The organism is Haloplanus salinarum, assembly GCF_009762275.1.
In the GTDB taxonomy this organism is placed as follows: Archaea; Halobacteriota; Halobacteria; order Halobacteriales; family Haloferacaceae; genus Haloplanus; species Haloplanus salinarum.
Genome location: NZ_CP034345.1, coordinates 2229035 through 2284710 on the forward strand (window position 1 = coordinate 2229035; position 55676 = coordinate 2284710).

Consider the following 55676-nt stretch of genomic DNA (forward strand, 5'->3'; position numbering starts at 1 on the left):
TCGTGTTCACGATGGGCGTCCCGTTCGTGCCCACCCGGTCGACCGTGATCCGCCCCGCCGACTCGTTCAGCGTCGCCCGCCCGTTCCCGCCGATCGACACCCGGCGCGCGTCGGCGTACCCCAAGGCCACCTCGCTCACTTCGGCGTCGACGTTCGACATGGCCAGTTCCGCCTGACCGGCCTCCGTCCGGTCCTGCACGTCGCGCAGCGCGCTGCCGCCGATCAACAGGACGCTGGTCGTCACGACGACGACGAGCGCCACGACCAGCACGACGCCCACGACGGAACTCTGTCCGCGCGCTCGACCGGGGCTCACGGCCGCCTCCGAACCCCACGTGCCGGCCGCGGAGCAAGGATTCCCGTTTTCATCGCTGATATGCGCAATTCGGGGCGAACACGTTTCTACCTTTGTCCTTTGGTCTGACACTTCGGGGCGCGCAGTCGGCGGATTTCGGCACGGGAATGCGGAGTCGCCGACGTGCACCGCTCGCCCGCGACCGACGACCGCTATCAGCCGTGAGACGCTGCGGTCACGCCTCGAACAGGTCCGTCGAGAGGTACCGCTCGCCCGTGTCGGGGAGGAGCACGACCGTCGTCTCCCCGGGGTGTTCGGCCGCGTAGTCGGTCGCGGCGGCGAGTGCCGCCCCCGAGGAGATGCCGACGAGCAGTCCCGCCTCGCGGCCGAGGCGACGCGCGGCCGTCCGTGCCTCGTCACCCGTCACCCCACGGACCTCGTCGACCAGTTCCGGCCGTAGGACGTCCGGTTCGAATCCCGGCCCGATCCCCTGGATGTCGTGTCCGTCGGTGCAGGTCTCCGAGAGCGTCGGCGACGACGCGGGCTCGACGGCGACGGTCGTCACGTCGCGGTCCCGCTCGCCGAAGTACTCGCCGAGGCCGGTGATGGTGCCGCCGGTCCCGACGCCCGCGACGACGGCACCGACGTCGCCGTCGGTGGCGCGGTCGATCTCCGGCCCCGTCGTCCGCCGGTGGGCGCGCGGGTTCGCCTCGTTCTCGAACTGCCGGGCGAGGACGGCGTCGTCCGCCGTCGCCAGTTCCGCGGCCCGCCGGTTCGCGCCGCCCATCCCCTCCTCGGCGGGCGTCGACTCCAGGTCCGCACCGAGCGCCGACAGCATCGCCCGGCGCTCCTCGGACATCGAGGCCGGCATCGTCAGGACGCAGTCGTAGCCGCGGGCGGCCGCAACCGTCGCCAGGCCGATGCCGGTGTTCCCGCTCGTGGCCTCCACGATCGTCCCGCCCGGCGGGAGCTCGCCCGACTCCTCCGCCGCGTCGACCATCTCCCGGGCGATCCGATCCTTGACCGAGTAGGCGTTGGCCGCCTCCACCTTCCCGAGGAGGTTCTCGGCGAAGCCGTCGAGGTGGACCAGCGGCGTGTCGCCGATCAACGCCTCGACCGAGTCGACCACGCCGTCCCCGTGCGACCGGCCGGCCGTCACCCGTTCGCTCATACCCGTTCTACCCCGACGCCACGGGAAAGGGTTGACCCGAACCGGTTCGCTACCCGAGCTGTTCGCCCACGAGGCGGTCGACGGCCTCGACGAACGCCGCCCGCTCGTCCGCGGGGATGGTCGCCCCCGCGGCGACGTCGTGGCCGCCGCCGTCACCCCCGACGGACCGCGCGGCCTCGCGCATGACCGCCGAGAGGTCGAGCCCCTCCCGGACCAGCGCGTGTGAGCCGCGGGCCGAGACCTTCCGTTCCTCGGGCCCCTCACCCTCCGCCGACGGCTCGACGCTCGCGAAGGCGACGATCGGCAGGTCGCGACGGATCCCGTCGGCCCCGAGGGCCATCCCGGCGACGATGCCGACGATGGTCTCCCTGATCCGCCCGCCCGCGTCGAACCACTGGACGTTTCCCTCGACCGTGACCCCCTCCGATTTCACCAGCTCCAGCCCGTTCGAGAGGTTCCGGCGGTGGTTCCGGAGGAGCGTCCGGGCGCGCTCCAGGGCCGCCCCGCGGTCGCCGAGACAGACCGCGAGCCCGACGTCCGCGCGCTCGTACCGCGCCGTCGCGTTCAGGAGCGTCGAGAACTCGCTCACGTCGCGCAGTTCGGTGCCCTCGCTCTCGGCGGTGAGCGTGTAGGTCGTCCCGATCAGGTCGTCGACGCGGTCGGCGGGCACGCCGCTCGCGACCGCCCGCTTGAGCAGGGCGCTCGCGACCGTCCGCCGGTCGTCGTCGGTGAGGTCGACCCACCGCTTCCACTCGCCGTCCCCCCGGAGGTCGGCGTCCAGCCCCGCGAGGAACTCGACCGCGCCGGCCTCGTCGCCCGTGATCCCCGGGATCCGCACGTCGCTCGCGTACTGGAGCAGTTTCGGGAGCGGGCGGGTCTGTCGGCCGTACATCGCCAGGTCCGTGCCCTCGCCGAGGACGCCCGCCGCGACCCCTTCGGCGACGATTCCCCCGTTGGCGCCGGTCAGGCCGTCGACTCCGCCCTGCATGTCGCCGACGGCGCCGACGACCGCCAGTGCCGCGAGGTCGCGGTTGTCGACCCCGTCGGCTTCGAGCGCGCGTGCGAGGACGTACGCCGCCCCCGCCCCCGACAGTTCGCTCGCGCCGTCGATCCCCACGAGCAGGGGGTTCAGATGGTAGGTCGTCGTCGCGTCGGCCGGCTGGTGGTGGTCGGCGATCACCGGGACGAACGCGCCCCGCCCCTCGAAGCCGGCGATCACGTCGAGTTGGCCGCTCCCGAAGTCGGTGAAGAGGACGGTGTCGTGGTCGGTCGCCGCCATCCGCCGGACCGCCGCCTCGTCGAGTTGCTTCTCGAAGACCGTCTCGAAGGGAACGCCCGCGCGCTCCAGCGCCGTCGCGGCGACGGCGGCGCTCGTCAGGCCGTCCGCGTCGATGTGGGAGGCGAGCAACACCGAGTCCGCGGTCCGGAGCCGGTCGGCACACGTCGCCGCGCGCTCGGCGAGTTCCGGTACGGGACCCGTCATCGTCGACGACTCGTGCGCCACCGGTGATAAACCCTCGTCAGCGTGAGTCGAGGCGGGCGACCGTCTCGCGGGCCAGCGCCTCGAAGGTCGCCTCGGCGGGCACCACGTCGACCGCGATCCCCTCGCCCTCGGCGGTCTCCCGCGTGGGCTCCCCGATGACGCCGACGACGGCGGCGTTCAGGCCACCGACCGCGTCCGCACGGATCCCGCGCTCGGCGGCGGCGTCGAGGAAGTGTTCGACCGTCAGCGACGAGGTGAAGCAGGCGGCGTCGAGGGCGCCGTCCGCGGCGAGGGTCGCCGACTCGCCCGCCCCCTCGGGGCGGACCAGCCGGTAGAGCACCGTCTCGTGGACCGCGGCGCCCGCGTCGCGCAGGCCGTCGAGCAGGACGGGACTGCCGTGGTCGCTCCGGGCCACCTCCACCGTCGCCGCCCCGACCCGGGGAGCGAGTAGGTCGACCAGCCCGGTCGAGGAGAACGCGTCTGGCACCAGGTCGACCGCGTAGCCCGCCGCCTCCAGCGCGTCCGCGGTCTTCGGCCCGATGGCGACGACCGTCGCCGCCCCCGGTTCCCAGTCCGCGTCCGCGGCGAGTTCGGCGCCGGTCTTGCTCGTGAACACGACGTAGTCGGCCTCCCGCGGCCGCTCGCCGGTCGGTTCGACCGCGAGCATCGGGTCGGGGACCGCCTCGGCGCCGAGGTCCGCGAGGAGCGACCGGGCCGCGGCCAGTCGGTCGTCGTCCGGGCGGAAGACCGCCACGCGCGGCCGCCCGCTCGGTTCCTCCCCGGTCACTCCTCTGCCTCCTCGCGGGCGCGGTCGATCAGATCGGCCGCCCCCGCCTCGCGCAACTCGGCGGCCAGCGACGCCGCCGCCGCCGCGTGGTCCGTGATCGGCAGGTCGGCGGTCCGCTCGATCGCCTCCTCGCCATCGAGGGAAAGCACCTGCACCGCCACGTGAACGTACTCCCCCTGGACGACCGCGTGGACGCCGATCGGGGCGATACAGCCGCCGCCGAGTTCCGCGAGGACCGTCCGCTCGACGGTCGTCTCGACGCGGGTTACCGGGTCGTCGACCCGGTCGTGGATCGTCGCCGTCGCCTCGCCCTCAGCCAGCGCCGTCACCGCGATGGCACCCTGGCCCGGCGCGGGGACGAACTGCGGTTTCGGCAGCCGGACCGTCCCGACGGTTCCCAGCAGCCCGCTTCGCTCCAGCCCCGCCTCCGCGAGGACGATCGCGTCGTACTCCCGATCGACCGCCCGTTCCAGCGCCCGCCGCTCCAGTTCCGCGAGGTCGTCGAACCACGCCTCGGCGGAGCGATCGAACGCGTCCGGATGCTCCCCCTCGTCCTCGTCCTCGGCGTCCAGCCGCCGCTGGTGTTCGCGCTGGAGGGTCGGCGCGAGCAGTTTCTCCACCCGGGTGTCGACGTTGCCCCGGAGCGGTTCCACGTCGAGGTCCGGCCGCTCGCGGCGCAGTTGCGCGCCCCGCCGGAGCGACGAAGTGCCGACGACAGCGCCCGCCGGGAGGTCGTCGAGGTCGCTCCCGTCGGGCGTCACCAGCACGTCGCCCGCGGGGGCACGCTCCGGCACGCCGGCGACCACGAGTTCCGGCGGCGACTCCGTGGGCATGTCCTTCATCGAGTGGACCGCGGCGTCGACGTCCCCGTCGAGCACCCGCTCGTCGAGTGCGCGGACGAACGCCCCCGTCTTCCCGAGGCGATGGATGAGTTCGTCCCTGATCTCGTCGCCGCGGGTCGACACCTCCACCGTCTCGACGCTGCGGCGTCGCCCGTCGAGGCGGTCGCGAACGTTCGCCGTCTGTCGGCGGGCGAGGTCGGATCCGCGTGTCGCCAGCCGGATTGTCCCGCCTGTATTCATGTCCGATCGGTCGCTCCCGAGGGTGAAAAGCCCACCAGTTCCGATCGACGGCACAAACGATATCCGTCGGACCCGAGACCCCCCGACGCATGTCGAAGATCCCGAAATACAACGCCGTCGGCCTCTCCCCGACCGTGTGGGGGGTCGAGGAACGCAGTGACATCGAGCGGAACCTGGAGCACGTGCACGAGGCCCTCTCGGCGGCCACGTGGCTCAGCGGCCTCGAGCTCCCCGTCCGGCTCGCCGTCCTCCCCGAGGGCGCGCTCCAGGGGTTCACCGACGAAGTGTTCGACATGGACCACGCGACCTACCGGGAGGAGATCGCGATCGACATCCCGGGCCCCGAAACCGAGACCCTCGGCGAGTACGCCAAGGAGTTCGAGACCTTCATCGTCGCCTCGGCCAAGGAGAAGGCCCCCGAGTACGACGGGAAATTCTACAACACGGCCTTCGTGATCGACCCCGACGGCGACGTGATCCACACCCACCGGAAGGTGACGCCCCTGCTCCCCGTCGAGCGATCGGTCTCCCCCCACGACGTGTGGGACGACTGGACCGACCACCACGGCGACGACCTGGACGACCTCTTTCCCGTCGTCGACACCGAGATCGGTCGCATCGGCATCTCGCTGGCCATCGAGGGCGCCTACCCCGAGTACGTCCGCGGCCTCGCGATGAACGGCGCCGAGGTGATCTGCCGGATCGCCTGCCCCGAACCCCTCGTGGCGAACGACAGCTGGGAGATCCAGAACCGCGCCCGCGCTCTCGACAACACCTGCTACGTCGTCGCCCCCAACCTGGGGACGTACTACGTCACCCCGGACGCCGACACGCCGGTCGACACCTTCGGCGGCGGATCGATGATCGTCGACCACCGCGGGCAGATCCTCGCCGAACACGCCTACGGCGCCGGGTCCTCGTACTGCGCCGCCCCGATCGACGTGGAAGGGCTCCGCGAACACCGCACGTCCTCGCCGCTGACCAACTGGATCAAGGACCTGCGGACCGAGCTGATCCAGCCCATCTACGACCGCGAGATCTACCCGAAGAACCTGTGGCTGGACCGCCAACCCGTCGATCACGACACCTACGCCGAGGAGGTGACCGAGCGACAGATCGAGAAGATGGTCGAGGCGGACGTGTTCGTGCCGCCGTATCACGAGCGCGAGGACGAGGGGTGACCGCGAACGTCACTCCGGCTGATAGGGATCGGTCGCCGTGTCGAGGCGGTAGACGTCCGCGGCGGCGTCGAAGTCGTCGTCGAACGCGTAGAGGTAGCCGAGCCCCTCCGCTTGCATATACGCCACGATAGCGGCGTCGACGAACGAGAACCCCTCGTGCCGCCGGAAGAGCGCTTTCGCCGTCGCGAACTCGTCCGCGGTCAGGGTGTCGATGTGGCAGCGCGCGTTCTCCTCTATTCGGTCGAGAAAGTCGACGGCGGCCGCGTGTCCGGCGTGGTTCGTCAGTCCGTTCAGCGTCTCTGCGAGCACGTAGTCGAGGATCACTGCCTCCGGAAGGTCGGCGGTATCGATGCCCGTGAGGATGGCGAGGGCCCCGTCGTGTGCCTCGTCACGACGGTACGCAGCGGCGAAGAGGACCGTCGTATCGACGAGTGCTCGCGGCATCTATTCGGTGTCGACGCCCCACGCATCGTGGTCGGTCGTGACTGCGGTCTCCTGCTCACCGTCGTAGCCGTCGAAGTCGCTGAACGTACCGCTTCGCTGCTGAACGACCCGGACGCGGAGCGTGCCGTCGTCCTCGACGTGCCAGCGGAGCGTGTCGCCGTCGTCGATGTCGAGTTCCCGGCGGATGCGAGCGGGGATGTTCGCCTGGTTCCCCGACACTTTGCTCTCGGAGTCGACGTTCTCACTGCCCACGTCCACGGGTAGGTGATCTCCCTGTATAAATCGTAGTGTGCGATCACACTATCGTCCCGATCGATAACGGCCGTCTCTCGTGTCGCACACTGTCGCGCGGTGTTCGGTCTACAGCGCGTCCTGGTAGGCGTCGAGCGTTCGCTGGACGTCCGCCTCCGTGTGGGCGTAGCTCACGAACTGCGCCTCGAACTGGTTGGCGGTGAGGAAGATCCCCCGATCCTTCATCTCCTGCCAGAAGACCCGCTCCCAGCGGTTGGTCTCGGCTGCGGCCACGTCCGCGCCCGTCTTGGGACAGGCGTCGTAGTTCGGGCAGTCTTCGCGCTGGCGACAGCCGGCCTCGCAACGGCCCTCGCCGCCGCGCCCCTCGCGGGTGAAGATCGTCTTGAAGATGCTCCCGGTGCCGACGACGGTGTACTCCGGCGCCCGCTCCTCGAGGATGTCGGTGATGCCGGCACGCAACTGCTCGCCGAGCGCGTTCACGTGGTCGTAGACGTCGTTCTCGGCGGCGTACCGCAGGGTCTCCAGCCCGGCGGCCATCGTCACCGGATGCCCGGAGAAGGTGCCGGACTGGAACACGTCGCCGCCGGGAGTGAGATGTTCGACGATTTCGGCCCGGCCGCCGACGGCGCCGACGGGGAAGCCGCCGCCGACGATCTTGCCGAGCGTCGTCAGGTCGGGCGTGATCCCGAACTCGCTTTGGGCACAGCCGAGGCCGCCGACCCGGAAGCCCGTGATGACCTCGTCGAAGATCAACAGCGAGCCGTACTCGTCACAGAGGTCGCGAAGCGACTCGTGGAAGCCGTCGACGGGCATCACCACGCCCATGTTGCCCAGCATCGGCTCCGTGAGCACGGCGGCGATGTCGTCGCCGTGTTCCGCGAACACGTCGGCGATGGTGTCGGTGTCGTTGAACGGGACGGGGATCGTATGCTCGGCGAAGCTCTCGGGGATGCCCGGCGAGGACGGTCGAGCGCCGTCGGGACCGCCCTCGACGAGCGTGGACTCCTGGGCGCCGTGGTAGCCGCCCTGCATGACGACGATCTTGTCCCGCCCGGTGTACGCCCGCGCCAGACGGACCGCGGAGACCGTCGCCTCGGTCCCCGAGTTGACGAACCGGAGCATCTCCACGGAGGGGACGTGGCGGGTCACGAACTCCGCGAGGTCGACCTCCACCTCCGTCGGCGCGCCGTACATCGGCCCGGCGCTGGCGTGGGACTGGATCGCCGCCTCGACGGGGTCGGGGAGGTCGTGGCCGTACAGCAGGGGCCCGTAGCCCATCACGTAGTCGAGATAGCGGTTGCCGTCGGCGTCGACGACGTGTGCGCCGTCGCCGTCCTCGACGAAGAAGGGGTAAGGCATCGACGCTCGGACCGACGAGTTGACGCCACCGGGCAGGACCGACAGCGCCCGGTCGTACAGCTCGCGGGAGTTCTCGTGGTTCATACCTACCGGTGTGTGCGGCGGCGGAAAGAATGTACTGGGTCGGAGAAAAGGTGCTCACCGCGAGCCGGCGCCGGCGACGGAACCGTAACCAGGGGAGACCGTCGGGCCGGAGCGGGTCGCGGTCGGGATCGCGATCGGGGTCGGCGTCGAGGACGGTCTCAGACCGCGTCGGGCCCCTCCTTGCCCGTCCGGACCTGAATCGCCTCGTCGACGGGCATGATGAAGATCTTGCCGTCGCCGGGTTCGCCCGTGTTCGCGCTCTCGCGAATGGCCTCGGCGACGTCTTCGGCGGGTACGTCCGCGACCACGCATTCGATTTTCACCTTCTGGTGGAGGTCGACCGTGTACTCCTCGCCGCGCCACTGGCCCTTCTTCGCGGGCTGGGAGCCGCGGCCGGAGACGTTCGTCACGGTGATCGAGGGGGCACCGACCTCGGCGATGGCCTGTTTCACGTCGCCCAGCTTCTCCGGGCGAAGCATCGCGACGACCATCTTGATGTCGCGCTCGTCCTCGCCGCCGTCGGTGCGGATCTCCTCGCCGCCGTCCGGCACCGCGTCGGGCTGGTCGCCGAACTCGGGGTAGGTGTCGACGCCGTGCTCGGCGACGTCGAGCCCCTCACGCTCGTGGTCGGGATCGACGCGAGCCTGGCCGATGGCCTTCAGCGCACCGAACACGACCGCGGTGGCGGCGATGGTCCAGGCGCCGATGACGGTGACGCTGACGATCTGTGCCAGCAGGACCTGCGTCGAGAAGCCGTTGATCGAGACGAAGGGGAGCAGGATACACCCCATCGCGCCGGCGCTCCCGTGGACGGGGTAGACGGCGCAGACGTCGTCGATCTTGAGCCGCTTCTCGACGAACTTGAAGACGATGGGGAGCTGTCCGCCGGCCAGCAGGCCGACCAGCAGCGCGCCCCACCACGTCGACAGGTTGGGGATGCTCGTGATGCCGACGAGGCCGGCGAGCATCCCGTTGGCGACGTAGAGCGTATCGACCTTCTCGGTCTGGAGCAGCGAGACGCCGGCGGCGCCGATGGCGCCCGCGCCCATCGCGAGCGTCGTCGTCAGCGCCACGCGGCCGACGGTGTCGGCGAAGGCGCCGAGGGCCATGGTGCCTTCCTCGACGACGAACACCGTCGCCGCCGTGCCGACGTTGAAGCCGTACCAGCCGAAACAGAGGATGAGCGTCCCCAGCACGGCGAAGGTCATCGAGTGGCCGGGGATGACGTTCGCGCTCCCGTCGTCGTTGTAGCGGTCCATCCGCGGGCCGAGGACCCACGCCGCCGTGAGGCCGGCGATACCGCCCATGCCGTGGACGATCATGCCGCCCGCGAAGTCGCTGAACCCGACGCCGAGCACCGACGAGAGGTAGCCGCCACCCCACGTCAGCCCCGTCACGACGGGGTAGATGACCGCCGAGAGCACGACGGTGTACGTGACGTACGCGCGGAGTTTCGCGCGGCCGGCGACGGCCCCGCTGACGATGGTCGCCGCCGTCATGGCGAACACCGCGCCGAAGAGCCAGCCGATCCACGTGTCGGAGCCGCCGGTGATGTAGGCGAACGGATCGGCCGCCCCGCCGACAATCCCGGAGACGCCGGCCCCGATCAGGAAGTAGACGATGACGCCGATACTCCAGGTGAGCATGTTCTTCGTCAGCTGGTTGGCGACGTTCTTCGAGCGTACCTGCCCCGCCTCCAGCATGGCGAAGCCGGCGTGCATGAAGAAGATCAGGAAGGTGACGGTCAACACCCAGACGTTGTTGACACCTGAGGCCAGCGCCGAGGGATCGACCTGCAGCGGCGTCAGCATCCGGCCACCTCCGCCGACGGTACTTCGCGAGCCGTGCTTGGACAGACGTTCGTGTTTCCGTATTTGCGTGCCATGTTCGTTCTCCGAATCGCGATAGAAGGTACTGTTACGACATAATATAAGGGTTAGCGTTTACAATTGTTGATATGAAGGGAATTCGGTGGATGTTCGTCCGGTTTAATAGTGGATAAGGGTTGTATAAGGTCGTAAGATGGCTACTCTGTGGCCAGTGAGCGGCGAATAATTAGACGAACGTAGTGTAAGATTCCCTATGACTGTCGGTCGGCCGCGTGCTCACGCGTCCCGGCAGTCGGGCGCGACGTCCTCGGCGAAGTAGGTCACGATCAGGTCGGCACCCGCACGCTTGAGCGAGAGCAACGACTCCCGGGCGACGGCCTCCAAGTCGAGCCACCCCTTCTCGGCGGCGGCGTGGAGCATCGCGTACTCGCCGCTGACGTTGTAGGCGGCGACGGGTCGGTCGAACTCCCGGCGGACGGCGCTCACGACGTCGAGGTAGGGGAGGCCGGGTTTCACCATCAGCACGTCCGCACCCTGCTGGACGTCGAGTCGCACCTCGCGGAGCGCCTCCCGCGTGTTCGCGGGGTCCATCTGGTAATGTCGCCGGTCGCCGAAGGCGGGGGCCCCGTCGGCCGCGTCGCGGAAGGGACCGTAGAAGGCGCTCTCGTATTTCGCCGCGTAGGACATGATCGCCACGTCGGCGAAGCCGGCGTCGTCGAGCGCCGTCCGGATGGCGCCAACCATCCCGTCGGTCATGCTCGACGGGGCTACCATCTCCGCCCCCGCCTCGGCGTGGGAGACGGCCGTCCGTGCCAGTCGGTCCAGGGTCGCGTCGTTGTCGACGGTCAGGGTCGGATCGTCGCGGGCGTCCGCCTCCAACACCCCGCAGTGGCCGTGGTCGGTGTACTCACAGAGACACACGTCGGTGATGACCGTCGCGTCCGTCGCCTCGGTGACGTCGCGGGTCGCTCGCTGGACGACGCCGTCCGGCGCCCAGGCGCGCGAGCCCTCGTTATCCTTCGATTCCGGCACCCCGAAGAGGATGACGGCCTCGACGCCCGTCGCCAACACTTCCTCGACGCGGTCGACCGCCTCGTCGACGGGGACCCGTTCGTGTCCGGGCATCGACTCGATGGGCACCCGCTCGTCGGTCGTCGCGTCGACGAACACGGGCGCCACGAGGTCGGTCGCGCGGAGTTCGGTCTCGCTGACCAGCGAGCGGACGCCGTCCCGGCGTAGTCGCCGCGGGCGGTCTGTCTGGTCCATACGGCCGCCTCGCTCGGGACGCCCAAAACCCCGTCGTTCCCGCACATTCACGACAACGCAACCGATTAGTCCCTCGACGGCACAGGGCGAGGTGTGTCCACGCCGCCGCTCCAGGTCGCGCAACTGCCCACCGCCCTCCGCGAGCTGGTCGCCGCCGACTACGGTCTGCTGGTCCTCTTCGGCGTGTTCGTCCTCGAGGGCGCGATGTTGCTCTACGTCGTCCCGAGCGAACTCGTCGTTCCGGGTGCCCTCGCGCTCCTCGGGGGCTCCGTCCGGACCGCCGTCGTCGTCGTCGCCGTCGCCGTCGCCGGCGCGACGGTCGGGCAGTTTGCCCTCTTCCTCTTGGCCAAGCGGGTCGGCCGGGAACGGCTCCTCCAGTCCCGGTGGTTCCGCGTCAGCGACGACTCCCTCGCCCGCTTCGAGGGGTGGTTCGACCGCTGGGGGCCGGTGGTGGTCCCCCTGAGCAACACGCTCCTGTTCACGCGGGGGATGGTGACGGTGCCCGCCGGCCTCGCCGGCATGGACGACCGGCGGTTCGTGCTCCTCTCGGCGCTCGGCACCCTCTCTTTCGAGTCGATACTGGCCGGGCTCTACCTCTGGTTCGGGACGGTACTGTGAGTCGGGGCGGGTCGTCCGCGACGGCAACGAGGCCGGTCCGGATGTGGGGCGGGAGAAGGGCTACTCGGTGCGGTCGATGTCGATCCGTTCGCGGAGGGCGGCCAGGTCGTCGGACTCCGCGAGCTCCTCCAACCGCTCGCGAAAGTGGTTCTCGCAGAGGCCGACGCGAATACCCTCCTTCTCCGCCGCGTAGGCGGCCCCGCGATCACAGTAGTGGCACTTCATACCCGGAGTAGGGGCTCACGCCGGTTTAAGGCTGCGCATCCGGCAGACGCGACGTGATCCGGGCGGCCGCGGCGGTGTCGAGACCCGCGATGCCCAGCCGCTCGTCGTGGGCGTCGCTCCCCCCGGTCGCCAGCAGGTCGTGGCGCTCCATCACCGCGTCGAGGCGCTCCGTCCCGACCGGGGCGTCGTACGGGTAGTACCGTTCGACCGCGTCGAGTTGTGGGGCGAGTTCGAGGGCGGCTTCCGGGTCGGCGTACCGGAACGGGTGGGCCAGCGAGACGACGGGACAGGCCGCGGTCAGCAGGGAGAGGGCGCGGTCCACCGGCGGCACCTCGCGCGGGACGTAACAGGGACCGTCGTCGCCGATGAACCGCTCGAACGCGCCCGCGTAGTCGCAGTCGGCGTCGCTCTCGTCGACCGCCCGGGCGACGTGTGGCCGCCCGACGCCGGGTTCGAACGCGACGTCCAGGTCGACGCCGAGGCGGTCCTCGACCCGCGCCGTCATGCGCCGGGCGCGCTCGATCCGGTCGCGCTGGAGGCGGTCGAGTTCCGCCCGCAGCCCCGCCGTCCCCTCGACGCCGTAGCCGAGCAGGTCGAGCCGCCCCGTCGCCGTCTCGACCTGGAGTTCGACCCCGCGGATCACCGTGATCCCGTCGCGGACGGTCACGGGGGCGTCGAGGTCCGGGTGGAGGCGGTCGTGATCGGTGATCGCGACGGTCTCGACGCCGGCCGCCCGCGCGGCCGACGGCAGGGCATCGAGGGACAACCGCCCGTCCGAGACGGGCGTGTGTACGTGTAGGTCGGCGACCACGTCCATGGACTCCCCTCGCCAGCCCCGCCGATAGGCCTTGCGACGGATGGGTGTCACTCCCACACGCGGTAACGGTCCTCAATTAAGGATGATTAAAGACTTCATCCGAACTAAGGTTGTACATGGAAAACCATTATAGTTCTCCGCTGCCTCTAACCCAGTGATGAAGTTCAACGGCACTGGCGAAATGATCGACGCCCTCGAATTCCCCACGACAACCGACGAGATCATCGCCGAACACGGCGACCACGAACTCGAACTCCAGCGCGGGACCGAGCGGGTCGGCGAGGTGCTGGACCGGCTGGCCACCGAGGAGTTCGACACGCCCGAGCAGGTCCGTCTCTCGGTCCGCTCGGCGGTCGGACACAAGGCCATCGGCCGTCGCTTCTACAGCGACCGCGACCCGACGGCGCTCGGCGAGTCGGGCCCGACCCCGCTGTCGCTCTAGTCGAAGGCCGATTCCAGTTCTAGCGGTACCGCTCCCTTCGTGTAGCCCGTCGTCCGCCCGTCGGGCCGGGTTCGGTAGACGACCGCCGGCCGGTGTCCCACCTCCGGCTGTGCCTGTTCGACCGCTAGCCAGTCGTCGTCGGGGAACGACGAGCAGTCAACGAACAGCACGACGCCGCCGGCGTGTGCCGACAGCTGTCCGTCCGTCTTCGTCTTCGCGGTGTCCCGGACGGCGGCGGCCGGCGTCCCCGCGGAGCGGCGGTTCGGCGGTAGCGGCCGCGTCACCTCGACGAGCGGCTGTTCGCCCTCGTCGGTCCGGGCCTGGAAGTCGATGGAGTGGCCCGTCGTCACCTCGATTTCGGGCCGGGGTTCGTAGCCGGCGTCCACGAGCAGCTTCGCGGTGTGAAACTCACCCATGGTCGCCGCCATGCGCGTCAGATCCAGGCGCTCCGAGGTGCCGAGCTTGCCCGCCATCGTCTCGCGGTATTCGTCGAGGATCCCGGCCGACAGGAACCGCTCGTAGAAGGCCAGCGCGTCGTCGCGGTCGGCGTCCGGGAACCCCGCCGCGTGTTCGTCGAAGAACTCACGGGTCGTCCAGCGGCCGTCCTTCGAGAGGAAGACGGGGAGGAAGAACCACGAGAGATGCGGATAGGGTTCCAGCCACGGCGACTGCTCGTGTAGTTCCGCGCGGAGTTCGCGCTCCGCCCAGTCGGCGACGCCGTCCGGTACCTCGGTGAAGCCGTACTTCTCGGTGCGCCAGAGGCTCGACGGCGTCTCCGTGTTGCCGAGCCAGTAGGCGCCGTCGTCGTCCCAGCAGAAGAGCGCGGTGTCGCCGTTGTCAACGTCGAACCGCCGGGCCTCGTACCCCTCGGGGGGTTTGAACCAGGGGCGACTGCTCGTCGCACCCAGGTTGCCGTCCAGCGGTTCGAACACCTCGGCGCGGACGCGGCCGTCCGTCCAGCGGCCGGGGGCGTGTCGAAAACGAAGGGGTCGTGCCACGGGGGACGGTACGTCCTCGGACGATTTACGCGTTCCGCGTCGTCCCCCCGAATCGTCCGTTACATATATATCAGGACACCTCCAAGTCACCACGTACCATGTCAATGGGTGCCTATGACGAGGACGAGCACGAGCGGCGCGCGCAGAAGACCGGGCAGGTCGACCTCTCCGACGACGACCGGTCGGAGTTCCGAGGGACCCTCTCGTACGAGTCCGGCGACTCCACCGAGGCCCTCCTGGATCAGTTCAAGCGGCTCCAGGGGGAGTGACCGTCCGTTCCGCCCGCGCAGGACGGGAACCGCCGTCGACACCAGCGCCCCGGTGACGTGACCCACCACCGCCCGACCAGCGGCGGGTCTCCCCATCGCCGGCACGGGCGCCGGTTCCAGCAGCCCGACCTCGGCTGGGGGCGACGCCGCGGCCCCCACGACGCGGCTTCAGGCTCACCCTGACGATCCGCGCTGCGTCCCGGCGGTCGGCTAGCGCCTGATTACCTATTTCCCCCTCCCGCGTAGCGGCGCCCATGAGATCGCACCGCGTCCCCGATCGGACCGCACGGCGGATCCCCACGGCCGGTGACGCCGGATGAGCGACGCCGGTGACCCGGACGCGGCGGAGGACGACTCCTCCCGTCGCCGTCTGCTCGTCCTCCTCGGATCCGGACTGCTCGCCGTCGTCGGCGCGGGGTTCGGCACCGCGCCCCGATTCGACGACGACCCGGCCTCGGACCCGGACCTCTCGATCGAGTACGACGTGACGGCCGACCGTCCGCCGACGTCCACCCCGACGCCGGCGGGCGAGGCCACCGACGCGGATCCGACGCCCGCACCCGACACGCCCGCGGACGACGGCGGTTCGACCGAGCGGCCGTCCGATCAGACCGCCGACGGCTCGCCCGCCGACGGATCGGGATGGCTCGACGGCGACCGTAATCCGCCGCCCGCCGGCACCGGGACGGCCGTCCCGCCCGACGATCCGGTCGCGGCCGCCGTTCCCCCCGTCGCCCTCGACGACGTAGTGCCCGGCGACGGCGGGACGGTCGACCTCTCGCTCTCGCTGTCGGGGTCGCCCGCACGCCTCTGGGTTCGGGGGACCGTGACCGACGTCGCGGAGGGCGGCGTGACCGACGCAGAGCGGAGCGCGGGCGACGGCGGCCCGCCGGGTGAACTACAGGAATACGTGCGGGTCCGTCTGTGGTACGACGACGCCGACGGCCGGCCGGTCTACGAGGGATCGCTCGCCGGCCTCGACGCCGTTTCGGAGTGGATCCCGCTGACCGATGCCTGCGTCGCCGCGGGGGCCCACGCCGTCCGGTTCCGGTGGGAGCTCCCGGCGGACGCGCCGAACCGCGTGCAGACGGACTCCGTGTCGTTCTCGCTGGGCGTCGCCGCCGACGCGGGCGAGTGTTGACCCGCAGGGCTTTCCCGTCCCGGCCCGTCGGCTTCGGGTATGAGCTCCGACCCCTGTGACGGCTGCGGGACGGACGTTCCCGTCGCGGGCGGCGCCGGGAACTTCTGGACGTTCGAGGCGACGACGACCGGCGGCGTCACGCTCGAACTCGCGGACGGCACCGAACATTTCCTCTGTTTCGACTGCATCGAGCGCCTCCCCGACGACCGCGAGGTGACCGCCGACGACGTGGCGGCGTTGTCCGAGTGACATCCTCCCCGCCGTGAACGGCGGGGCTTCCCGTACCGCAGGTGGGATATTTGCCGGTCTACGACGCGACTTGTTCTCTCGTGTGAAACGTCCCGCTCTCGCGGTCGAACAAGTGTGTCGATGGCTGTGCCACACAGCCGTTACTCCTATCCTCACCGTGAGGATTCGGAGTTATCTTCTGCCGCATGTTCTCCGCTCCGTTGCAATCTGCGTTCCCGACCAAGCCACACGACTGGCAGACGTACAACCCTCGCTCAACACGGTTCGCTTTCGTGTCGTCTCCACACGCCGAACAGGTCTTCGAGGTGTCCCACTCGTTCTCCTTTAGCACCTCAACACCGCGTATTTCGCCCTTGTATTCGAGGTACTGGAAGATGCGGTCGAAGGCCCACGTATGGAGTTTCTTGTTGCCTGTCTTCCCCCAGTCGGACTCTCGAACAGTCTCGGGCCAACTTACTGCGAGCGTGCCCACACCGCGTTCGACACACTCTGTGATGATGGCGTCTGAGAGGGCGTGGTAGAAGTGCGTCTCACGGTCAGTGAGTTTCTGACGTGCCCACATCGACTTCTCAGACGGGCCGTTCTCACCTTCCGTGTCGTACTCAGCACGCTTGAAGTAGTGCTTGTCCTGCTTGAGCGAGTTACCGGGGTAGAGAACGTATTCGTCCGGGAACGCGACCGTAGCGATATTTGTGATACCGAGGTCAATACCGGCCACTTCGTCGCCTGCTGAGTCGTTTGTTTCGAGTTCGACTTTACAGACGAAGTGCAGTTCCCACTCGTCACCGTTCCAGACCGCACGAACGTTCTGCACCGAGAGGTCAACGTCAGGACGAGTCTGGTACTCGCAGAGCAGGAAGTCCGAGAAGTGTTTCTTCAGGTTCGAGCCTTTCGAGAGTCGAACTCGATTGTTCTCGGAGTCGTGTTTGAACCCGTCTTCTTTGAACGTAACCGTGGAACGTGGTCGTTCGTCGCCGTGTTTCCGGTAGCCGGGCGGATTTGCCTTGTCGTCTTTCTGTCGTAGGTCGAACCACGACTGGAAAGCGTCAGAAAGTTCTTCAATGACTTTCTGACTGGATTGTGCGTTCAAGTCTTTCCAGCACGAGCGGTTCTTCATATACGATTTAAGCGAACCTTCGTTGGGAATCGTACCGATTGCGTCCCAAACTCGTTGGGCTGTCCATCGTGCGACGTTCCAGATCTTCGAGGCGGAATCCCCGAGCGAGTCGAGGCCATCGCAGACCTGCCGGCGGTTCTAGATGGAACCAACGTAGGTGCGCGTGACCTGAATCGCCATACATAGCCTATGTCGAAACAATTATTTAATGCACGGATTGGCGTGGACTATCCGGTCTGTCATCGACGGTGGACTGCGTAGGAAGTGTCGGATTCACTCCCGGCGTAAACGGCGGGATTCTCTCCTAGCAGGAAGATAGTTTTACAGTCGAACGGAAGTCGACGGAACGGTCCGACATCCCCGGACGTCGAACCGTCGCCGACAGTATTACCTGCGGCGCCCGGCTGTGGTCACCGTGGACCCCGAGCGCATCCCCGCCTCGTTCCCGGCCCCGTCGTTCCGTGGCAACCAGCGCGACGCCCTGGCGGACATCCGTTCGGCCTTCGCCGCGGGCAACGACGTGGTGCTGGTCCGTGCCCCGACCGGGAGCGGGAAGTCGCTGCTGGCCCGCGCCGTCGCCGGGGCGGCCCGGACGCCCGACGAGGCCGACCCCGCCGAGGCGACCGGCGCCTACTACACCACGCCGCAGGTGTCACAGCTCGACGACGTGGCCGCGGACGACCTGCTCGACGACCTCAACGTGATCCGGGGGAAGGGAAACTACACCTGCATCCTCCCCGACGAGACGACGACGCCGGTGGACCGTGCACCCTGTGCGCGGGAGTCGGGCTACGACTGTACGGTCAAACACCGGTGTCCCTACTACGCCGACCGCGCCATCGCCTCCAACCGATCCATCGCGGCGATGACGCTCGCCTACTTCATGCAGACCGCCGGGTCGGAGGTGTTCGGCAAGCGCGACGTGGTGGTGATCGACGAGGCCCACGGCCTCGCGGAGTGGGCGGAGATGTACGCCACCGTCGACCTCCGGTCCGACACCGTCCCCGTCTGGGACGAGGTGGGCGTGCCCGACTTGGACGACGCGGACGACCCGCTCGACCGGACGGCCCGCTTCGCCGAGACGCTCGCCGGCGTCTGTGAGCGCGCGGCGTCGGATCTGACGAAATCGCCGGAACTCACGCCGGGCGAGGCCGCCCGCCGCGACCGGTTACAGGAGCTTCGGTCGGAGCTCCAGTGGTTCGTCTCCGACTACCGCGACCCGACCAGTACGACCACCTGGGTCGTCGACCAGCCCGACGACGCTGGCGGCGCCATCACGATCAAGCCGCTCGACCCCGGTCGGTACCTCCATCACACCGTCTGGGACCGCGGGAACAAGTTCGCCCTCCTCTCGGCGACCATCCTCGACAAGGCGGCGTTCTGTCGCGGGGTCGGTCTCGACCCCGCGAACGTCGCCCTCGTCGACGTCCCCCACACCTTCCCCCTGGAGAACCGCCCGCTCTACGACGTGACCCGGGGAAAGATGACCTACGAACACCGCGACGGGACGCTGCCCGACGTGGCCCGCCTGCTGGTTCGACTCATGGCTCGGCACCCCTCCGAGAAGGGTCTCGTCCACTGTCACTCCTACGCGATTCAGGACCGCCTGGCCGACCGCCTGTCGGATTTCGGCGTCGACGCCCGTCTCCGGACCCACGATCGGGCGGACCGCGACCGGGCCCTGGAGGACTGGAAGGCGACCGACGACCCCGACGTCTTCCTCTCGGTGAAGATGGAGGAGGCGCTGGACCTGCGTGGCGACCTGGCCCGCTGGCAGGTACTCTGCAAGGCGCCCTATCTCAACACCGCCGACTCGCGGGTGGCCCGTCGGCTCGAAGACGGGCAGTGGGCGTGGTACTACCGGGTCGCCCTCCGGACGGTGATCCAGGCCGCTGGCCGCATCGTCCGCGCGCCCGACGACCACGGCGCCACCTACCTCGCGGATTCGAGCCTCCTCGACCTCTTCGAGCGCGCCCGGGGGGACATGCCGCCCTGGTTCGCGGACGCCGTGGACGACATGGAGCGGCCGACCCTCCCGGCCTTTGACCCCGACGCGGCACTCGACGGGACGGACACGACGCCCGGCACACGGAGCGGTGGGCGGACCGGGGCGCGGCCCCACACGGCGTCCGACGGGGGCGAGTCGGGCGACGACGGCGCCGACGACCACCCGCTGTCGGACGTGTGGGGCGAGTGATCCGTGGTACCGAGACTCAAACAATAACTGACCATACGTTTCTTCTATTGTGGATAAGATTGTCAAACGCGGGTTGTATTACTAGAAAGATTTAGGTACTTGTAGCTATTCCTCGAAAATACACCCAAATGCGCACTCATACGATCGAGTCGTCGGTGATCCTGTATCGCAACGGGACGCTCACGCTCTCGCAGGCCGCCCGGCGCGCGGGCTGTTCCGACGAGGAGATGGCGTCGGCGGTGACGGGACACCTGCAGCGGGCGGGGATCGACGTCGACGCCGGCGACGTCACGTCCACGGCCGACCGGTCGGCCGACGCCGACTAGTCGGGCAGGGCGTGGAGGCCGGCTCGCGTCTTGACGACGGGAACCGTCTCCGCGTCCGCGTCGAAGAAGTCCGGGCGCGGGATCGTCTTCGCCTCGTAGGTCTCCGGGTCGAGTACCTGCACCGCGTGGGCGTCCTCGACGGCCACCACCGTCGTCTCGACGGCGTCCTCGCGGGTCGCCAGTCGCCTGGCTGCGAGTTCCTCGTCGTCGAACGACGCCTCGTAGGGCTCGCCGGTGGCCAGTCGGATCCCCTTCAGGTTCCCGCTCACGCTCCGGACGAGGACCGGCCCCGCGTCGTCGTCGGGGGCGATGACGTCGCCCGGCGTGAACTTCGGCAGCCGCACCGCGTAGGTGACCCGGTAGACCTCGTTGCCGTCGCCGTCCTCGGTGACGAGGGTGGGGTAGCTCTCGACGCTCCCGCCGAGTTCGCGGACGATGCGCCGGGACACCTCCTCGCCGAGGCCGTTCGTCGACAGCTTCACGTTCGGGCCGTCGTCCGTCTCCTTCACCTCGCTGACGAAGGCCTCGCGGTCGCCGTCCCCCTCCTTGTCGGCGACGTGGGACTCCGCGATCTCGACGGCGCGGCTCCGTTCCTCGGCCGTGGGCGTCCGGTCGGTCGCCCGCACCTGAACCGTACTCGCGTAGTAGCCCCCGGCGATACGCCCACAGCGGTCGCAGGTGCCCCGCGAGATCTTCACGGGCACGACGACCGACTCCTCCAGCGGCGTCTCGCGGACGACGCCGGTGAACTGGCAGTGCATCCGGATGGTGTTCTCGTCGACCTGCTCGGGATCGACCGCCCACGTGACGTTCCGGGCGCCGACGTGGATCCCGAGCGCCTCGCGGGTCTCGTCGACGGCCACGTCCGTGTAGTCGCGGGCGTCGACGTCGACCCATCGGTTCCCCCGGTGGACGGCACCACAGCCGGAACAGACCAGCACCTCGATCCGCTCGGGGGCGTCCACGAGGTCGAAGTCCTCGAAGTAACAGGCGTCACAGAGGCGGCGGTCCCGGTCGCGTGGCTCGCCGGGCAGTGGCTCCGTTCGCGTCGGCACCGGGTCGCCACAGCGCGGACAGAACTCCCGGGACTCGGTGTCGCTCATCGCCGGGCCGTAGTCGCCCGCGGCGGTTAAGCCCCGCGACACGGATCGCCGATAACGTTTACCGACCGCCGCGTCTACCCCCGCACATGGAGTGGAAACCCGACTGGGGGCTTCGGGGCCGGATGGTCCTGACGATGTTCCTCCTGTTCGTCCTCTATATCGTCTTCGTCGCGATCCTGTCGCGGTACATGGGGCTGTTCGGGATCGTCCTCGTGATGGGACTGTTCTCGCTGGGACAGTTCTTCTTCAGCGACCGCCTCGCGCTGTACAGCATGGGCGCGAGACGCGTCGACGCCGAGGAGTATCCCCGTCTGCACGCCATGGTCGACCGCCTCTGTCAGCAGGCCGACCTCCCGAAACCCGACGTCGCGGTCACGGACACGAAGATGCCCAACGCCTTCGCCGCCGGCCGGTCCCAGAAGAACTCGACGGTCTGTGTCACCGAGGGACTCCTCCGCACCCTCGACGAGGAGGAACTCGAGGGCGTGATGGCCCACGAACTCGCCCACGTCAAGAACCGGGACGTGATGGTGATGACGATCGCCTCCTTCCTCTCGACGCTCGCCTTCATGGTCGTGCGGTGGGGGTGGCTGTTCGGCGGCGGCCGCAACCGCCAGGGCGGCGGCGGCGTCGTCGTGGCGATACTCGTCTCGCTGGTCGTCTGGATCGTCTCCTTCCTGCTCGTCCGGGCGCTCTCGCGCTACCGCGAGTACGCCGCCGACCGCGGGGCGGCGGCCATCACCGGCCAACCGTCGGCGCTCGCGTCGGCGCTGCTGAAGATCTCCGGCCGGATGGACGACGTCCCCGACCGTGACCTCCGCGAGCAGTCGGAGATGAACGCCTTCTTCGTCATCCCGCTCCGGAGCGGCGTCGTCGGCCGCCTGTTCTCGACGCACCCGCCGACCGAGAAGCGCGTCGACCGCCTGCGCGACCTCGAAGGGGAGATGGAACGGCGCTGATGGGCCTGTTCGATACGCTCCGGTCGGTGCTCGGCGTCCGGACCGACGCCGACGCGACCCGCGAAGCCGACCCCGAGGACCTGTTCGGCATGAGCACCGCCTACCTCACGATGGAGGCCGACCTCGGTTTCGCCCCCGTCGGCGCCGCGGCGCTCTGTTTCTCCTCGGTCGACAGCACCGACTTCGACGCGACCGTCGACGACGTCGAGGAGATCCTCCGCGCCGGCGAGGCCGAGACGGGGACGACGTTCTACCGCCACGAGGACGACCACGGCTACCACTGGGTCGTCCTCGGGGACGACGACCCCGAGGACCTGGTGACGAGCGTCCACTTCGCCGCCGATACGTTCGTCGAGCGCGGATACGGCTCGCGCCTGCTCGCGGCGGTCTTCGGGTTCGAGCGCGCCCGCGACGGGACCCGTGCCTACTGGCTCTACTCCTTCCGCCGCGGGGCGTACTACCCCTTCGTCCCGACGGGTGGCCGCGAACGGGACAACCGACTGGAGTTCAAACTCCAGTCGGTCCTCGACGGCGAACTCGACGTGGAGGACGACGAGAGCTACTGGTACCCGCTGTGGCCCGGCACGGACGGCGGCCACCCGTGGACGTAGCGCCCGCTCCTGTATGAACCACCGCGCTCCGTGGTATCGACGGCCACGCCGTCGTGCCGTTTCACTTTCACCACGGTGTTAACGAGGCTTTATGTGCGGAGGGGCACAAGCGGAGTCACATGGCAGAAGACGACCTCGAGAACCTTCCGGGAGTCGGGCCGGCGACGGCCGACAAACTGGTCGAAGCGGGCTTCGAGAGCTACCAGAGCATCGCGGTGGCGAGTCCCGCGGAGCTCTCCAACACGGCCGACATCGGCGAATCGACGGCGAGCGACATCATCAACGCGGCCCGCGAGGCGGCGGACGTCGGCGGCTTCGAGACGGGGGCGACCGTCCTCGAACGTCGCGAACAGATCGGCAAGCTCACCTGGAACGTCCCCGAGGTCGACGAGTTGCTCGGCGGCGGCGTCGAGACCCAGTCGATCACCGAGGTGTACGGCGAGTTCGGCGCCGGCAAGTCACAGGTCACCCACCAGCTCTCGGTCAACGTCCAGTTGCCCACCGAGTACGGCGGCCTCCGCGGGAGCGCCATCTTCGTCGACAGCGAGGACACGTTCCGTCCCGAGCGCATCGACGACATGGTCCGGGGCCTCGACGACGAGATCATTCAGGCGACGATGGACGACCGCGGCATCGAGGGCTCGCCCGGCGACGAGGACGCCATGGAGGCACTCGTCACCGACGTGCTGGACAAGATCCACGTCGCGAAGGCGTTCAACTCCAACCACCAGATCCTGCTGGCCGAGAAGGCGAAGGAGCTCGCGAGCGAACACGAGGACTCCGAGTGGCCCGTCCGCCTGCTGAACGTCGACTCCCTGACCGCTCACTTCCGCGCCGAGTACGTCGGCCGGGGGGAACTCGCCGAGCGACAGCAGAAGCTCAACAAACATCTCCACGACCTGATGCGGATCGGCGACCTCTACAACGCCGCCGTCCTCGTCACCAACCAGGTCGCCTCGAACCCCGACTCCTACTTCGGCGACCCGACCCAACCCATCGGGGGCAACATCCTCGGCCACACCTCGACGTTCCGGATGTATCTCCGGAAGTCGAAAGGCGACAAACGGATCGTCCGTCTCGTCGACGCGCCCAACCTCGCCGACGGCGAGGCCGTGATGCGCGTCAAAGACGAGGGGCTCGTCCCCGAGTAACGCCACGCGACCCTCGCCGGCCTGCCGGCCGAACGCAGCACCGACGGGACGACGATTCGACCCCCCGTCGCGACTCAACACGGTCCCTGCCGTTCTCACGAACTCCTGACCGCCGGCGTCGGACTGGGCTCCGTTCGAGCGCGCGCCGACTCCCAACGACTACTACTGCCTATCAATCAGATGGTTGGATCTTGAAACCCCAATATCGTCAGCCGCCGACGTCCCCGTGGCTCGCATCCACTGAATACGCCACACGTAACTGGAACTGCGGATATACGTGATCTAGGGCGGTTATGCCGGGGGAGTGGACCGGTGTCCGCGCACATCGGCACGAATTCGTCGGCGATCGACGAACGAGTTTCTTGGAATAACCGCACAATATTAGGTGGGCGGAAGCCGTACGGTCCCCCGGTGATACTCACATGACGACCCGTCTCGCCGTCCTCGGTGGCGGCACCGGTGGGACCGTACTCGCCAACAAACTCGCGGCGAAACTCGACACGGAGATCGACGCCGGTGACGTCGAGGTGACGCTGATCAACGAGACGGCGACGCACGCCTACAAGCCCGTCTGGCTCTACGTGGCCTTCGGTCGGGCCGATCCGTCCGAGGCGCGGCGGCCACTCGACGACCTGCTCGACCGACGAATCCGGCTCCGGACGGGACGGATCACCGACGTCGACCCGTCGGCCAAGCGCCTGCAGTTCGACGACGGCGACACGCTCGGGTACGACTACCTGACCGTCGCCACCGGGGCTCGGCTGGTCCCCGACCGTATCCCCGGACTCGCCGAGGGTGCCCACGATTTCTACAGTGCGGACGGCGCCGAGCGACTGCGTGACGCGCTCGCCGACTTCGACGGTGGTCGTGTCGTCCTCACGGTTGCGGGGATGCCGCACATGTGCCCGGCCGCGCCCGTGGAGTTCACGCTGATGGTCGAGGACTGGCTCCGTGACCGCGGCGTCGACGCGACGGTGGGTTACACCGCTCCCACCGAACGGACCCACAAGCTTCCGCCGGTGGCCGACTGGGCCGACGATCGGTTCGAGGCCCGCGGCGTCGAGAGTCACACCGAGTTCGCGGTCGACCACGTCGACACCGACGACCGGACGCTCCACGCCGAAGACGGGCGGACGGTCGACTACGACCTTCTGGTCTCCATTCCGCCGCACGCGGGCGTCGACCTCGTGGCCGACGCGGGGTTGGGCGACGACGGGTGGGTCGAGACCGACCCACGGACGTTGGCGGCAGTTCACGCCGAGGACGTGTACGCCATCGGCGACACGACCGACATCGAGCGGCCGATGGCCGGGAGCGTCGCTCACTACCAGGCGGGGACCGTCGCCGACCGCCTCGCCGCGTCGGTGCGCGGCCACACGCCGACCGCCACCTACGACGGCAAGGTGCTCTGCTTCCTCGAGGCCGGGATGGACGAGGCGACGTTCGTCTCCTTCGATTACGATTCCATGCCCGTCCTCCGTGAGGAATCACGGCTCGTCCACTGGGCGAAAGGTGCGTACAACGAGGCGTACTGGCTGACCGCACGGGGGTTGATCTGACGTGGTCGACGACGCGCAGACCTCCGACGTCGACGACGAACTCGCCGCCGCCATCGCGGAGGACCCCGAGGCAGTGGCGGCGTTCGTCCGCCGTCTGGACGTGGTGAACGAACTGCTCGACGTGGCCACACTCGGCGTGGAGGCGGCGGACGACGAGATGGTGTCCTCGGTGGCCGAGAACGCGTCCACACTCGGTGAATCGGCCGACGAGCTCGCCCAAGACGGGACGCCTCGCCTGGCCGCCTCGGTCGGCGACCGGGGGGACGAACTCGCCGAGGCGGTCGAGACGGTGGCCGACCTCCAGCGAGACGGGACCTTGGATCACCTCGTCGAACTCGCGGACGTCGTGGCTCTCGCGACCGAAGCGGCGGACGACGAGATGGTGTCCTCGGTCGCCGGCACCGCCGGGTCGCTCGGCGAACTGGCCGACGAGGCGGCCGATCCGGGGACGGTACGAGGCGCCCGAACGCTGCTCCGGGCGCTCGGTGACGCGGGCTCCCCCGACGCCGCCTACCGCGAGGTGGGGCCGCTCGGTCTGGTGCGGGCGCTCCGGGATCCGGAAGTTAAGCGAGGACTGGCGTTTCTGATCGCGATGGCGCGAGGGATCGGTCGGGAGGTCGACCGGGGGGCCGAGTAGCTACTCCTCGGTCGTCGTCTCGTCGATGTCGAGTTCGCCCTCGTGGATCTTCGCTCCGTCCTGGACCACCTTCTCCGCGAGGACGGCGCATTTGATCCGCATGGGGCTGATGTCGACGCCGAGCATCTCCACCACGTCGTCACGGTCCATCCCGGCGAGTTCGTCGAGGGTCGTCCCCGGGAGGCGCTCGGTGAGCATGCTCGCGCTCGCCTGACTGATGGCACACCCGTCGCCGGAGAAACTCACGTAGTCGATGGTCTCCCCGTCGTCGTTGAGGCGCACGTCGATCCTGATCGTGTCGCCACACGACGGGTTCTCGCCGACGTGGGTGAACGTCGGATCCTCGAGTTCCCCGTGGTTGCGGGGGTTCTTGTAGTGATCGAGGATCTGCTGTCGGTACATATCCGAGCCCATACCCATGATTGGCTCCGAATAAGGTGCTTTCGCGTAAAAGGATTCCGGGGTACGGGGTTCGGACGGCCTCGTGAGCCGTCTCCGGCGATCCACGCTCCGGGGGGTGACTCGGTACCGATCCGCCTCAGGCCGCGACCGCCCCGTCGACGTCCTCGTAGGCCTCGAGGAGTTCCCGGTACCGGTTGCGGATGGTGACCTCGCTGATGTCGGCCACCTCGCCCACCTCCCGCTGGGTGATCTCCTCGTTGGTGAGCAGCGGCGCGGCGTAGACGGCGGCGGCCGCGAGGCCGACCGGGTTCTTGCCGCTGTGGAGGCCGCGCTCCTTGGCCGCGTCGAGCATCCCCCGTGCCAGTCGGTCGGCCTCGTCCGAGAGGTCGAGTTCCGACGTGAACCGGGTGACGTAGCTCACCGGGTCGGCCGGAGCGACTTCGAGGTTGAGTTCCCGCACCACGTACCGGTAGGTGCGTTTGAACTCGGTCTCCTCGACCCGGCTGACGCGGGCCATCTCGTCGATGGTTCGCGGAACGCCCGCCTGTCGCGCGGCGGCGTAGAGCGCGCTGGTGGCGACGCCCTCGATCGATCGACCCGGCAGGAGGTCGTCCTCCAGCGCACGTCGGTAGATGACGCTTGCGGTCTCGCGGACGTTCTCGGGCAGGCCGAGCGCCGAGGCCATGCGGTCGATCTCGCCGAGCGCCTGCCGCAGGTTGCGTTCCTGGTGGTCCTGCGTCTGGAACCGCCGGTTCCAGGTGCGGAGCCGCTGCATCTTCTCGCGCTGGCGCGAACTCAGCGTCTTCCCGTTTGCGTCCTTGTCCTGCCAGTCGATCGTCGTCGACAGCCCCTTGTCGTGCATCATCTTCGTCGTCGGCGAGCCGACCCGGGACTTCTCGTCGCGTTCCCGGGCGTCGAAGGCTCGCCACTCGGGGCCGCGGTCGACCTCGTCGGCCTCGACGATGAGCCCACACTCGCTGCAGGCCGTCTCGCCGTGCTCCTCGTCGGTCACCAGCGCGCCGCCACACTCGGGGCAGGCGTGTTCGGCCGTCGACTCCTCTCGCTCTCGAATCTCGGTGCTCTCGGTCGTCCAGACGCGTGCTTCTGTCATGATGGGGTGATCGTCACCGACGACCGACGCGGGGACCGTGTCGCCGTGACGCCTCTTAACCCACAGTTAGTGATGAAGACATATAAACATCCTGCTGAAATGCGCGGAGATACATAACTCCAACGGAAATAGTGACAGCGTGCAGACCTTCTCGATGGCGGCGAAAAATCAGACGATAATAAATGATGGGGTGAAAATCGCGGTCGTGTCAAGTTAAGCGTGAAGAGTGAGGCGTGATGATTTCGTAGTGCTCTATGCCAGAAATCACACGCCTCAGCGACGATAGCGACTGGATCGAATTAGATTTTGTGGAGCGTCAGCGGACACCCGAGTTCGCGATGCGACTCGGTATTCAGATGCACGTGGCAGGACTATCACTTTCGAATACCATCTCGATTCTTGAGAGGTTAGGTGTCGAACGCTCTCGAACGGCCGTCCACAACTGGGTGCAGAAGGCCGATCTACAGCCCGAAGGCGGTGCGAGCCCGAATCACGTTGCACTCGACGAAACTGTGATTCGAATCAACGATCAGCAATACTGGCTGTACGCCGCCATCGATCCTGAAACAAATACATTCCTTCATATCCGGCTCTTTAGCACGTATGCGACCGGTCTCACCGAAATCTTCCTGAGTGAATTACGTGAGAAACACGACGTCGAAACCGCCGTGTTTCTCGTCGACGACGCTCAATGGCTCCAAACTGCCCTCGATCGACACGGCCTCGATTGCAGATACGAACTCCATGGCAATCGGAATGCTGTCGAACGTCTATTTAGAGAAGTAAAACGACGAACCTCTTCGTTTTCAAATACGTTCAGCCACGTGGAGCCGACGACCGCAGAATCGTGGCTCCAAGCCCTCGCCGTCTGGTGGAATCGATGCCAAAGTTAACGCGACCAAAATCGCGAGCGGTACGGGTCGACGCGGGGACGGGTGAGCGGTGGGCGGTCGACGGTTATTCGCTCTGGATGCGCGGCGCGAGCATGAACGTCACCTGCCCCAGGCCTTCGGCGAACTCGTAGTGGAGCTTCACCGGGAACTCCTCGCCCAGTTCGACCGTCACCTCGGCGTCGCCGGGGATGGCCTTGTTCATGTCCTTGAGGTAGTCGAGCGAGAACAGCGAGTCGGCCGGCCCCGCCTCCAAGTGGATGAGGTCCTCGGGACCCATCTCGAAGTCGACGTCGTCGGTGTCGCCTTCGGCCTCGATGTGGAACGTCTCCACCGCCTCGTCGACGCGGAGGTTGATGTGATCGGAGACCATATCGGCGGCCGTGATGCCGCGGTCGAGTTGGTTGCCCTCCACCACGATCTGTGCGGGTAGATCGAGGTCGGGGATGTCCGGCTCCTGTCGGATCGAGTCCGGGTCGATCAGCGCCAGCGTGTAGGAGAGGCCGTCGATCCGGATGTGGAGTTTGCGGGTCTCCTCGTCGAGTTCGAGGTGGACGAGGTCGCCGGCGTTGCCCATGCCCGCGATGTCCTCCAGTCGGGCGAGGTTGACGCCGATGACGCCGCCGTCGGCCTCGTAGGACTCGAACGCCGCGGCGTCCAGCGAGAGGTCCACCATCCCCACGTTCGCCGGATCGACCGCCCGGATCGACAGGCCGTCCTCGTTGAGCCGAACCTTACACTCGTCGACCAGCACGCTCACGGAGTCGAGGGCATCCCGGAGCGTCGACGCGCTCACGATGGCCTTGAACATGTATCCGGTGGTATGCCCCGGGCGTTAAAAATACCCGCTGTTCGTCGCGGGCGAGCGCGCGTACCGGCGGCGTCCACGTTTATCACGATCGACCCGTCACCGAACGAAACTTGGTTAACCAAGCATACCTGCTATGATCCCCCGTCGGCTACTCCCCTACGATCAATGGCTGTCATCGTCGAACTGCGAATACCGACTCACCAGTTCGAGCTCGGTCGGCGGATCCCGACGCGGTCGGGGGGACCGACGGAACTCGAACGGGTGAACGGGGTAGAAGACGGCTCGGCGCCGGTTTTCTCGCTTTCCGACCTCGCCGACGGCCGCCTCGACGGCCGCGATCAGTTCGCCGACGCGGAGGGCTATCGGTTCGAGCTCGTGGACGTGTCGGAGGACTGCTCGCTCCGTCTCGTCTCGTGGGACCCCGAGGTCGACCCCTTCTTCGGACTGCTCGCCGAACACGGCGGCTCCATCCGCCGCGGGACGGGAACGCCGGAGGCGTGGACCTTCGAGGCGGAGTTCCCGAGCCACGACGATTTCTCGACTTTCCGATCCGGTGCCGAGGACCTCGACACCCCCGTCGAAATCGAGCGCGTCTACAACCCCACTGCGGGAACCGGCGCCTGGTACGGGCTGACACCCAGACAGCGACGGACGCTCGAACTCGCGGTCGAACGCGGCTACTACGACATCCCCCGACGCTGTACGACCCTCGAACTGGCCGACGACCTCGGTATCTCCGATCAGGCCGTCACCGAGCGACTGCGCCGCGGCATCGTGACCTTCGTCACCAACGCCCTGTTGCCCGAGGACGAGTGACAGCACACATGACAGTCCGTTCATCCAATAGCTTCATGAGTGCTCACACGGAACCGGTAGCTGCGTTCTGGGGGGGATCCGATGACTACATCGAACACGTGTGACAGCACGGTCGACGACGACCCGGGGGAGAATCGACACGACGAAGCCGACACCGAGCGACTGGATGCCGTCTTCGAGGTGTTGGCCGACGCGCGACGGCGGCGAGTGATCCGCGTCCTCTCCGGCGGGGAGACGGAGGTGACGACCGTCGCGACGCTCGCGGAGGCCCTCGCGGAGCGTGACCCGGCACCGGTGGATCGGCTCGTCGTCTCGCTCGGACATGTCCACCTGCCGAAACTCGACGCCGCTGGCGTGATCGACTACCTCCCCGACCGCTCGACGGTCCGGTACGACGGGGCGCCGCTCGCCGAGCGCCTGCTGAAGGAGTGTTGAGGCCGGCCAGACATCCGACGTGCATTTCCGGATCGACCACCTCGGTCCGGGTATGAACACCGATCCCGCGACCGCACGCTCGCGGTCACGCCTCCCGGTGAGTCGCCCATGACCGGTCGCGACGAGTACTACAACCGCTCGAAACAGGAGGGCTACCGCGCCCGGTCGGCCTACAAGCTCAAACAGCTCGACGAGGCGGCCGACCTGCTCGCCCCGGGCGACGTCGTCGTCGACCTCGGGGCCGCACCCGGCGGGTGGCTCCAGGTTGCCGCCGAGGCGGTCGGCGACGCCGGGACCGTCGTCGGCGTCGACCGCCAGCGCATCCGCCCGCTCGATCACGCCGTCGTCGAGACGCTCCGGGGCGACATGACCGAGGACGCGACGGTCGACCGCCTCCGCGAGACCGTCGGCGACGCCGGCGCCGACGTCGTCGTCTCGGACATGGCTCCGAACATGACCGGCGAGTACTCCGTCGACCACGCCCGATCGATCCATCTCGCCCGGCAGGCCCTCGGCGTCGCCGAGGACGTCCTCGCCCCGGGCGGCGACCTGGTCGTAAAGGCCTTCGACGGCCCGGACCTCGCGGATCTCCGTGCCGACATGGACGACACCTTCGAGTACGTGCGCTCGATCCGCCCGGACGCCTCCCGGGACTCGTCCTCCGAGGTGTATCTCGTCGCCAAGGGGTATCTCACGGCGCCGATCGCCGCCGGCGACGAACTCGTCGTCGAGATCGTCGACCGGGGCGACGAGGGCGACGGCATCGCCAGCGTCGAGGGGTTCACCGTCTTCGTCCCCGACGCCGAGGTGGGCGACCGCATCGAGGTACGGATCGACGAGGTCAAACCCCGCTTTGCCTTCGCCGAGCGGGTGTGAGACCCGCCGCGTCACTCGCGTTCGGGCTCGCCCGTCGCGGCGGCCGCGGCCTTCGCAGCCGCGTCGGCCCGCGAGCGGACGAGGCCGACCACGGCGTACACGAACGGCGTGTCGACCAGCGCGATGAGCAGTTTGAGGAGGTACTGGCCGAGCATCAGCCCGACGACCAGTGACCACGGCGTCGCCTCGCCGATCCCCGCGTACCGCGGCAGGAGGTAGAAGGCCACGCCGACGAAGATGACGGTGTCGATGGCCTGACTCGTCGCCGTCGAGGCGATGTTCCGGAGCCAGAGGAAGTCGCCCTCGGTCGCCTCCCGGAGGCGGTGGAAGACGAGGACGTCCCAGTTCTGGCTGACGATGTAGGCGAGCAGGCTCCCCGCGACGATGTTCGTGCTCGCGCCGAGCACCGCCGCGAACGACGCGGGATCGACGGGCGAGTTCGGGGACGCCGGCGCCATGATGGTCGACCACACCAGCGCCAGCAACACGAAGTTCATCACGAAGGCGACGTTCACCATGACCTGTGCCGCCCGCCGGCCGTACAGCTCCGCGTAGCAGTCCGAGGCGAAGAAGGTGAGCGCGTACGCCAGCGCCGCCCCGGGCAGGGAGACCGTCGCCCCGATCCGCGGTACCGCGACCGGCAGCGGGATCGCCAGCACCTTCGAGGCGGTCAACTGTGCGGTCACCAGCGCCGTCACGAACAGCGCGAGGATCGCGACGCGGCCCACCGGCCACGCGTCCCGTCCGGCGCTCATTCGTCGGCCTCCAGACGCCCGTGTCTGGCGTCGATCTCGTCGAGTAGGTCCAGATTCTTCCGGATCGACGCCCGGATCGCGTCGCTCCGGTTCACGAACTTCCCGTCCTCGCCGACGTGCTCGTCGAGGTCGGCGAGGAGTTCGTCCGGAATCTCGACGCTGATCTTGCTCACGCCGTGCCCCCCGCTCCGCGCCCGCATACTCGTTCGAATATTCTCATGGTGTTCTCTCGGCCATATTTCCCGCCCGGGTTTAAATACGACGGCTTCGCCGTCCGGGTCGGCCCCCGTTCCGGGGTGCCGCGCTCCCCAACTATTTGCCCCCCGCCCGACGTAGCGTAGCCACGAATGACCGACGCGTCCATCGAAGCCATCACCGCACGCGAAATCCTCGACAATCGCCTGGAGCCGACGTTACGGGTCACCGTCGAGACGGTCGCCGGCACCGGCCGGGCCGACGTTCCCCGGGGTCGCTCCCGTGGCGACCACGAAGCCATCGACCTGCGCGACGGCGACGACCGGTATCGGGGCCGTGGGGTCCGACAGGCGGCCGCGAACGTCGAGGACCGGATCGCCCCCGCGCTCGTCGGCCACGACGCCACCGCCCAGCGAACCGTCGACGCCCGCCTCGACGCGCTCGACGACCCCGAGGACCCGCTCGGCGGCAACGCCATCACCGGCGTCTCGCTCGCCACCCTCCGGGCCGGGGCCGCGGCGACCGACCAGCCCCTCTACCGGTACGTCGGCGGCGCCGATACGCACGTCCTCCCGCTCCCCTTCTTCGATCTGATCGAGGGCGGCGAACTCGCCGGCGGGGACCTCCCCTTCCAGGAACACCAGGTCGTCCCCGTCGGCGCCGACTCCGTCGCCGAAGCCGTCCGGATGGCCGCCGAGGTGTACTACGAACTCGGGGACATCGTCCGCGCGGAGTACGGCGAGGCGTCGCTCAACGTCGGCGCCGAAGGGGGGTACAACCCGATCGGCGTCGACGACCCGCGGACGGCATTCGACCTCGAACTCCGGGCCATCGAGGCGTGTGGCTACGACGGCGAGTTCGCCCTCGCGGCGGACGTGGCCGCCTCCCACTTCTACGACCCCGAGACGGGGACCTACGCCCTCCTCGGCGAGACCCTCTCCCGGGCGGAGCTTCTCGCGTTCTACGAGGAACTCGTCGACACCTACCCCGTCGTCTCGCTGGAGGATCCGCTCGATCAGAACGACTTCGACGGCTACGCCGACCTGACCGACCGCCTCGACGTCCAGATCGTCGGCGACGACCTCTTCGTCACCTCCCCCGAGCGACTGCGGCGGGGCGTCGACCGCGGTGCCGCGACCGCCCTCCTCTGGAAGGTGAACCAGGTCGGGACCGTCACGGCGGCACGGGAGGCGGCGCGGCTGGCGACCCGGAACGGCTACGCGGTGCAGGTGTCGGAACGCTCCGGACAGACCCCCGACACGTGGCTCGCCGACCTCGCGGTCGGCCTCGGCGCCGGACAGATCAAGACCGGCGTGACCCGCGGCGAACGCACCGAACAGTACAACCGTCTCCTCGAAATCGAGGACGAACTGGGCGACGCCGCGACGTTCGGCCCGCCCGCCGAGGGGACCCTCGACCCGTGACGACCGTCCGCAACCGGTCGGCGCTCGTCGACCACGGCAACGTCACGGCCCGACGTGACCTCCTCGATATCGCGTCCGCGGCCGTCGACGCCGTCCACCCCCGTCGGACCGTCCCCGCGGCCGTGACCCGCGACGGCGACCGACTCCGGATCGGCGAGCGCACCGTCGACCTCGCCGCCGTCGACGACGTCTACCTCCTCGCGGCGGGCAAGGGGTCGGCCGCCGTCGCCGCGGAACTGCGCTCCCGTCTCGGCGACCGCCTCACGGACGGCGTCGTCGCCGAGAAGGCGGGCGGCGAACGCGACATCGACGGCGTCGCCGTCGTCGGCGCCGGTCATCCGATCCCCGACGCCGAGAGCCTGCGGGCCGGCCGGCGGGTCCACGAACTCGCCGACGCGGCGGGGCCCGAGGACTTGGTGATCGCCGCCATCACCGGCGGCGCCTCGGCGACGCTCGCCGCCCCCGCCGGGGACCTCTCGCTGTCCGACCTCGCGGACGTGACCGACAGGCTCCTGCGGGCGGGGCTCCGGATCGACGAGATCAACGCCGTCAGGAAACACTGCTCGACGCTCAAGGGCGGCCGGCTGGCCGAGCGGGTCGCGCCGGCGACGCTCGCGACGCTCGTCGTCGTCGACGAACCCGCCGGCGACCCCTGGGGCCCGACCGTCGGCGACGGGTCGACGTTCGCCGACGCGCTCGCCGTCCTCGACCGTCACGACCTGACCGACGCCGTCCCGCCGGCCGTCCCCCGGCACCTCCGCCGCGGCCGGGACGGCGCGGTTCCCGAGACGCCCGGGGCGACCGACGGCGACGTCCTCGTCCTCGCGGGACCCGCCGACGTCGTCGAAGCCGCCCGGGACCGGGCCGCGGCTCGCGGCTACGAGCCGCTGATCCTCTCCTCGACGGTCGAGGGCGAGAGCCGCGAGGTGGCGACCTGTCTGGCGGCGCTCGCCCGCGAGGCGGTGACCCACGGGCGGCCGGCCAGCCCGCCGTGCGTGCTGATCTCGGGCGGCGAGACGACCGTCCGGGTCGGCGAGGGCGCCGGCGAGGGCGGCCCGAACCAGGAGTTCGCCCTGCGGTCGGCGGTCGCCCTCGCCGACGAACCCCGGGTGACGACGCTCGCGCTCGGGACCGACGGCACCGACGGCCCCACCGACGTCGCCGGGGGACTCGTGGATCACACGACGGCGTCCCGGCTCGAAGCGGCGGGACGTGATCCCGTCGCCCACCTCGACTGCCACGACGCGACGCCGGCGCTCCGGGCCGTCGACGACGCGGTGGTGACGGGCCCCACGGGGACGAACGTGATGGACCTCCGCCTGACGCTCGTCGAGGCGTGAGGCGCGGTCACACCTCGGCGTCGGCGCCCTGATCGCCCTCCGACGGTTCGCTCCCGGAGAGGTCGCGGCGGCCGCCGAGCGTCACCGCGAACAACACGCCGAGGCCGACGCCGTAGGCGACCATCAGCGGAATCGTGACGAGGAACATCGTCATCACGTCGGCGGGCGTGGCGACGGCGGCGAACCCCAGGATGCCGACGGTCACCTCCCGCCAGCGGTCGCGCATGGTCCGGTAGGAGACGCCGGCGGTGTTGAGCAGGAGCATGAGGACGGGCACGTCCGTGAGGAGGCCGATGCCCGCGGTGGTGAAGAAGATGAGCCAGAAGAAGTTGGTGATGCGGTAGGCGATGACCATCTCGGCCCGCACGCCTTCGGCGACGAGATAGGAGATGACCGTCGGGGCGACGGTGGTGTAGCCGAGGGCGAACCCGGCGAACAGGCCGACGACGAGGGCCGCGACCCACCCGAAGATGAGGTTCCGGTTGCCGCGGACGAACCCGCGTTCCCGGAGCGCCGGCCACGCGTAGTACGCCACGATCGGGAGGGTGACGAGGACGGCGATCAGCGTCGAGAACTTCACCTCGAAGATCAGCGCCTCCATGGGGTGGAGGGCCACCACCTCGATCTGGTCGGTGGCAGTCACGTCGTCGGGCAGCTGCGAGAGGAACTGCTCGAAGACGCGGCCGATGCCGCCGGTGTAGAGCCATCCGAACGTCGACGCGAGGACGATCCCGAAGACGGCGGCGATGCGGAAGGCCCGCGACGTGAGGCTGTCGAGGATGAACGCGACGTCGGTGTAGTAGCCGCCGATGTCGTCCTCGTCGGTCTCGCCGTCGGTGAACTCGTCGAGGAAGGTGCCGCCGGCGCGACTCGCCCGGTCGCCGATCTCCTCGCTCGCCGACTGGGGTGCGTCGCCCTCGCCCTCCCCTTCGGCCGCCCGCCGCTCCTCGGCCTCGTCGAACCGTTCGAGGATGGCCCGGGCCTTCTCCTTCTCGTCGTCGTCCATGGCCTCGTTGGCCATCGTCAGCGCCTCCTCCTCGCTCAGGTCGGCGAAGGCCTCCGGCGGTGCCGCGCGGATCCCGTCCGCGTCGAGCGCCGAGAGGTCGATCTCGGTCGGGTCGCCGACCTCGGCCGGCTCGACCGCGGCTTCGAGTTCGGCGTACACGAAGTACATGAAGCCGACCGCGCCGGCGACGAGTCCGCCGGCCGTCGTCCACACCGCGAGGGCGACGGCGGGGGTGACCGGGAGGGTCGATCCGGGCGTCAGGAGGCGTCGGCTGGTCCCCATCCACGCCAGCAGGTCGTTGGCGCGTTCGAGGCCGCCGTACGCGTAGAAGGCGTACACCAGGAAGCCGCCGACGACGCCGACGCCGAGGATGAGGTTCCAGTGTCGGCCCGCGGCCGTCCACACGTCGAGGCGCTCGCTGCCGCGCTTGGCCGTCACCACCACCTTCGCGAGGTAGAGGCTGAACCCGTAGAGGACGAGCATCGGCACCGCCCACATGATCTGCGTGAACGGGTCGGGCGGGGTGAACAGCGCGCCGGCGGCGACCATGCCGACGACGGCGTATCGCCAGCGGTCACGGAACGTCTCGTAGGGGACGATTTCGGTGTAGGAGAGCGCGCTCATCACCAGCGGCAACTGCGCCGCCAGGCCGAACGAGAGCGTCAGCAGGAAGATGAACTGCGCCCAGAGGACGATGGAGTAGGTCGGCTTGAACCCCGCGGAGATGGCGTTGTTCGCGAGAAAGGAGAACATCACGGGGAAGAAGACGGCGTAGCCGTAGACGAGCCCGGCCACGAACAGCGTCGCCGAGAGCAGGCCCCCGGCGGCGATCTTCCACCGCGCGACCGGCGTCGACGGCCACCATCCGCGTTCCTCGAGGGCGTCACGCGAGAAGTAGAGGAAGACGGGTATCGCCATGATGATCCCGGTGATGAGCCCGATCTTCGCCTGCAGGAGGATCACGTCGAACGGCGTCTGGGCGATGATCTGGAGGTCCTCCGCCGTCGCCGCCGACATTCGTGCCTCCGTCACGTTGCGCAGGAACTCCCAGATGTAGAGCCGCAGGGCGTAAAACGAGCCGATGAACCCGACGAGGAAGACGATGAACACCTTCTGAAGGTCCTTCTGGGCGGAGCGAAGCATCGCACCGGCCGTCTCCCGCCCGGCGTCCAACGTCCGACGGGTGTCCTCGTCAAGCGCGCTCGACATGGTACACCGAACCCGTCTCGGCGTCATCAATCTTTTCTCTCCCAGCCCACCCGAGCAGCGTGTCCCGTCCGCCGATCCGATGGAAAAAGGCCTATAACAGCCGGGGAGATACTTCGGGTGAATGGCTGAGGACTCGGAGCCGGAAGCGTCGTCCGAGCCGACGGCGGACGGCGACCCGGACCCGGCGGACGGCGACGCGGACACCGCCGCCGACAGCCGCGGTGCCGCGGACGGCGACGCGGACACCGCCGCCGACAGCCGCGGTGCCGCGGACGGCGACGCCGAGTCCGTTCCCGACGCCGACGACCCGGCGCTCGACCCCGACACCGACACCGTCTACTCGCCGGAGGACGCGCCCGACGCCGGCGGTTCCATCGAGGATTACCTCGACGACGACTCCGCGTTCGCCGCCGACCGGACGGCCCCCGAGGGCGCGACGGGGACCGACGACCCCTTCGACATCGACGAGCGCCGGAGCGTCTCCGACGCCGTCGGCGCCCCCGTCCCGGACGAGGAGCTCGCCGACGACCCGGAACTCGAACTCGCGCCGGAGGTGACCGCCGAGGCCGAGGGCGGTGACGACCCCGCCGGGGCCGACGACACGCCCCCGACCGACCGTGACCTGCACGACGGCACGGCGCCCCAGGGCCGTGAGGACGACGACGCCGACGCGGCGTCGACTGCGGAGACCGACGCCGGTTCGGACGCGGACGCGAACGCTGACTCGGCGCCCACCACGAGCAGCGATTCGGTCGTCGGGGGGGAGACGACGGTCGAACCCCAGCCGCCGTCGGCCCCCGAGCCGGCCGGCGACGTCGACGACGGCCTCGTCGGCGAGGGGCCGGCCTCGGACGAGGAGATGCCCCTCGCCGCCCACATCGAGGAGATGGTGCGCCGGCTGGCGGTCGTCCTCGTCGTCGGCGGCGTCGTCGCCCTCGCGGTCTTCCCCTTCGCCGACGGCGTCATCAACTACCTCTGGAACTCCCACATCCCGGGGGCGGCGACGGACCCCGACCTGCGGCCCCGCCTGTACGGCCCGCTCGAACTCCTGCTCACCGAACTGAAGGTCGCCGCGCTCGCCGGCTTCGTCGTCGGCCTCCCAATCGCCGTCTACGAGACGTACCTGTTCATGCGTCCCGGGCTCTTTCCCCGCGAACGCCGCTACTACCTCGCCGCCGTCCCGACCAGTCTCGTGTTGGCGCTGATCGGCGTCGGCTTCGCCCACTTCGTCGTCCTCCCGGCCATCTTCGCGTACTTCACGCTCTACACCGAGGAGTCCGTCGAACTCATCGCCTTCGGACTCAAGGAGACGTTCGGCCTCATCCTCGTCCTCATGGGCTATATGGCGCTCGTCTTCCAGATTCCCCTCTTCATCATGCTCGCGATCATGATGAACCTCACCACCCGGGAGTGGCTCGAAGGTCGGCGCCTGCTGTTCTGGGGCGGGTTCCTCGGGCTCTCTTTCCTGGTCAGCCCCGACCCGACGGGCATGGCGCCGATCATCGTCGCTGCGACCATGATCTCGCTGTTCGAGGGGACGCTCGCCCTGCTCCGGTGGACCGGCAACTGACCCCTGTGATCGGTTCCCGAACCGAGCGCGGGGATGCCGTCCGGTCCCGTCCCGAGGAACGCTCTTGTGGGCGACGGCCGTAGCGGGTCCCATGACCACCGTCCTGCTCGCCCGACACGGCGAGACGACGTGGAACCGTGACGGCCGCCTCCAGGGCTGGGCGCCGACGTCGCTGACCGACCGCGGACACGCGCAGTCGCGGGCACTCGGGTCCGCCGTCGCCGCCGAATACGACGTGGACCGCGTCCTCGCCTCCGACCTCCGGCGGGCCAGGCGGACCGCCACTCACCTCGCCGAACACGTCGGCTGTGACCCCACCTTCGAGTCGGCGTGGCGCGAGCGTGACTTCGGCCGCTACCAGGGGCTCCCGAAGGCGGCGATGTTCGAGGACCACGACCGTCTCTCGCTACGCCGGGCCGGCCACGACGCGGTGGACGCCCGCCCGGAGAGCGGCGAGAGCCTCCGGGACGTGCGGGAACGCGTCCTCGCCGGCTGGGAGCGACTCGTCGCCGAGAGCGACCCCGAGGAGACGGTGGCCGTCGTCTGTCACGGCGGCCCGCTCTACCTCCTCGTCGGCGCCGTCGAGGGCCGCGACGTCGTCTCGGCGGTCGTGGAGGGCGAGCAGGACAACTGCGCGCTGAACGAACTCCGCGTGCGCGACGGGCGGGCGAGCCTGCTCGCCGAGAACCGGACCGACTTCCTCGACGGCGTCTCGGCGTAGCCGCTCAGTCCCCGCCGGTGGGGTACTCCTGGGCGAACACGTCGGCGACGAGCGGTTCCTCGTCGTCCTCGTCGGGGCTCACGCTCCCCGTCCGGTAGCCGTGCAGGTCGAGCGTGACGTGCTCGAAGCCCACGTCGTCGAGGTGTTCGCGCGCCGCGCGGACGAACTCCCGGTCGAGGGCGGCGTCGAGTTCCTCGGGCGCCACCTCGATGCGGGCGAGGCCGTCGTGGTCGCGTACCCGAAACTGCGAGAACCCCCAGGTCCGCAGCAGTCGCTCGGCCTTCTCGACGCGGGTCAGCCGTTCCTCGGTCACCTCGAGCCCCGTCGGGATCCGGGAGGAGAGACACGCCATCGAGGGCTTGTCGGCGACCGAGAGGCCGTAGCGCTCGGCGGCCTCGCGGACCTCCGCCTTGGTGACGTCGTGGGCGAGTAGCGGCGAGAACACGTCGAGTTCCTCGACGGCGCGGAGCCCGGGCCGGTGACCCTCGCCCGGGTCCGAGGCGTTCGTCCCGTCACAGACGGTCCCGATGCCCCGCTCGCGGGCCACGTCGTACATCCGCCCCAGGCGCATCGTCCGGCAGTGGTAACACCGGTCGTCGCCGTTGGCGACGAAGTCCGGGTCGTCGAGTTCGGAGAAGGTCACGGTCTCGTGGGGGATCCCGATCTCCTCGGCCACCCGGACCGCGTCGTCGAGTTCGGACGCGGGGAGGGTCTCGCTGCGGGCCGTGCAGGCCAGGGCGTCGTCCCCGAGGGCGTCGTGGGCGAGGGCGGCGACGACCGCCGAGTCGACGCCGCCGGAGAACGCGACGACGACCCCGTCGCGCTCGGCGAGGTCGGCGCGGGCGGCGTCCAGTTTCGCGTCGAGTGCAGTCATCGTCCGCCCTTCCGCGCCGACGGGCAAAAGCGCGTCGTCCGGGAGAAAGATTCATCCCCGCTACCCCTCAAGGGACGGGCAGAACGACGATGCCAGCCAAGACGGGGGCGTCACACGCCATGTCGGCGTTCGTCAGCCTGATCGTCGGGACCGTCCTCTCGAAGTACGTCTGGACGTACACCCCACCGCTCGCGGAGGCGGGGGCCGTCGTCGGCCGCCACCTCGTCACCCTGATCGGCGTCCCGCTGTCCCGCGAACTGACCGGCGGATTCGTGGTCGTCCTCGCGCTCTCGTTCCTGTGGGGCGTCCTCTATCACGTCACCCGCCACGGGTCCTGATCCGACCCGCAACGTTTTGCCGGATGGGGCGATACTCGTTGCCGCATGGAACTCACGGCCATCCCGGGCGTCGGCGAGAAGACGGCGGCCGCGCTCGCCGACCTCGACGACCCCGAGCGGGCGCTCCGGGAGGGCGACGTGGCCGCGCTCGCCGAGGCGCCGGGCATCTCCGCCGGTCGGGCCGCCGCCATCGCCCGCGCGGCCGTCCGCCACGAACACGACGCCGACGGCGAGTTCCTCGCGACCGACCGCGCCCGCGACGTCTACGAGGACGTGCTCGACCTCCTGAAGGAACGCACGGTCACCGACTACGCCGCCCGGCGGATGGAGACGTTCGTCCCGACGGGCGCGCCCTCGCGGATCGCGGAGGTCCGCGCCCTCGTCGACCGGGCGACCGACCGCGAGGCCGACCCCGCGACCCTCGATGCGCTCTCGGACGTGACTCCGCTCGCCGACCCGCCGCCAACGCGGGTGCGCGACCGCTGTCTCGCCACCGCCGACGCCGAGCGGTACGCCGAGGCGGAGGAGGCGGTTCCCGAACTCTCGGTCGAGGTGGTCGACGACGCCCGCGACCTCGCGGAACTCGCCCGGTCGTACGCGACGGTGATCGCCCTCGACGAGACCTTCGCCGGCGTCGACGTGGCCGGCGACGTGCGGGTACGCCCGGACGCGCTCGAACACCCCGCCGAGGTGGTGCCCGAGCGCCTCCTCGCCTTCTTCGCGGCGAACCGCGACACCCTGCTCGCGGCGGCGCGGGTCCACGACGCCGCGGGGATGGAGCCGCCCTGTGACCTCGACGCGCTCCGCGACGCGCTCTCCCGCCTCGACGACGACGGCACGCCCGTCGGCGACGACGAACTCGACCGGCTCACGACCGCCGTCGACGACCTCGACGCCGCGGTCGGAACCGCCGAATCGGTCGCCAACGACCACCTCCGGACCGCCATCCGCGAGCGCGACGTGACCATCGAGGGGACCGACTTCCTCTCCCTGGTCGAGCAGGGCGCCCGCGTCGACGCCCTGCTCTCCCGGGAACTCGCCGACGAGTTCGACCACGCGGTCGCGAAGGCCCGCGATCACCTGATCGACAGCCTCGACCTGGCCGACGAGGCGGACCTGGCCGAGCGCGTCTTCGGCGGCGACCCCACCTTCCCGCTGGAGCACGACGCGGAGGCGGTCTCGCGGCTCCGCACCGAACTCGCGGCCGCCCGCGACCGCCGGGCCGGCCGAATCAAGACGGAGTTGGCCGACGACCTGCGTGCCCTCCGCGACCCTGCCGACCGGCTGGTCCGGGCGGCCTTGGAGCGGGACGTGGAACTCGCAGTCGCCCGGTTCGCCGACGACTTCGACTGCACCCTCCCCGACGTCGACGACGACGTGTCCGGCGTCGCCGTCGAGGGCGGCCGGTCGCCGCTGCTCGACGTGCCCTTCGCCGAAGTCGAACCCGTCGACTACGCCGTCTCCGGGGTGACCCTCCTCTCGGGAGTCAACAGCGGCGGGAAGACCTCGACGCTCGACCTGCTGGCGCTCGTGACCGTCCTCGCCCACATGGGTCTCCCGGTCCCCGCCGCGGCCGCTCGGGTCGAACGCGTCTCCGAACTCCACTACTACGCCAAGAGCCAGGGGACCCTCGACGCCGGCGCCTTCGAGGCGACGCTCCGGGACTTCGCCGACCTCGTGACGGGTACCGACTCGCGGCTGGTTCTCGTCGACGAACTGGAGAGCATCACGGAGCCGGGCGCGAGTGCGAAGATCATCGCCGGCATCCTCGAATCACTGGATGGGGGCGACGTCACCGCCGTCTTCGTCTCCCACCTCGCCGGCGAAATCCGCGACGCCGCGGGGATCGACGTGGCGGTCGACGGCATCGAGGCGGTGGGGCTCGTCGACGGCGAACTCCGGGTGAATCGTTCGCCGGTGACCGACCACCTCGCGCGCTCGACGCCCGAACTCATCGTCGAGAAACTGGCGACGGAGTCGGCCGAACGAACGGCCGACGACGACCCCCCGACCGACGAGGACGACTTCTACCGGCGGCTCCTGGAGAAGTTCTGAGGGGAACCGCCACCCGATCGGTCAAAAACTCGGGCGTTTATCGGTGTCTCGGGTCGCGTTCATATATGTCGGATAATAATTCCAGCCTGTATGCACGTCGGATCGGCGCCCCACGCACGTCCGACGAGATACGGGGATACTGGCTGTTCGTCCTCGGACTGCTGGCCGGGGGTCGTCGGCATCGTCCTCTTTCTCCCCAGCAGCCCTGCGTCGGCGCTGCGGGAGGCGAGCATCGCGATGGGCGGCCTCGGACTGGCGGTGGCGACTCCGCCACCGTAACGGGAACGTCCTCGCCGACGGCGGCGAGGGGTACGCCTCCCGGAGCGGCGTCCACGACGCCATCGAGGGCGTGAAGCGCAACGCACCGGGTGCGGAAACCGAGGAGTAGCGCGTCGGGCGCGCCCGTCGCGTTCGACCCGCGGCAACTGTTAAGTGGTCACGCGAGCGAGGTGAAAGTGATGACGGAGGACCCCGACGAGGGGATGCTGTCGTGGGACGAGTCGGTGTTCCGGGACGAACACGTCTTCGAAATCGACTACGTGCCCGAGACGTTCGACCACCGCGAGACGCAGTTGGAGAACTTGAAGTACGCGCTCCGGCCGGCGGTGCGGGGCTCCCGACCGCTCAACACGATGGTTCGGGGGCCGCCCGGCACCGGCAAGACCACCGCCGTGTTGAAGCTGTTCGGCGAGCTGTCGGGCCAGCCCGGCGTCCGGACCGTCCGGGTGAACTGCCAACTCGATTCGACGCGCTATGCCGTCTTCTCCCGGGTGTTCGAACACGTCTTCGACTACGAACCCCCTTCGTCGGGCATCTCGTTCAAGAAGCTGTTCGGGCAGATCACCGACCGCCTCGTCGACGACGACGAGGTGCTGGTGGTCGCGCTCGACGACGTGAACTACCTCTTCTACGAGAACGAGGCCTCGGATACCCTCTACTCGCTGTTGCGCGCCCACGAGGGGTCGGCCGGCGCCCGCATCGGCGTCATCGTCGTCTCCTCGGACCTGGGACTGGACATCATGGAGGAGCTCGACGGCCGCGTCCAGAGCGTCTTCCGCCCCGAGGAGGTGTACTTCCCCGTCTACGACGCCGACGAGATCGTCGACATCCTCGGGGAACGGGTCGACCGGGGCTTCCACGACGGCGTGATCGGCGCGCAGGAACTCGACCGCGTCGCCGAACTCACCGCCGAGAGCGGCGACCTCCGGGTCGGGATCGACCTGTTGCGCCGGGCGGGGCTCAACGCCGAGATGCGGGCCAGCAAGACGATCAGCGTCGAGGACGTCGAGGAGGCCTACGACAAGTCCAAGTACGTCCACCTCTCGCGCTGTCTGCGCGAGCTCTCGGAGTCCGAACGGGCGTTGGTCGAGACCATCGCCGAACACGACGGCCAGCAGGCCGGGACGGTCTACGAGGCGTTCCACGAGGCGACGGATCTCGGCTACACCCGCTACTCGGAGATCGTCAACAAACTCGACCAGTTGGGTGTCATCGAGGCCGACTACGCCGATGTCGAGGGCCGAGGACGATCCCGGTCGCTCACGCTCTCCTACGACGCCGAGGCCGTCCTCGACCGCCTGTAGGATCGGCGGAACACATTTACTCGCGGAATCCCGCGTGCGAACGAAAATGCCACGTGACACGTTCACACGCCGCGGATATCTCGCGGCCGTGGTCGGGGGGGTGATCGCGGGCTGTGGCGGCCGCGCGGACGAGGGAACGGCGACGGAGACGGGGACGACCACGTCGCCGCCCCCGACGACGACCCGCGCTACCGCGTCGGCCGGCGTCGCCGCCGCCGCCCCCACCGACGGGGACGACTCCCTCGAAGGCTCGTTCGAGCGGGGGCCCGGGAGCTGTGCCCTGACGGCGTCGTCCGTCGCCGACGGGACGTGGCCGATGCCCCACCACGACCCCGCGGGGACGAACGCCGCGCCCGCGGCCAACGGTCCCACCGGCTTCCCGCTCAACGAGCGCTGGACCATGTCGGCGCTCGAAGCGCAGGTCACCTTCCCCGTCGCCGACGAGGACTTCGTCTATCTAGTGGCGGCCGACGCCGACGCCGATCCGAGCGTGCCGATGGCGGCCGTGCTGTGTCACGACCCGCGGCGCAACGGCGAGATCCAGTGGCGGCGTCGGGTCGACGCCATGCCCATCGGGCCGCCGGTCGCGGCCGGGAACACGGTGTACGTCCCCTTCGGCTCCCCGGAGGACGTGCGCGTCCAGGCCATCGACCGCGCCGACGGATCGCTCCGTACCGTCTACGACCTCCCCGGGCGGTTCGTCGACGGCCTGGCGACCGCGGGGACGAGTCTGGTGATGCCGAGCGAGGAGTCTTACCGCGTCGTCGACGCCCGGACGGGCGAACACTGCTGGTCGTTCGCGCCGAACCGGGGGCGCGGGAGCGACCGTCGGGACCGGAAGATCCGCGCGGCCGCCGTCGGCGACGGCGTCGCCTACGTCGGGACCGGATATCCCGACGGCGAACCCACGACCGGGATCGGACACCTGTACGCGGTCGACCCCGCCTCCCCCGGCGTGCGGTGGCACGTCGCTATGGACGGTCCGGTCGGCCGCATCGCGGTGGCCGACGACGTCGTCGTCGCCACGACCGGCGCCGGCGTCGCCGGCTTCGACGCCGCGACGGGCACCCGGCGGTGGGCCGTCAGCGCCGAGTCGTCGGTCCGGCCTCCCACCCTCGCCGTCGGCGCCGGCGTCGCCGTCTACGGCACCCGGCGGACGCTCCACGGCCTCGACCTGTCGACCGGGGACGAGCGCTGGACGGTCCCCTTCGGCGTCCGCGGCGACGTGATCTTCGTCGGCGACGTCCTCTATGCGGTCGGGCGGAGCGACCCCACCAGCGAGCGCATCCTGCTGGCCGCCGTCGACGTCACCTCGGGCCGGCAGCGCTGGCAACAGGAGATATACGACCCGATCGTCGACGTGATGGCCGCCAACGGCTACCTCTATGCCATCACGACCGACGGCCGGCTGTTCGCGTTCACCAGCGTCTAGACGAACTCGACGGCACCGCTCGGCCCGTTCGTGAATCTCCCAGCGAGCGTCGCGTCTTCACTCCCTCGCCAGCGACGGCGATCGTCGTCGCTACCTCCCCGCGAGTGACTCGGTGTGCCCCCGGCCCCCAAATACTGAATAAAATACATCTGAATAGGCAATATACGGAAAATATTGGAAAATAAGACGATACTGCTGAATCCAATATTATTAATTAATATTAGGGACAATACGGGGTCCCGGAGGAGACACCTTCGGACGGATCCCAGAATGTCTGAGCAGAAGACGGCGACAACGGCGGACGAGGAACCGGAATCAGCGCTGGAGACCGCTCGTGCGCAACTCGAGCGTGCGGCGGCACAAATCGACGTCGACGCGGGGGTCGTCGAACGTCTGAAACACCCGACGAAGGTGTTCCGCGGGTCGGTGCCGCTGGAGCGTGACGACGGGACCGTCGAGATCTTCACCGGGTATCGCGCACAACACGACGACGTCCGTGGCCCGTACAAAGGTGGTCTCAGATACCACCCGGACGTGACCGAAGACGAGTGTATCGGCCTGGCGATGTGGATGACGTGGAAGTGTGCCGTGATGGATCTCCCCTTCGGTGGCGCGAAAGGCGGTATCGTCGTCGATCCGAAGGCGTTGAGCGAGTCCGAGCGGGAACGTCTCACGCGGCGGTTCGCGGAGGAGATGCGCGATTTCGTCGGCCCGACAGTGGACATTCCGGCCCCCGATATGGGCACCGATGCCCAGACGATGGCTTGGTTTATGGACGCTTACAGTATGCAGGAAGGTGAGACCGTCCCCGGTGTCGTCACGGGCAAGCCTCCAGTCATCGGCGGCAGCTACGGTCGGTCCGAGGCACCGGGCCGAAGCGTCGCTCTCATCACGCGCGAGACGGTCGATCATTACGACCTGCCACTGGAGTCGACTACGGTCGCCGTGCAGGGTTTCGGAAGCGTCGGTGCCAAGGCGGCTCGGCTACTCGACGAGTGGGGCGCGACGGTCGTCGCGGTCAGCGACGTGAGCGGCGGTATCTACGACGCGGACGGTCTCGAGACACACGAGATCGAATCCCACGACGAACGGCCGGAAGCCGTCTCGGCAACCGAAGGCGTCTCACGGATCACGAACGAGGCGCTACTGGAACTCGACGTCGACGTGCTGATCCCCGCCGCCGTCGGTAACGTGTTGACGAGCGCGAACGCCGATGCGGTGCGGGCGGATATCATCGTCGAGGGCGCCAACGGACCGACGACGGCGGAAGCCGACCGCATCTTCGCCGAGCGTGGCGTTCCGGTCGTCCCCGATATCATCGCCAACGCCGGCGGCGTGACCGTGAGCTACTTCGAGTGGCTCCAGGATATCAACCGCCGTCAGTGGTCGCTGGACCGGGTTCGTGAGGAGTTGGAGTCGGAGATGCTCTCCGCGTGGCGTGACGTTCGGGCCGAGTTCACCCGGCGCGACGTGACCTGGCGGGAGGCCGCCTACATCGTCGCGCTCTCCCGCGTCGCGGAGGCAAAGAGCACGCGCGGACTCTGGCCGTGATCCGGACCGTGTAGCCCAACTCCGGGGTTTCGAGTGTCCGCCTCGGCCTCCGAGTTCGGCGACGCTCGGATACCGCCAGGCGCGATTCGAGCTCCGGTTCCGGTGTCTACCGATCGCCTGGCCACTCTCGACGAGCCTCGCCCGTGCATTCCGCCCTCCCGTCGACACACCCCGGACCCCGTTCGGAATCGGGGCCCGTACGCGTCGCTCACGCGACTCGATCGACCAGCCGTGACCGCGTCGGCGACGCGCCCCGTGTCGACTCCAGGGCTGGTTGCCGACCGAGCGTCGCCACGGCGGCAGTAGCTATGATTTCCTATATTCAAAGAGAAATTCAGTATCAGTTCCTACTATAGGCCTCGAATATAGAAAATTTTCCAAAAACCTTATTGTTGGTATGGCGATATATGGTGTCGCATGTCACTCGACGATACCCCACCGTGGAACGATGTTCGGAACTACGTCGACGGCGACTGGCGGGACCCACGTGGCCCGAACGGACAGGAGGTCGTCAACCCGGCGACGGGCGAGTCCATCTCCTACGTCGGCTTCAGCTCCGCGGCCGACGTCGAGGACGCCGTGGAGGCCGGAATGGCGGCGTTCGAGACGTGGGAATCGACACCGGTCGAGGAGCGGATACAGCCCTTGTTCGAGCTCAAGCGTCTGCTCGAAGCGCACCAATCGGAACTCGCCGAAGTCCTCGTCCGCGAACACGGAAAGACCCGCGCGGAGGCGAACGGCGAACTGCGGCGGGGGATCGAGAACGTCGAGGTGGCGTGTGGCATCCCGTCGATGATGCAGGCGGGACACCTCCCGAACGCCGCACCGGATATCGACGAGACTGCCGTCAGGAAGCCCCTCGGCGTGTTCACCGCGATCACCCCGTTCAACTTCCCCGGGATGATCCCCCTGTGGTTCCTCCCTTACGCGGTTGCGACGGGCAACGCGTTCATCCTGAAGCCGAGCGAACAGGTCCCCGTCGTCACCGAACGGCTCTTCGAACTCATCGACCGAGCGGGCTTCCCGGACGGCGTCGTCCAACTCGTCCACGGGGGTGTGGAGACGGTGAACGCGCTGCTAGACAACGAGGACGTGGTCGGGGCGTCGTTCGTCGGTAGCACGCCGGTCGCCCGGACCGTCTACGAGCGTGCGGCCACACACGGCAAGCGAGTGCAGGCACAGGGCGGCGCCAAGAACCACATAATCGTCACCGAGACCGCCGACCTCGATTTCGCCGCCCGCAAGACGGTTTCGTCGGCGTATGCCTGCGGAGGGGAGCGGTGTCTGGCGAACGACGTCGTCGTCGTCGACGAATCCGTATACGACGAGTTCGCTGACCGACTCCTCGAGCGAGCTCGCGCCCAGACCGTCGGCGACGGTCTCGACGAGGGAACCGACATCGGCGCTCTCATCACGCCGGAACACGAGACGCGAGTGCGTGAACTGATCCAGACCGGCGTCGACGAAGGCGCCGAACTGCTCCTTGACGGACGCGACGTCACCGTCGACGGCTACGAGGACGGCAACTTCCTCGGTCCGACGGTCTTCGGTGACGTCGCTCCGGAGATGACGATTGCACGCGAGGAGATCTTCGGACCGGTGCTCGGGCTCGTCCCGGTCTCGGGACTGGACGAGGCCATCGAAATCCTCAACGGGAGCGAGTTCGGCAACGCCGCCAGTCTGTTCACCAGCAGCGGTGCCGACGCACGCACGGTCCGCCACCGTGCCGACGTCGGAAACCTCGGGGTCAACGCCGGCACCGCCGCGCCGATGGCCTTCTTCCACTTCGGCGGCCGAAAGGCGTCCTTCTTCGGTGACCTCCACGCGCAAGGCGAGGATATGATTCGCTTCTACACGGACGAAACCGTCTACATCGAGCGCTGGCCCGACGCGTAGCCGGCACGGCGTCCCCCGCCGGACCCTCCCAGTTTGCCGTCGCACGAGCCACGGGCCGGCCCACCGGCGGTACCGGTCGCCCCGGTGCCGACCGGGTCGGCTCGGGCTGGTGGCGCCGACTCCGGCCAGTCGACCGCGGCGTTTTTGCCCGCCGCCCGCACACCCGTGTGCATGAAGACGCCGGGTGGATCGGACGCGGCGAAGCGTCGCGCGGGCGAACACGCTGCCGACCTGGTGAGTGACGGCGACGTCGTCGGCCTCGGCACCGGGAGCACGGCCGCCCACGCCATCCGGGCGCTCGGACGGGCGGTCGACGCCGGCCTCGACGTCCGCGGCGTCGCCACCTCCTACGCCGCCCGCGACCTGGCCCGCGAGGTGGGGGTCCCGCTCGCCGACCTCGACGCAGTCGAACGGATCGACGTCGCTATCGACGGCGCCGACCAGGTGAGCGACGACCTCGCCCTGATCAAGGGCGGCGGCGCCGCCCACGCCCGCGAGAAGGTCGTCGACGCCGCCGCGGATCGGTTCGTCGTCGTCGCCGACCCATCGAAGGAGACGGCGACCCTCGACCGACCGGTTCCGGTCGAGGTGTTGCCGGACGCCCGGGCGACCGTCCGACGGGCGATCCGCGACCACGGCGGGACGCCGACGCTCCGGGCCGCCGAGCGGAAGGACGGCCCGGTGGTGACCGACAACGGCAACCTCGTGTTGGACTGTGATTTCGGCCCCGTCACGGACCCGGGATCGTTGGCGACGGCCCTCGCGGCGACGCCGGGCGTCGTCGCCCACGGCCTGTTCGTCGACATGGCCGACGAAATCCACGTGGGCCACGCCGACGGCGTTCGCGTACGAAGGCCCGAGTGACGCCGTCGCTGTCCGGTCGAAAAAAGTCGAGAAGTGGGGACCGACTTAGAGGTCGCGCGGCTGGACGGTCTTCCGGTCGTTCTGCTCGGCGCGCCGGGCGGCGTCGTCGAGCAGTTCCTCGACTTCCTCGTCGAGGGCATCGTAGAAGTCCGAAGCGACGTTCTTGTCCTGGAGCGCTTCCTTGACGGCGGCTTTGACGATGAGGTCTGCCATACGAGCAGTACATACCCACCCTTATTAATAAGATTTCCCAAATCGGCCGCACGTACCGCCACAGGTGCCGTTCTCGCGCGGTTCGCCCCAGATATATAAATACTGGGGCCGAAAACCGACACCTACGAGTGTCTCACGGTCGGACGGCGAGTATGCGCGAGCTTCTGGATGCGGTGGCGAGTGGCGAGTTGTCCCCGGCCGAGGCGGAGGCCCGACTCGCCGGCTACGCCACGACCGACGCCGGTCGGTTCGACGCGGCACGCGAGCGCCGTCGGGGTATTCCCGAGGCAATCCTCGGGGACGGCAAGACTCCCACGGAGGTGGCGGCGATGGTCGACGCGGCCCTGGAGACCACCGGCCGCGCCGTCGTCACCCGTGCCGACGACGGCCACGTCGCCGCCGTGACCGACGACCTGGCGGCGGGGATGACCGTCGACCACGACGAACGCGCCCGGACGCTGGTCGTCGAGGCGCCGGGCTTCGACCCGCCCGACGTCGACGCGACGGTGGCCGTCGTCACCGCCGGCACCTCCGACGCCGCGGCCGCGGGCGAGGCGGCGGTCCTGGCCCGGGCCGTCGGCGCCACGGTGGAGCGGGTCGACGACGTGGGCGTCGCCCACCTCGGGCGGATCGTCGATCACCTCGACGCCCTTCGCGGGGCGGACGTGGCCGTCGTCGCCGCCGGTCGCGAGGGCGCGCTCCCGACGGTGGTCGCCGGCCTGATCGACACGCCGGTGATCGGACTCCCGGTGTCGACGGGCTACGGCTACGGCGGCGAGGGCGAGTCGGCGCTCGCCAGTACCCTCCAGTCCTGTACGGTCCTCTCGACGGTCAACATCGACGACGGGTTCTCCGCCGGCGCCCAGGCGGGACTGATCGCACGGGCCGTCGCCGACGCCCGCCGGGGCGACGACGCCTGACCGCCACCGCCGATCGGTCGATCACGACCCGCTCGGGGGTCTCCTCTGGACGGTTGGGCACGAACGCGTGCGCGCGCGTTAGCCATTTAGGTGTGTGATCCCAAAACGTGGTACCGGCACCGGTGGTAGCCGGTTCAATCATGGCACGCTGCGATCACTGCGGGTCGCACGTCTCGGAACGCTTCGAACGGGTGTTCGCCGACGCGAACGGGCGAATCCTGGCCTGTCCGAGCTGTTCGGCCAACGCCGGCATCGCCGAAGCCTCCAGACGTCGCACCCCGAACGCCTAATCACTGCAGCGACGTTCGACCACCACGCGAAGCCACCTTCCACACCGCAATTCGGCCGCCGGCCGTGGCCGTCGCGGTCGGTCCCGCCCGGCGACCACACGCTTATAGACCCCCGTCTCCACCCCTCGACGTGCACTACGTCTACGTGCTCGAGTGTGTCGACGGCACGTACTACACGGGGTACACGACGGACGTGGAGCGACGCGTGGCCGAACACGAGGCGGGCGAGGGCGCGAAGTACACCCGGGGTCGGACGCCGGTCGAACTCCGCCACGTCGAACGCTACGAGACGCGCTCGGCGGCGATGTCACGCGAACACGAGATCAAGTCGCTCTCGCGCCGTGCGAAAGAACGGCTCGTCACCGACCCGGACGCCGACACCGACTGACCACCCACCGTCCGTGTCGTCACACCCGATTGATCAGTTCCACGTCGGTGCTACCACACGCGTGACACGACGGGTCGTCGACGCTCGTCCCCACGTCGAACGTCTCCCCACACGCATCACACCGGTAGACGACGCGTTCGTCGGCCGTGAACGCCCGTTTCAGGGTTTCGACGATGGACATACGCCTCACCCCAATAGATGGTAACGGATGGCACAATAATTCGCTTTCGCCAACCGCCGGAACGGTGGACGCTCGTCCACCCCCCCGTTCGGTGGACGCTCGTCCACCCCGCCGACGCCCACCTTTTTGCCACCGCCGTGGGAGGGTGGCGTATGGACGCCATCTCCTTCGGCACCGACGGGTGGCGCGCCCGTCTCGACACGTTCACCGACGAACGGGTGCGGACCGTCGGGCAGGCGGTCGCCGACTACCTCGCCGACGAGGGGTTCGACGCGCCGGTCGCCGTCGGCTACGACGCCCGGGCCACCTCCGAGGGCTTCGCCGAATCGCTCGCCGACGTCCTCGCCGACAACGGCTTCGACGTCCTGCTCCCGGAACGGGACCGGCCGACCCCCGTGATCGCGTGGGCCGTCGTCGACCGGGGCCTCTCCGGGGCGCTGATGGTCACCGCCTCGCACAACCCCCCCGAGTACAACGGCGTGAAGTTCATCCCCGCGGACGGCGCGCCGGCGCTGCCCGCAGTGACCGACGCTATCGAGGCCCGCCTCGCGGACCCCCGCGCCGACGGGCCCCGGGGGTCGATCGACCGCGTCGACCTCGTCGCGGCCCACGCCGCCCAGGCCCGCGACCTGGTCGACCCCGACCTGGCGGGACTCACCGTCGTCTACGACGCCATGCACGGCAGCGGCCGCCGGGTGACCGACGCCCTCCTCGAATCCGCGGGCGCGACGGTGATCCGCCGGCGCTGCGACCGGGACACCGCCTTCGGCGGGGTGCCGCCCGAGCCGAGCGCCGAACACCTGTCCGGCCTCGTCGACGCCGTGGCGGCCCACGACGCCGACCTCGGCATCGCCAACGACGGCGACGCCGACCGCCTCGCGGTCGTCACGCCCGACCGGGATTACCTCGACGAGAACCTCTTTTTCGCCGCCGTCTACGACGCCCTCCTGGCGGAACGCTCCGGCCCCGCGGTCCGAACCGTCTCGACGACGTTCCTGATCGACCGGGTCGCCGCCGCCCACGGCGAGGAGGTCGTCGAGACGTCGGTCGGCTTCAAGTGGGTCGCCGAGGCCATGGTCGAACACGACGCCCTGATGGGCGGCGAGGAGTCCGGCGGCTTCTCGATCCGGGGGCACGTCCCCGAGAAGGACGGCGTCCTGATGGCGCTGCTCGCGGCCGACGTGGCCGCCGGCGAACCCCTCGACACCCGCGTGGACCGCCTGCTCGACGTCCACGGCGACATCGTCGCCGACAAGGTGAGCGTCGACTGCCCCGACGAGCGGAAGGCGGCGGTCGTCGACGCCCTCGGCGACGCCATCCCCGAGACCGTCGCCGGTCGGGCCGTCGAGGATGTCGTCACGCTCGACGGGTTCAAACTCCTGCTCTCGGATGGCTCCTGGCTCCTGGTCCGGCCGAGCGGGACCGAACCGAAGATGCGCGTCTACGCCGAGGCCGAGAGCCGCGAGCGGGTCGACGCCATCCTCGACGAGGGCCGGGACCTCGTCGCGGCGCTCGTCTAGCCCGGATGTCGACACCTCCATGGTCCTCCGTCCCCGACGCCCGAATATGGCACCCGAGCGCCCCCGCGCCGTGATCCCTCCGTGAGCGGCGCCTACGGTCCCCTCTCGCGGGTTCGCCGGCTCCTGGCCGCGGAGACGGCCGCCATCCGCTGGTGGTTCCTCGTCGTCGCGGCCGAACTCGCACTCGTCACCGCCTACCTCGCCGTCTCGGACGTGATCGTCACCGAACCCCGCTACGTCGTCTACCCGTTCCTCTGGATCAACGCCGGGGTGTGGGCGGTGATCCGAACCGAGACGCCGAGCGTCACCCGCCGTCAGTGGGGCGTCGCGGCCGCCCTGTCCGGGGGCTACCTGTTGCTCCTCCTGGTGGTCGGCGGCACCCTCCAGCTCGGGATCGACGGGCCGCTCAACGGCGGTGCGGTCGCCTCGATCCACTGGAACATCCCGGGGCTGGGTCCGATCGTCGTCTACGGCACGCCGCGGGTCAGGCTGTCGATCATCCCGTTCAAGGTCGTCGGCTACGTCGCCATGACCTACCTCGTCTACGCCCGCCTGCTCTCGGCGTCGCGGGCGGTGCTCTCCGGCGTCCTGGGCCTGTTCTCCTGTGTCGGCTGTGCCTTCTCCCTTCTCTTGCCCCTGCTCGGAGCGACCACGCTGTTCGGCTCGACGCTGACCGGCCTCGCGTGGGACCTCTCGACCCTCGTTTTCCTACTCACCGTCGCCTTGCTCTACTGGACCGACGACATCGGGGCCGCGCTCTCGCGCCGACTCCCGCGATAACCGGCCCCGGAGGCGGTCGCCGTCCCCCGTCGGCTCGACCTCGAACCCGAGCGACTCGTAGAACGGCCGCACGTCGGGGTCGAACTCGGCGACGAGGCGGTCCCGCTCCGCGGCGGCGGCCGACACCAGCGCGGTGCCGACACCCCGGTCGCGCCACCGGCGCCGGGTCGCCACGGCGGTCACCCGGTCGCCGTCGCGGACGAGGGCGCCCACGACCCGCCCCTCGACGGTCGCCACGAGGGCCGCGCCGTCGTCGATGCGCTCCCGAACGGTCCGGGCGTCGACCGAGAGCACCGCGCCGTCGAGTACGCGCATGACGTCGAGGTGATCGTCGGCGTCGGCGGATCCGACTCGCACCCGGTCGTCGATATCGGCCGGTCGCGTCCCGTCGCCCCCCTTGACCAGCCGGAGGACGCGCACGTCGGCCTCGAAGTCGACCGTGCGGTCCTCGGGGACGGGTGAATCGTCGACGAGGACGGCCGCCTCGTGGGGGCTGAACTCGAGGGCCGCGAGCAGGTCGCCGTAGGTGGCGTCGGGGGCGACGTCGACCGCCCTGACGCCTTCGCCGACGACCTCGGCACGAACGGTCGGCATGGACGGTTGGAGTCGACCGACGGGCCTGAACCTTCGGGTTCCGCTCGGTTTATGTGCCGACCGACCCCTCGATAGGACATGAGCGATTCCGAGGGGTCGTCGGCGGGCCGGGAGATCTGGATCGAGAAGTACCGCCCCCAGACCCTCGACGAGGTGAAAGGACAGGGCGACATCGTCGACCGACTACAGAGCTATATCGAGCGCGACGACCTGCCGCACCTGCTGTTCTCGGGGCCGGCCGGCGTCGGAAAGTGCGTGACGGGCGATACCCCGGTCCTGACGAACCGCGGCGTCGAGCGAATCGGTGACGCCGTCGGTGGGGTAGAGGGGTTCGACGACCCGGACGCGGGGTTGGAAGTGCTGACGTTCCGCGACGACGGGTCGTTCGAGTTCACGACACCGTCGCACGTCTTCGGAAAGACGACGGACGACCTCGTCCGTGTCACGACGCGGGATGGAAACGATTTGACCGTGACGCCGGAACACAGACTCCTGACCGTGGCTCACGACGGACTGGAGTGGGTACGTGCCGGCGACCTCACTGCCGGGATCCGCGTCGTTCGGCCCCGTCGAACGCCGCTTCCCGAGGGCGACGGTCGCCTCGACTGGATGGGTGCGATGGACGGTGACCGAACCGTCGTCCACGTCACCGAGTCGTTCGCCGCCGACCACGACATCCCGGCCGAGGAGAACTACGTCGGCAAGAAGAAACGCGTGGTCGCTGGCTTCCGACGTGGGGAGTCGGACGCCACTATCGCGGACGCCGCCGGCACGACGACAAAGACCGTCCAGTCCTACCGCCGAAACCTCGACGTGGACTTGGACGAACCGAGTACCGTCTGTTCGCTGTCGTCCCTCCGTGGTCTCGACGTCGCCCGCGACGAACTACGCACGCACGTTACGGCCGTCCAGTACGTCACCCGGAACAACCAGCGTTCCGAGCCGATCACGCCACCGTGGGAACTCACGCCGACGCTGGCGTCG

59 protein-coding genes and 2 pseudogenes (2 of these 61 running past the window's edge) are annotated in these 55676 nt (G+C 69.1%); 36 read left to right on the plus strand and 25 right to left on the minus strand.

All coding sequences use genetic code 11. The annotated features are described in order from the left end of the window. The 5 genes from EI982_RS12775 to hemC all read right to left on the minus strand — a co-directional run. On the minus strand, positions 1–280 hold the beginning of the coding sequence (locus EI982_RS12775) for a DUF7289 family protein (RefSeq protein WP_157690069.1). The gene continues 1676 nt to the left of window position 1, outside the view; 280 of the gene's 1956 nt are visible here — the first part of the coding sequence; the start codon lies at positions 278–280; its stop codon lies off the left edge, out of view. Positions 281–530: 250 nt separating this feature from the next. Then, positions 531–1466: a cysteine synthase A gene (gene cysK, locus EI982_RS12780; RefSeq protein ID WP_157690070.1), complete on the minus strand. Its 936-nt coding sequence runs from the start codon at positions 1464–1466 to the stop codon at positions 531–533. Between the two features lie 49 nt (positions 1467–1515). Next, positions 1516–2949: a RecJ family nuclease gene (locus EI982_RS12785; protein WP_157690071.1), complete on the minus strand. Its 1434-nt coding sequence runs from the start codon at positions 2947–2949 to the stop codon at positions 1516–1518. 37 nt (positions 2950–2986) lie between these two features. Next, positions 2987–3736 (minus strand): uroporphyrinogen-III synthase, encoded by a 750-nt coding sequence (locus EI982_RS12790; protein ID WP_199243622.1) that lies wholly within the window; start codon positions 3734–3736, stop codon positions 2987–2989. Beyond that, a complete protein-coding gene (gene hemC, locus EI982_RS12795) occupies positions 3733–4818 on the minus strand; it encodes a hydroxymethylbilane synthase (protein ID WP_157690072.1) in 1086 nt (361 codons plus the stop codon). The genes EI982_RS12790 and hemC overlap by 4 nt, the downstream gene beginning before the upstream one ends. Positions 4819–4907: 89 nt before the next feature. Between hemC and EI982_RS12800 the strand changes: the two genes are divergently transcribed. Beyond that, positions 4908–5999 (plus strand): nitrilase-related carbon-nitrogen hydrolase, encoded by a 1092-nt coding sequence (locus EI982_RS12800; RefSeq protein WP_157690073.1) that lies wholly within the window; start codon positions 4908–4910, stop codon positions 5997–5999. Positions 6000–6008: 9 nt separating this feature from the next. On the opposite strand, the gene EI982_RS12805 is transcribed toward EI982_RS12800, so the two are convergent. The 5 genes from EI982_RS12805 to hemB form a co-directional block, all read right to left on the minus strand. Further along, positions 6009–6443 (minus strand): type II toxin-antitoxin system VapC family toxin, encoded by a 435-nt coding sequence (locus tag EI982_RS12805; protein WP_157690074.1) that lies wholly within the window; start codon positions 6441–6443, stop codon positions 6009–6011. Then, positions 6444–6695 carry an AbrB/MazE/SpoVT family DNA-binding domain-containing protein gene (locus EI982_RS12810; RefSeq protein ID WP_157690075.1) on the minus strand — a complete coding sequence of 84 codons (252 nt, stop codon included), beginning with the start codon at positions 6693–6695 and terminating at the stop codon, positions 6444–6446. It lies immediately after the preceding gene. 108 nt (positions 6696–6803) lie between these two features. Then, complete coding sequence (gene hemL / locus EI982_RS12815) at positions 6804–8138, minus strand: glutamate-1-semialdehyde 2,1-aminomutase (protein ID WP_157690076.1); 1335 nt, start codon at positions 8136–8138, stop codon at positions 6804–6806. A gap of 158 nt (positions 8139–8296) precedes the next feature. Continuing rightward, on the minus strand, positions 8297–9949 hold the full coding sequence (locus EI982_RS12820; protein WP_157690077.1) for an ammonium transporter: 1653 nt from the start codon (positions 9947–9949) through the stop codon (positions 8297–8299). 294 nt (positions 9950–10243) lie between these two features. Continuing rightward, on the minus strand, positions 10244–11233 hold the full coding sequence (gene hemB / locus EI982_RS12825) for a porphobilinogen synthase (RefSeq protein WP_157690078.1): 990 nt from the start codon (positions 11231–11233) through the stop codon (positions 10244–10246). Between the two features lie 93 nt (positions 11234–11326). On the opposite strand from hemB, the gene EI982_RS12830 reads away from it, so the two are divergent. Next, positions 11327–11851 (plus strand): DedA family protein, encoded by a 525-nt coding sequence (locus EI982_RS12830; RefSeq protein ID WP_233255229.1) that lies wholly within the window; start codon positions 11327–11329, stop codon positions 11849–11851. Positions 11852–11911: 60 nt separating this feature from the next. Here EI982_RS12830 and EI982_RS18445 read toward each other — a convergent pair whose 3' ends face one another. Together EI982_RS18445 and EI982_RS12835 are read right to left on the minus strand one after the other, a co-directional pair. Then, a complete protein-coding gene (locus EI982_RS18445; protein WP_199243623.1) occupies positions 11912–12076 on the minus strand; it encodes a DUF6757 family protein in 165 nt (54 codons plus the stop codon). 25 nt (positions 12077–12101) lie between these two features. After that, on the minus strand, positions 12102–12893 hold the full coding sequence (locus tag EI982_RS12835; RefSeq protein ID WP_157691194.1) for a PHP domain-containing protein: 792 nt from the start codon (positions 12891–12893) through the stop codon (positions 12102–12104). Positions 12894–13050: 157 nt separating this feature from the next. Here EI982_RS12835 and EI982_RS12840 point away from each other — a divergent pair, with 157 nt between their 5' ends. Then, positions 13051–13335, plus strand: coding sequence for a DUF5789 family protein (locus EI982_RS12840; RefSeq protein ID WP_157690079.1), 285 nt, complete (start codon positions 13051–13053; stop codon positions 13333–13335). On the opposite strand, the gene EI982_RS12845 is transcribed toward EI982_RS12840, so the two are convergent. After that, on the minus strand, positions 13332–14333 hold the full coding sequence (locus EI982_RS12845; RefSeq protein ID WP_157690080.1) for a DUF5784 family protein: 1002 nt from the start codon (positions 14331–14333) through the stop codon (positions 13332–13334). The genes EI982_RS12840 and EI982_RS12845 overlap by 4 nt on opposite strands. A 98-nt stretch (positions 14334–14431) precedes the next feature. Between EI982_RS12845 and EI982_RS12850 the strand changes: the two genes are divergently transcribed. From EI982_RS12850 to EI982_RS12860, 3 genes are all read left to right on the plus strand, one after another. After that, on the plus strand, positions 14432–14602 hold the full coding sequence (locus EI982_RS12850) for a DUF5786 family protein (RefSeq protein WP_157690081.1): 171 nt from the start codon (positions 14432–14434) through the stop codon (positions 14600–14602). Between the two features lie 316 nt (positions 14603–14918). Continuing rightward, positions 14919–15743, plus strand: coding sequence for a hypothetical protein (locus tag EI982_RS12855; protein ID WP_157690082.1), 825 nt, complete (start codon positions 14919–14921; stop codon positions 15741–15743). A gap of 39 nt (positions 15744–15782) precedes the next feature. Beyond that, positions 15783–15992, plus strand: coding sequence for a DUF7561 family protein (locus EI982_RS12860; protein WP_157690083.1), 210 nt, complete (start codon positions 15783–15785; stop codon positions 15990–15992). A gap of 58 nt (positions 15993–16050) precedes the next feature. On the opposite strand, the pseudogene EI982_RS12865 reads toward EI982_RS12860, so the two are convergent. Beyond that, positions 16051–17289, minus strand: a pseudogene (locus tag EI982_RS12865) (RNA-guided endonuclease InsQ/TnpB family protein). A 235-nt stretch (positions 17290–17524) separates the two neighbouring features. Between EI982_RS12865 and EI982_RS12870 the strand changes: the two are divergent. Further along, positions 17525–19306 (plus strand): ATP-dependent DNA helicase, encoded by a 1782-nt coding sequence (locus EI982_RS12870; RefSeq protein WP_157691196.1) that lies wholly within the window; start codon positions 17525–17527, stop codon positions 19304–19306. A gap of 128 nt (positions 19307–19434) precedes the next feature. Further along, complete coding sequence (locus EI982_RS12875) at positions 19435–19632, plus strand: DUF7317 family protein (protein ID WP_157690085.1); 198 nt, start codon at positions 19435–19437, stop codon at positions 19630–19632. On the opposite strand, the gene EI982_RS12880 is transcribed toward EI982_RS12875, so the two are convergent. Beyond that, positions 19629–20735, minus strand: a complete 1107-nt coding sequence (locus EI982_RS12880; RefSeq protein ID WP_157690086.1) for a 60S ribosomal export protein NMD3 — start codon at positions 20733–20735, stop codon at positions 19629–19631. The two genes, EI982_RS12875 and EI982_RS12880, sit on opposite strands and share 4 nt — an antisense overlap. Positions 20736–20821: 86 nt before the next feature. Between EI982_RS12880 and htpX the strand changes: the two genes are divergently transcribed. The 5 genes from htpX to EI982_RS12905 all read left to right on the plus strand — a co-directional run bounded on the left by htpX (position 20822) and on the right by EI982_RS12905 (position 25652). Further along, positions 20822–21694, plus strand: coding sequence for a zinc metalloprotease HtpX (gene htpX, locus EI982_RS12885; protein ID WP_157690087.1), 873 nt, complete (start codon positions 20822–20824; stop codon positions 21692–21694). Beyond that, positions 21694–22305: a PspA-associated protein PspAB gene (pspAB, locus tag EI982_RS12890; RefSeq protein ID WP_157690088.1), complete on the plus strand. Its 612-nt coding sequence runs from the start codon at positions 21694–21696 to the stop codon at positions 22303–22305. The genes htpX and pspAB overlap by 1 nt, the downstream gene beginning before the upstream one ends. A gap of 119 nt (positions 22306–22424) precedes the next feature. Further along, the gene (radA, locus tag EI982_RS12895; protein ID WP_157690089.1) at positions 22425–23456 is read left to right on the plus strand and encodes a DNA repair and recombination protein RadA; all 1032 of its coding nucleotides are present in this window, start codon (positions 22425–22427) and stop codon (positions 23454–23456) included. A gap of 422 nt (positions 23457–23878) precedes the next feature. Continuing rightward, the gene (locus EI982_RS12900; RefSeq protein ID WP_157690090.1) at positions 23879–25015 is read left to right on the plus strand and encodes an NAD(P)/FAD-dependent oxidoreductase; all 1137 of its coding nucleotides are present in this window, start codon (positions 23879–23881) and stop codon (positions 25013–25015) included. Between the two features lies 1 nt (position 25016). Further along, complete coding sequence (locus EI982_RS12905; protein WP_157690091.1) at positions 25017–25652, plus strand: helical membrane plugin domain-containing protein; 636 nt, start codon at positions 25017–25019, stop codon at positions 25650–25652. Here the strand turns inward: EI982_RS12905 and sufU are convergent, their stop codons facing one another. Together sufU and EI982_RS12915 are read right to left on the minus strand one after the other, a co-directional pair. Continuing rightward, positions 25653–26072, minus strand: a complete 420-nt coding sequence (sufU, locus tag EI982_RS12910) for a Fe-S cluster assembly sulfur transfer protein SufU (protein WP_157690092.1) — start codon at positions 26070–26072, stop codon at positions 25653–25655. It abuts the gene before it with no gap. 118 nt (positions 26073–26190) lie between these two features. Then, positions 26191–27165, minus strand: coding sequence for a transcription initiation factor IIB (locus tag EI982_RS12915; RefSeq protein ID WP_157690093.1), 975 nt, complete (start codon positions 27163–27165; stop codon positions 26191–26193). 254 nt (positions 27166–27419) lie between these two features. Between EI982_RS12915 and EI982_RS12920 the strand changes: the two genes are divergently transcribed. Then, positions 27420–28058, plus strand: coding sequence for an IS6 family transposase (locus tag EI982_RS12920; protein ID WP_157690094.1), 639 nt, complete (start codon positions 27420–27422; stop codon positions 28056–28058). Positions 28059–28122: 64 nt separating this feature from the next. Here EI982_RS12920 and EI982_RS12925 read toward each other — a convergent pair whose 3' ends face one another. Next, positions 28123–28866 carry a DNA polymerase sliding clamp gene (locus EI982_RS12925; RefSeq protein WP_157690095.1) on the minus strand — a complete coding sequence of 248 codons (744 nt, stop codon included), beginning with the start codon at positions 28864–28866 and terminating at the stop codon, positions 28123–28125. A 165-nt stretch (positions 28867–29031) separates the two neighbouring features. Here EI982_RS12925 and EI982_RS12930 point away from each other — a divergent pair, with 165 nt between their 5' ends. The 3 genes from EI982_RS12930 to EI982_RS12940 all read left to right on the plus strand — a co-directional run bounded on the left by EI982_RS12930 (position 29032) and on the right by EI982_RS12940 (position 30993). Then, positions 29032–29682, plus strand: a complete 651-nt coding sequence (locus EI982_RS12930; RefSeq protein WP_199243624.1) for a helix-turn-helix domain-containing protein — start codon at positions 29032–29034, stop codon at positions 29680–29682. Between the two features lie 81 nt (positions 29683–29763). Beyond that, positions 29764–30117, plus strand: a complete 354-nt coding sequence (locus EI982_RS12935) for a DUF7344 domain-containing protein (RefSeq protein ID WP_157690097.1) — start codon at positions 29764–29766, stop codon at positions 30115–30117. Between the two features lie 108 nt (positions 30118–30225). Continuing rightward, positions 30226–30993: a 23S rRNA (uridine(2552)-2'-O)-methyltransferase gene (locus EI982_RS12940; RefSeq protein WP_157690098.1), complete on the plus strand. Its 768-nt coding sequence runs from the start codon at positions 30226–30228 to the stop codon at positions 30991–30993. An 11-nt stretch (positions 30994–31004) separates the two neighbouring features. On the opposite strand, the gene EI982_RS12945 is transcribed toward EI982_RS12940, so the two are convergent. Continuing rightward, positions 31005–31748, minus strand: a complete 744-nt coding sequence (locus tag EI982_RS12945) for a queuosine precursor transporter (protein WP_157690099.1) — start codon at positions 31746–31748, stop codon at positions 31005–31007. After that, entirely contained in the window at positions 31745–31921 is a 177-nt protein-coding gene (locus tag EI982_RS12950; RefSeq protein WP_157690100.1) for a ribbon-helix-helix domain-containing protein, read from the minus strand. Before EI982_RS12950 ends, EI982_RS12945 begins: the two co-directional genes overlap by 4 nt. A 174-nt stretch (positions 31922–32095) precedes the next feature. On the opposite strand from EI982_RS12950, the gene eno reads away from it, so the two are divergent. Continuing rightward, positions 32096–33367, plus strand: a complete 1272-nt coding sequence (gene eno / locus EI982_RS12955; protein ID WP_157690101.1) for a phosphopyruvate hydratase — start codon at positions 32096–32098, stop codon at positions 33365–33367. Beyond that, a complete protein-coding gene (locus tag EI982_RS12960; protein ID WP_157690102.1) occupies positions 33364–34707 on the plus strand; it encodes a glycerate kinase type-2 family protein in 1344 nt (447 codons plus the stop codon). Before eno ends, EI982_RS12960 begins: the two co-directional genes overlap by 4 nt. A 7-nt stretch (positions 34708–34714) precedes the next feature. Here the strand turns inward: EI982_RS12960 and EI982_RS12965 are convergent, their stop codons facing one another. Next, entirely contained in the window at positions 34715–36922 is a 2208-nt protein-coding gene (locus tag EI982_RS12965) for a twin-arginine translocase subunit TatC (RefSeq protein WP_157690103.1), read from the minus strand. Positions 36923–37043: 121 nt separating this feature from the next. Here EI982_RS12965 and EI982_RS12970 point away from each other — a divergent pair, with 121 nt between their 5' ends. Together EI982_RS12970 and EI982_RS12975 are read left to right on the plus strand one after the other, a co-directional pair. After that, positions 37044–38492: a twin-arginine translocase subunit TatC gene (locus EI982_RS12970; RefSeq protein ID WP_157690104.1), complete on the plus strand. Its 1449-nt coding sequence runs from the start codon at positions 37044–37046 to the stop codon at positions 38490–38492. Between the two features lie 91 nt (positions 38493–38583). Beyond that, positions 38584–39213 (plus strand): histidine phosphatase family protein, encoded by a 630-nt coding sequence (locus EI982_RS12975; RefSeq protein ID WP_157690105.1) that lies wholly within the window; start codon positions 38584–38586, stop codon positions 39211–39213. 4 nt (positions 39214–39217) lie between these two features. Here the strand turns inward: EI982_RS12975 and larE are convergent, their stop codons facing one another. Beyond that, entirely contained in the window at positions 39218–40087 is an 870-nt protein-coding gene (gene larE, locus EI982_RS12980; RefSeq protein WP_157690106.1) for an ATP-dependent sacrificial sulfur transferase LarE, read from the minus strand. 89 nt (positions 40088–40176) lie between these two features. On the opposite strand from larE, the gene EI982_RS12985 reads away from it, so the two are divergent. From EI982_RS12985 to rpiA, 9 genes and pseudogenes are all read left to right on the plus strand, one after another. Next, positions 40177–40425: a hypothetical protein gene (locus EI982_RS12985; RefSeq protein ID WP_157690107.1), complete on the plus strand. Its 249-nt coding sequence runs from the start codon at positions 40177–40179 to the stop codon at positions 40423–40425. Between the two features lie 45 nt (positions 40426–40470). Beyond that, positions 40471–42480, plus strand: a complete 2010-nt coding sequence (locus EI982_RS12990; RefSeq protein WP_157690108.1) for a helix-hairpin-helix domain-containing protein — start codon at positions 40471–40473, stop codon at positions 42478–42480. A gap of 90 nt (positions 42481–42570) precedes the next feature. Continuing rightward, on the plus strand, positions 42571–42759 hold the full coding sequence (locus EI982_RS18765) for a hypothetical protein (RefSeq protein ID WP_233255230.1): 189 nt from the start codon (positions 42571–42573) through the stop codon (positions 42757–42759). Then, positions 42722–42868 (plus strand): annotated as a pseudogene (locus EI982_RS18770) (YegP family protein); the annotation flags it as partial. The gene EI982_RS18765 and the pseudogene EI982_RS18770, both read left to right, overlap by 38 nt. Before the next feature lie 70 nt (positions 42869–42938). Continuing rightward, entirely contained in the window at positions 42939–44063 is a 1125-nt protein-coding gene (locus EI982_RS13000; protein WP_157690109.1) for an ORC1-type DNA replication protein, read from the plus strand. Between the two features lie 46 nt (positions 44064–44109). Further along, positions 44110–45495, plus strand: a complete 1386-nt coding sequence (locus tag EI982_RS13005; protein ID WP_157690110.1) for a BamB-related PQQ repeat family beta-propellar protein — start codon at positions 44110–44112, stop codon at positions 45493–45495. Positions 45496–45765: 270 nt separating this feature from the next. Continuing rightward, on the plus strand, positions 45766–47046 hold the full coding sequence (gene gdhB, locus EI982_RS13010) for a glutamate dehydrogenase GdhB (RefSeq protein ID WP_157690111.1): 1281 nt from the start codon (positions 45766–45768) through the stop codon (positions 47044–47046). Positions 47047–47463: 417 nt separating this feature from the next. Next, positions 47464–48942 (plus strand): CoA-acylating methylmalonate-semialdehyde dehydrogenase, encoded by a 1479-nt coding sequence (locus tag EI982_RS13015; RefSeq protein ID WP_157690112.1) that lies wholly within the window; start codon positions 47464–47466, stop codon positions 48940–48942. Between the two features lie 171 nt (positions 48943–49113). Then, entirely contained in the window at positions 49114–49806 is a 693-nt protein-coding gene (gene rpiA, locus EI982_RS13020; RefSeq protein WP_157690113.1) for a ribose-5-phosphate isomerase RpiA, read from the plus strand. A gap of 45 nt (positions 49807–49851) precedes the next feature. Here the strand turns inward: rpiA and EI982_RS13025 are convergent, their stop codons facing one another. Continuing rightward, positions 49852–50019, minus strand: a complete 168-nt coding sequence (locus EI982_RS13025; protein WP_157690114.1) for a DUF1931 family protein — start codon at positions 50017–50019, stop codon at positions 49852–49854. 152 nt (positions 50020–50171) lie between these two features. Between EI982_RS13025 and larB the strand changes: the two genes are divergently transcribed. The 3 genes from larB to EI982_RS13035 all read left to right on the plus strand — a co-directional run bounded on the left by larB (position 50172) and on the right by EI982_RS13035 (position 51617). After that, entirely contained in the window at positions 50172–50939 is a 768-nt protein-coding gene (larB, locus tag EI982_RS13030) for a nickel pincer cofactor biosynthesis protein LarB (protein WP_157690115.1), read from the plus strand. Positions 50940–51079: 140 nt separating this feature from the next. Beyond that, complete coding sequence (locus EI982_RS18450; protein ID WP_199243625.1) at positions 51080–51229, plus strand: DUF7563 family protein; 150 nt, start codon at positions 51080–51082, stop codon at positions 51227–51229. Between the two features lie 130 nt (positions 51230–51359). Next, positions 51360–51617: a GIY-YIG nuclease family protein gene (locus EI982_RS13035; RefSeq protein WP_157690116.1), complete on the plus strand. Its 258-nt coding sequence runs from the start codon at positions 51360–51362 to the stop codon at positions 51615–51617. Positions 51618–51636: 19 nt separating this feature from the next. Here the strand turns inward: EI982_RS13035 and EI982_RS18455 are convergent, their stop codons facing one another. Beyond that, the gene (locus tag EI982_RS18455; protein ID WP_199243627.1) at positions 51637–51798 is read right to left on the minus strand and encodes an FmdB family zinc ribbon protein; all 162 of its coding nucleotides are present in this window, start codon (positions 51796–51798) and stop codon (positions 51637–51639) included. Positions 51799–51950: 152 nt separating this feature from the next. Here EI982_RS18455 and EI982_RS13040 point away from each other — a divergent pair, with 152 nt between their 5' ends. Then, a complete protein-coding gene (locus EI982_RS13040; RefSeq protein WP_157690117.1) occupies positions 51951–53318 on the plus strand; it encodes a phosphoglucomutase/phosphomannomutase family protein in 1368 nt (455 codons plus the stop codon). Between the two features lie 81 nt (positions 53319–53399). Beyond that, positions 53400–54098, plus strand: coding sequence for a DUF7546 family protein (locus tag EI982_RS13045; protein WP_157690118.1), 699 nt, complete (start codon positions 53400–53402; stop codon positions 54096–54098). On the opposite strand, the gene samp2 is transcribed toward EI982_RS13045, so the two are convergent. Further along, positions 54027–54692: a ubiquitin-like small modifier protein SAMP2 gene (gene samp2 / locus EI982_RS19175; protein ID WP_394352050.1), complete on the minus strand. Its 666-nt coding sequence runs from the start codon at positions 54690–54692 to the stop codon at positions 54027–54029. The genes EI982_RS13045 and samp2 overlap by 72 nt on opposite strands. A gap of 78 nt (positions 54693–54770) precedes the next feature. Between samp2 and EI982_RS19180 the strand changes: the two genes are divergently transcribed. Continuing rightward, positions 54771–55676, plus strand: the 5' end (the start) of a protein-coding gene (locus EI982_RS19180; protein WP_394352051.1) for an intein-containing protein. It continues 3459 nt past the right edge of the window; 906 of the gene's 4365 nt are visible here — the first part of the coding sequence; it begins with the start codon at positions 54771–54773; the stop codon falls past the right edge of the window.

Coding starts and splice junctions, on each gene's coding strand:
- cysK (WP_157690070.1), bottom strand. CDS start 1,466: ATGAGCGAACGGGTGACGGCCGGCCGGTCGCACGGGGACGGCGTGGTC.
- EI982_RS12785 (WP_157690071.1), bottom strand. CDS start 2,949: ATGACGGGTCCCGTACCGGAACTCGCCGAGCGCGCGGCGACGTGTGCC.
- hemC (WP_157690072.1), bottom strand. CDS start 4,818: ATGAATACAGGCGGGACAATCCGGCTGGCGACACGCGGATCCGACCTC.
- EI982_RS12800 (WP_157690073.1), top strand. CDS start 4,908: ATGTCGAAGATCCCGAAATACAACGCCGTCGGCCTCTCCCCGACCGTG.
- EI982_RS12805 (WP_157690074.1), bottom strand. CDS start 6,443: ATGCCGCGAGCACTCGTCGATACGACGGTCCTCTTCGCCGCTGCGTAC.
- hemL (WP_157690076.1), bottom strand. CDS start 8,138: ATGAACCACGAGAACTCCCGCGAGCTGTACGACCGGGCGCTGTCGGTC.
- EI982_RS12820 (WP_157690077.1), bottom strand. CDS start 9,949: ATGCTGACGCCGCTGCAGGTCGATCCCTCGGCGCTGGCCTCAGGTGTC.
- hemB (WP_157690078.1), bottom strand. CDS start 11,233: ATGGACCAGACAGACCGCCCGCGGCGACTACGCCGGGACGGCGTCCGC.
- EI982_RS18445 (WP_199243623.1), bottom strand. CDS start 12,076: ATGAAGTGCCACTACTGTGATCGCGGGGCCGCCTACGCGGCGGAGAAG.
- EI982_RS12835 (WP_157691194.1), bottom strand. CDS start 12,893: ATGGACGTGGTCGCCGACCTACACGTACACACGCCCGTCTCGGACGGG.
- EI982_RS12840 (WP_157690079.1), top strand. CDS start 13,051: ATGAAGTTCAACGGCACTGGCGAAATGATCGACGCCCTCGAATTCCCC.
- EI982_RS12850 (WP_157690081.1), top strand. CDS start 14,432: ATGTCAATGGGTGCCTATGACGAGGACGAGCACGAGCGGCGCGCGCAG.
- EI982_RS12855 (WP_157690082.1), top strand. CDS start 14,919: ATGAGCGACGCCGGTGACCCGGACGCGGCGGAGGACGACTCCTCCCGT.
- EI982_RS12860 (WP_157690083.1), top strand. CDS start 15,783: ATGAGCTCCGACCCCTGTGACGGCTGCGGGACGGACGTTCCCGTCGCG.
- EI982_RS12875 (WP_157690085.1), top strand. CDS start 19,435: ATGCGCACTCATACGATCGAGTCGTCGGTGATCCTGTATCGCAACGGG.
- EI982_RS12880 (WP_157690086.1), bottom strand. CDS start 20,735: ATGAGCGACACCGAGTCCCGGGAGTTCTGTCCGCGCTGTGGCGACCCG.
- htpX (WP_157690087.1), top strand. CDS start 20,822: ATGGAGTGGAAACCCGACTGGGGGCTTCGGGGCCGGATGGTCCTGACG.
- pspAB (WP_157690088.1), top strand. CDS start 21,694: ATGGGCCTGTTCGATACGCTCCGGTCGGTGCTCGGCGTCCGGACCGAC.
- radA (WP_157690089.1), top strand. CDS start 22,425: ATGGCAGAAGACGACCTCGAGAACCTTCCGGGAGTCGGGCCGGCGACG.
- EI982_RS12900 (WP_157690090.1), top strand. CDS start 23,879: ATGACGACCCGTCTCGCCGTCCTCGGTGGCGGCACCGGTGGGACCGTA.
- sufU (WP_157690092.1), bottom strand. CDS start 26,072: ATGGGTATGGGCTCGGATATGTACCGACAGCAGATCCTCGATCACTAC.
- EI982_RS12915 (WP_157690093.1), bottom strand. CDS start 27,165: ATGACAGAAGCACGCGTCTGGACGACCGAGAGCACCGAGATTCGAGAG.
- EI982_RS12920 (WP_157690094.1), top strand. CDS start 27,420: ATGCCAGAAATCACACGCCTCAGCGACGATAGCGACTGGATCGAATTA.
- EI982_RS12925 (WP_157690095.1), bottom strand. CDS start 28,866: ATGTTCAAGGCCATCGTGAGCGCGTCGACGCTCCGGGATGCCCTCGAC.
- EI982_RS12930 (WP_199243624.1), top strand. CDS start 29,032: ATGGCTGTCATCGTCGAACTGCGAATACCGACTCACCAGTTCGAGCTC.
- EI982_RS12935 (WP_157690097.1), top strand. CDS start 29,764: ATGACTACATCGAACACGTGTGACAGCACGGTCGACGACGACCCGGGG.
- EI982_RS12940 (WP_157690098.1), top strand. CDS start 30,226: ATGACCGGTCGCGACGAGTACTACAACCGCTCGAAACAGGAGGGCTAC.
- EI982_RS12945 (WP_157690099.1), bottom strand. CDS start 31,748: ATGAGCGCCGGACGGGACGCGTGGCCGGTGGGCCGCGTCGCGATCCTC.
- eno (WP_157690101.1), top strand. CDS start 32,096: ATGACCGACGCGTCCATCGAAGCCATCACCGCACGCGAAATCCTCGAC.
- EI982_RS12965 (WP_157690103.1), bottom strand. CDS start 36,922: ATGTCGAGCGCGCTTGACGAGGACACCCGTCGGACGTTGGACGCCGGG.
- EI982_RS12970 (WP_157690104.1), top strand. CDS start 37,044: ATGGCTGAGGACTCGGAGCCGGAAGCGTCGTCCGAGCCGACGGCGGAC.
- EI982_RS12975 (WP_157690105.1), top strand. CDS start 38,584: ATGACCACCGTCCTGCTCGCCCGACACGGCGAGACGACGTGGAACCGT.
- larE (WP_157690106.1), bottom strand. CDS start 40,087: ATGACTGCACTCGACGCGAAACTGGACGCCGCCCGCGCCGACCTCGCC.
- EI982_RS12985 (WP_157690107.1), top strand. CDS start 40,177: ATGCCAGCCAAGACGGGGGCGTCACACGCCATGTCGGCGTTCGTCAGC.
- EI982_RS12990 (WP_157690108.1), top strand. CDS start 40,471: ATGGAACTCACGGCCATCCCGGGCGTCGGCGAGAAGACGGCGGCCGCG.
- EI982_RS18765 (WP_233255230.1), top strand. CDS start 42,571: ATGCACGTCGGATCGGCGCCCCACGCACGTCCGACGAGATACGGGGAT.
- EI982_RS13000 (WP_157690109.1), top strand. CDS start 42,939: ATGACGGAGGACCCCGACGAGGGGATGCTGTCGTGGGACGAGTCGGTG.
- EI982_RS13005 (WP_157690110.1), top strand. CDS start 44,110: ATGCCACGTGACACGTTCACACGCCGCGGATATCTCGCGGCCGTGGTC.
- gdhB (WP_157690111.1), top strand. CDS start 45,766: ATGTCTGAGCAGAAGACGGCGACAACGGCGGACGAGGAACCGGAATCA.
- EI982_RS13015 (WP_157690112.1), top strand. CDS start 47,464: ATGTCACTCGACGATACCCCACCGTGGAACGATGTTCGGAACTACGTC.
- rpiA (WP_157690113.1), top strand. CDS start 49,114: ATGAAGACGCCGGGTGGATCGGACGCGGCGAAGCGTCGCGCGGGCGAA.
- EI982_RS13025 (WP_157690114.1), bottom strand. CDS start 50,019: ATGGCAGACCTCATCGTCAAAGCCGCCGTCAAGGAAGCGCTCCAGGAC.
- larB (WP_157690115.1), top strand. CDS start 50,172: ATGCGCGAGCTTCTGGATGCGGTGGCGAGTGGCGAGTTGTCCCCGGCC.
- EI982_RS18450 (WP_199243625.1), top strand. CDS start 51,080: ATGGCACGCTGCGATCACTGCGGGTCGCACGTCTCGGAACGCTTCGAA.
- EI982_RS18455 (WP_199243627.1), bottom strand. CDS start 51,798: ATGTCCATCGTCGAAACCCTGAAACGGGCGTTCACGGCCGACGAACGC.
- EI982_RS13040 (WP_157690117.1), top strand. CDS start 51,951: ATGGACGCCATCTCCTTCGGCACCGACGGGTGGCGCGCCCGTCTCGAC.
- samp2 (WP_394352050.1), bottom strand. CDS start 54,692: ATGCCGACCGTTCGTGCCGAGGTCGTCGGCGAAGGCGTCAGGGCGGTC.